The sequence below is a fragment of the Mesorhizobium sp. M1006 genome (genome assembly GCF_040318825.1).
Taxonomy (GTDB): domain Bacteria; phylum Pseudomonadota; class Alphaproteobacteria; order Rhizobiales; family Rhizobiaceae; genus Mesorhizobium.
Genome location: NZ_JAMYMZ010000003.1, coordinates 115,006 through 171,545, shown reverse-complemented (window position 1 = coordinate 171,545; position 56,540 = coordinate 115,006). Strand labels below are relative to the sequence as shown.

General features: G+C 62.8%; 53 protein-coding genes and 1 other RNA gene (1 of these 54 running past the window's edge). 12 read left to right on the top strand and 42 right to left on the bottom strand.

Annotation, left to right across the window (positions count from 1 at the left end):
* The 5 genes from dnaA to NKH60_RS04040 all read left to right on the top strand — a co-directional run.
* Window positions 1-783, top strand: the 3' portion of a protein-coding gene (gene dnaA, locus NKH60_RS04060) for a chromosomal replication initiator protein DnaA (RefSeq protein WP_031211816.1). Its footprint begins 765 nt before the window's first position; the window shows 783 of its 1,548 coding nt (coding positions 766-1,548); its start codon lies off the left edge, out of view; it ends in the stop codon at window positions 781-783.
* 199 nt (window positions 784-982) lie between these two features.
* Window positions 983-2,101, top strand: coding sequence for a DNA polymerase III subunit beta (gene dnaN, locus NKH60_RS04055; RefSeq protein WP_352613892.1), 1,119 nt, complete (start codon window positions 983-985; stop codon window positions 2,099-2,101).
* A gap of 26 nt (window positions 2,102-2,127) precedes the next feature.
* Window positions 2,128-3,276: a DNA replication/repair protein RecF gene (gene recF, locus NKH60_RS04050; protein ID WP_352613891.1), complete on the top strand. Its 1,149-nt coding sequence runs from the start codon at window positions 2,128-2,130 to the stop codon at window positions 3,274-3,276.
* A gap of 76 nt (window positions 3,277-3,352) precedes the next feature.
* Window positions 3,353-4,114 carry a molybdopterin-synthase adenylyltransferase MoeB gene (locus tag NKH60_RS04045; RefSeq protein ID WP_352470078.1) on the top strand — a complete coding sequence of 254 codons (762 nt, stop codon included), beginning with the start codon at window positions 3,353-3,355 and terminating at the stop codon, window positions 4,112-4,114.
* Complete coding sequence (locus NKH60_RS04040; RefSeq protein ID WP_352613890.1) at window positions 4,111-4,599, top strand: GNAT family N-acetyltransferase; 489 nt, start codon at window positions 4,111-4,113, stop codon at window positions 4,597-4,599. The genes NKH60_RS04045 and NKH60_RS04040 overlap by 4 nt, the downstream gene beginning before the upstream one ends.
* A gap of 64 nt (window positions 4,600-4,663) precedes the next feature.
* Here NKH60_RS04040 and NKH60_RS04035 read toward each other — a convergent pair whose 3' ends face one another.
* Window positions 4,664-5,665, bottom strand: a complete 1,002-nt coding sequence (locus NKH60_RS04035; protein ID WP_352470076.1) for a 2-hydroxyacid dehydrogenase — start codon at window positions 5,663-5,665, stop codon at window positions 4,664-4,666.
* A 156-nt stretch (window positions 5,666-5,821) separates the two neighbouring features.
* On the opposite strand from NKH60_RS04035, the gene NKH60_RS04030 reads away from it, so the two are divergent.
* Entirely contained in the window at window positions 5,822-6,379 is a 558-nt protein-coding gene (locus NKH60_RS04030) for an SH3 domain-containing protein (RefSeq protein WP_352541270.1), read from the top strand.
* Between the two features lie 81 nt (window positions 6,380-6,460).
* Here the strand turns inward: NKH60_RS04030 and NKH60_RS04025 are convergent, their stop codons facing one another.
* Together NKH60_RS04025 and irrA are read right to left on the bottom strand one after the other, a co-directional pair.
* Window positions 6,461-6,820: a DUF4260 domain-containing protein gene (locus NKH60_RS04025; protein WP_352613888.1), complete on the bottom strand. Its 360-nt coding sequence runs from the start codon at window positions 6,818-6,820 to the stop codon at window positions 6,461-6,463.
* 10 nt (window positions 6,821-6,830) lie between these two features.
* Window positions 6,831-7,262, bottom strand: coding sequence for an iron response transcriptional regulator IrrA (gene irrA, locus NKH60_RS04020; RefSeq protein ID WP_023676913.1), 432 nt, complete (start codon window positions 7,260-7,262; stop codon window positions 6,831-6,833).
* Between the two features lie 240 nt (window positions 7,263-7,502).
* On the opposite strand from irrA, the gene fabA reads away from it, so the two are divergent.
* The 3 genes from fabA to fabI all read left to right on the top strand — a co-directional run bounded on the left by fabA (window position 7,503) and on the right by fabI (window position 10,188).
* Entirely contained in the window at window positions 7,503-8,021 is a 519-nt protein-coding gene (gene fabA, locus NKH60_RS04015; RefSeq protein ID WP_352470073.1) for a 3-hydroxyacyl-[acyl-carrier-protein] dehydratase FabA, read from the top strand.
* Window positions 8,022-8,141: 120 nt separating this feature from the next.
* On the top strand, window positions 8,142-9,362 hold the full coding sequence (fabB, locus tag NKH60_RS04010) for a beta-ketoacyl-ACP synthase I (protein ID WP_023676911.1): 1,221 nt from the start codon (window positions 8,142-8,144) through the stop codon (window positions 9,360-9,362).
* Between the two features lie 13 nt (window positions 9,363-9,375).
* Window positions 9,376-10,188, top strand: a complete 813-nt coding sequence (fabI, locus tag NKH60_RS04005; RefSeq protein WP_352613887.1) for an enoyl-ACP reductase FabI — start codon at window positions 9,376-9,378, stop codon at window positions 10,186-10,188.
* Window positions 10,189-10,224: 36 nt separating this feature from the next.
* Here the strand turns inward: fabI and NKH60_RS04000 are convergent, their stop codons facing one another.
* The 10 genes from NKH60_RS04000 to rimP form a co-directional block, all read right to left on the bottom strand.
* The gene (locus NKH60_RS04000; RefSeq protein WP_352613886.1) at window positions 10,225-11,238 is read right to left on the bottom strand and encodes a class I SAM-dependent methyltransferase; all 1,014 of its coding nucleotides are present in this window, start codon (window positions 11,236-11,238) and stop codon (window positions 10,225-10,227) included.
* Between the two features lie 89 nt (window positions 11,239-11,327).
* On the bottom strand, window positions 11,328-13,475 hold the full coding sequence (gene pnp / locus NKH60_RS03995; protein ID WP_023676908.1) for a polyribonucleotide nucleotidyltransferase: 2,148 nt from the start codon (window positions 13,473-13,475) through the stop codon (window positions 11,328-11,330).
* Between the two features lie 408 nt (window positions 13,476-13,883).
* The gene (gene rpsO / locus NKH60_RS03990; RefSeq protein WP_280940423.1) at window positions 13,884-14,195 is read right to left on the bottom strand and encodes a 30S ribosomal protein S15; all 312 of its coding nucleotides are present in this window, start codon (window positions 14,193-14,195) and stop codon (window positions 13,884-13,886) included.
* Between the two features lie 139 nt (window positions 14,196-14,334).
* Complete coding sequence (gene corA, locus NKH60_RS03985) at window positions 14,335-15,429, bottom strand: magnesium/cobalt transporter CorA (RefSeq protein ID WP_352613885.1); 1,095 nt, start codon at window positions 15,427-15,429, stop codon at window positions 14,335-14,337.
* A gap of 146 nt (window positions 15,430-15,575) precedes the next feature.
* Window positions 15,576-16,529: a tRNA pseudouridine(55) synthase TruB gene (gene truB / locus NKH60_RS03980; RefSeq protein ID WP_352613884.1), complete on the bottom strand. Its 954-nt coding sequence runs from the start codon at window positions 16,527-16,529 to the stop codon at window positions 15,576-15,578.
* Window positions 16,529-16,954 (bottom strand): 30S ribosome-binding factor RbfA, encoded by a 426-nt coding sequence (gene rbfA / locus NKH60_RS03975; RefSeq protein WP_352613883.1) that lies wholly within the window; start codon window positions 16,952-16,954, stop codon window positions 16,529-16,531. The genes truB and rbfA overlap by 1 nt, the downstream gene beginning before the upstream one ends.
* Window positions 16,955-17,648: 694 nt before the next feature.
* Window positions 17,649-20,216, bottom strand: a complete 2,568-nt coding sequence (gene infB, locus NKH60_RS03970) for a translation initiation factor IF-2 (RefSeq protein WP_352613882.1) — start codon at window positions 20,214-20,216, stop codon at window positions 17,649-17,651.
* Entirely contained in the window at window positions 20,213-20,863 is a 651-nt protein-coding gene (locus NKH60_RS03965; protein WP_352455116.1) for an RNA-binding protein, read from the bottom strand. Before NKH60_RS03965 ends, infB begins: the two co-directional genes overlap by 4 nt.
* 38 nt (window positions 20,864-20,901) lie before the next feature.
* A complete protein-coding gene (gene nusA / locus NKH60_RS03960) occupies window positions 20,902-22,497 on the bottom strand; it encodes a transcription termination factor NusA (protein WP_023676901.1) in 1,596 nt (531 codons plus the stop codon).
* A 47-nt stretch (window positions 22,498-22,544) separates the two neighbouring features.
* Entirely contained in the window at window positions 22,545-23,177 is a 633-nt protein-coding gene (gene rimP / locus NKH60_RS03955; RefSeq protein ID WP_023676900.1) for a ribosome maturation factor RimP, read from the bottom strand.
* Between the two features lie 281 nt (window positions 23,178-23,458).
* Between rimP and NKH60_RS03950 the strand changes: the two genes are divergently transcribed.
* Window positions 23,459-23,623 (top strand): hypothetical protein, encoded by a 165-nt coding sequence (locus tag NKH60_RS03950; protein WP_352470065.1) that lies wholly within the window; start codon window positions 23,459-23,461, stop codon window positions 23,621-23,623.
* Between the two features lie 60 nt (window positions 23,624-23,683).
* Here the strand turns inward: NKH60_RS03950 and trmB are convergent, their stop codons facing one another.
* From trmB to NKH60_RS03865, 17 genes are all read right to left on the bottom strand, one after another.
* Window positions 23,684-24,385 carry a tRNA (guanine(46)-N(7))-methyltransferase TrmB gene (gene trmB, locus NKH60_RS03945; RefSeq protein ID WP_352613881.1) on the bottom strand — a complete coding sequence of 234 codons (702 nt, stop codon included), beginning with the start codon at window positions 24,383-24,385 and terminating at the stop codon, window positions 23,684-23,686.
* A gap of 11 nt (window positions 24,386-24,396) precedes the next feature.
* A complete protein-coding gene (metK, locus tag NKH60_RS03940; RefSeq protein ID WP_023676896.1) occupies window positions 24,397-25,686 on the bottom strand; it encodes a methionine adenosyltransferase in 1,290 nt (429 codons plus the stop codon).
* 329 nt (window positions 25,687-26,015) lie between these two features.
* Window positions 26,016-26,435 (bottom strand): helix-turn-helix domain-containing protein, encoded by a 420-nt coding sequence (locus NKH60_RS03935; protein WP_023676895.1) that lies wholly within the window; start codon window positions 26,433-26,435, stop codon window positions 26,016-26,018.
* Between the two features lie 137 nt (window positions 26,436-26,572).
* Window positions 26,573-28,159, bottom strand: coding sequence for an apolipoprotein N-acyltransferase (gene lnt, locus NKH60_RS03930; RefSeq protein WP_352470063.1), 1,587 nt, complete (start codon window positions 28,157-28,159; stop codon window positions 26,573-26,575).
* A 377-nt stretch (window positions 28,160-28,536) separates the two neighbouring features.
* On the bottom strand, window positions 28,537-29,610 hold the full coding sequence (locus NKH60_RS03925; RefSeq protein ID WP_352613880.1) for a hemolysin family protein: 1,074 nt from the start codon (window positions 29,608-29,610) through the stop codon (window positions 28,537-28,539).
* Window positions 29,611-29,638: 28 nt separating this feature from the next.
* Window positions 29,639-30,136, bottom strand: coding sequence for an rRNA maturation RNase YbeY (ybeY, locus tag NKH60_RS03920; protein ID WP_352541254.1), 498 nt, complete (start codon window positions 30,134-30,136; stop codon window positions 29,639-29,641).
* Between the two features lie 17 nt (window positions 30,137-30,153).
* Window positions 30,154-31,203, bottom strand: a complete 1,050-nt coding sequence (locus NKH60_RS03915; protein ID WP_352541253.1) for a PhoH family protein — start codon at window positions 31,201-31,203, stop codon at window positions 30,154-30,156.
* Between the two features lie 26 nt (window positions 31,204-31,229).
* Window positions 31,230-32,639: a tRNA (N6-isopentenyl adenosine(37)-C2)-methylthiotransferase MiaB gene (gene miaB / locus NKH60_RS03910; protein ID WP_352613879.1), complete on the bottom strand. Its 1,410-nt coding sequence runs from the start codon at window positions 32,637-32,639 to the stop codon at window positions 31,230-31,232.
* A 63-nt stretch (window positions 32,640-32,702) separates the two neighbouring features.
* Window positions 32,703-33,503, bottom strand: a complete 801-nt coding sequence (gene olsA, locus NKH60_RS03905) for a lyso-ornithine lipid O-acyltransferase (protein WP_352613878.1) — start codon at window positions 33,501-33,503, stop codon at window positions 32,703-32,705.
* A 21-nt stretch (window positions 33,504-33,524) separates the two neighbouring features.
* Window positions 33,525-34,019, bottom strand: coding sequence for a ribosomal protein S18-alanine N-acetyltransferase (gene rimI / locus NKH60_RS03900; RefSeq protein WP_352470057.1), 495 nt, complete (start codon window positions 34,017-34,019; stop codon window positions 33,525-33,527).
* Complete coding sequence (tsaB, locus tag NKH60_RS03895) at window positions 34,019-34,711, bottom strand: tRNA (adenosine(37)-N6)-threonylcarbamoyltransferase complex dimerization subunit type 1 TsaB (RefSeq protein ID WP_352613877.1); 693 nt, start codon at window positions 34,709-34,711, stop codon at window positions 34,019-34,021. The genes rimI and tsaB overlap by 1 nt, the downstream gene beginning before the upstream one ends.
* Window positions 34,712-34,869: 158 nt before the next feature.
* On the bottom strand, window positions 34,870-35,976 hold the full coding sequence (locus tag NKH60_RS03890) for a DUF1513 domain-containing protein (RefSeq protein WP_352613876.1): 1,107 nt from the start codon (window positions 35,974-35,976) through the stop codon (window positions 34,870-34,872).
* A 2-nt stretch (window positions 35,977-35,978) separates the two neighbouring features.
* Window positions 35,979-37,052 carry an imelysin family protein gene (locus NKH60_RS03885; RefSeq protein WP_352613875.1) on the bottom strand — a complete coding sequence of 358 codons (1,074 nt, stop codon included), beginning with the start codon at window positions 37,050-37,052 and terminating at the stop codon, window positions 35,979-35,981.
* A complete protein-coding gene (locus NKH60_RS03880) occupies window positions 37,052-38,659 on the bottom strand; it encodes a di-heme oxidoreductase family protein (RefSeq protein WP_352613874.1) in 1,608 nt (535 codons plus the stop codon). The genes NKH60_RS03885 and NKH60_RS03880 overlap by 1 nt, the downstream gene beginning before the upstream one ends.
* Window positions 38,660-38,671: 12 nt before the next feature.
* Entirely contained in the window at window positions 38,672-39,157 is a 486-nt protein-coding gene (bfr, locus tag NKH60_RS03875) for a bacterioferritin (RefSeq protein ID WP_023676883.1), read from the bottom strand.
* Entirely contained in the window at window positions 39,123-39,434 is a 312-nt protein-coding gene (locus NKH60_RS03870; protein WP_023676882.1) for a (2Fe-2S)-binding protein, read from the bottom strand. The genes bfr and NKH60_RS03870 overlap by 35 nt, the downstream gene beginning before the upstream one ends.
* A gap of 56 nt (window positions 39,435-39,490) precedes the next feature.
* The gene (locus NKH60_RS03865) at window positions 39,491-40,783 is read right to left on the bottom strand and encodes an imelysin family protein (protein ID WP_502904300.1); all 1,293 of its coding nucleotides are present in this window, start codon (window positions 40,781-40,783) and stop codon (window positions 39,491-39,493) included.
* A gap of 423 nt (window positions 40,784-41,206) precedes the next feature.
* Here NKH60_RS03865 and NKH60_RS03860 point away from each other — a divergent pair, with 423 nt between their 5' ends.
* On the top strand, window positions 41,207-42,460 hold the full coding sequence (locus tag NKH60_RS03860) for an NAD(P)/FAD-dependent oxidoreductase (protein ID WP_352871278.1): 1,254 nt from the start codon (window positions 41,207-41,209) through the stop codon (window positions 42,458-42,460).
* Window positions 42,461-42,578: 118 nt separating this feature from the next.
* Window positions 42,579-43,181 (top strand): sulfotransferase family protein, encoded by a 603-nt coding sequence (locus tag NKH60_RS03855; protein ID WP_084643033.1) that lies wholly within the window; start codon window positions 42,579-42,581, stop codon window positions 43,179-43,181.
* 61 nt (window positions 43,182-43,242) lie between these two features.
* On the opposite strand, the gene NKH60_RS03850 is transcribed toward NKH60_RS03855, so the two are convergent.
* From NKH60_RS03850 to ffs, 12 genes are all read right to left on the bottom strand, one after another.
* A complete protein-coding gene (locus NKH60_RS03850) occupies window positions 43,243-44,520 on the bottom strand; it encodes a 4-aminobutyrate--2-oxoglutarate transaminase (protein WP_352455102.1) in 1,278 nt (425 codons plus the stop codon).
* Window positions 44,521-44,874: 354 nt separating this feature from the next.
* A complete protein-coding gene (locus tag NKH60_RS03845; RefSeq protein ID WP_352613872.1) occupies window positions 44,875-45,624 on the bottom strand; it encodes an ABC transporter ATP-binding protein in 750 nt (249 codons plus the stop codon).
* Window positions 45,621-46,454, bottom strand: coding sequence for an ABC transporter ATP-binding protein (locus NKH60_RS03840; protein WP_352542928.1), 834 nt, complete (start codon window positions 46,452-46,454; stop codon window positions 45,621-45,623). The genes NKH60_RS03845 and NKH60_RS03840 overlap by 4 nt, the downstream gene beginning before the upstream one ends.
* 10 nt (window positions 46,455-46,464) lie before the next feature.
* Window positions 46,465-47,385 (bottom strand): nickel transporter permease, encoded by a 921-nt coding sequence (gene nikC / locus NKH60_RS03835; protein WP_352613871.1) that lies wholly within the window; start codon window positions 47,383-47,385, stop codon window positions 46,465-46,467.
* 13 nt (window positions 47,386-47,398) lie between these two features.
* Window positions 47,399-48,466, bottom strand: a complete 1,068-nt coding sequence (locus NKH60_RS03830; RefSeq protein WP_352613870.1) for an ABC transporter permease — start codon at window positions 48,464-48,466, stop codon at window positions 47,399-47,401.
* A 31-nt stretch (window positions 48,467-48,497) separates the two neighbouring features.
* Window positions 48,498-50,141, bottom strand: a complete 1,644-nt coding sequence (locus NKH60_RS03825) for an ABC transporter substrate-binding protein (RefSeq protein WP_352613869.1) — start codon at window positions 50,139-50,141, stop codon at window positions 48,498-48,500.
* Between the two features lie 201 nt (window positions 50,142-50,342).
* Window positions 50,343-51,620 carry a lytic murein transglycosylase gene (locus NKH60_RS03820; RefSeq protein WP_352613868.1) on the bottom strand — a complete coding sequence of 426 codons (1,278 nt, stop codon included), beginning with the start codon at window positions 51,618-51,620 and terminating at the stop codon, window positions 50,343-50,345.
* 178 nt (window positions 51,621-51,798) lie between these two features.
* Window positions 51,799-52,404: a recombination mediator RecR gene (gene recR / locus NKH60_RS03815; protein WP_023676872.1), complete on the bottom strand. Its 606-nt coding sequence runs from the start codon at window positions 52,402-52,404 to the stop codon at window positions 51,799-51,801.
* A gap of 242 nt (window positions 52,405-52,646) precedes the next feature.
* Complete coding sequence (locus NKH60_RS03810) at window positions 52,647-53,585, bottom strand: cell wall hydrolase (RefSeq protein ID WP_352613867.1); 939 nt, start codon at window positions 53,583-53,585, stop codon at window positions 52,647-52,649.
* Between the two features lie 289 nt (window positions 53,586-53,874).
* Window positions 53,875-54,198, bottom strand: a complete 324-nt coding sequence (locus NKH60_RS03805; protein WP_352470044.1) for a YbaB/EbfC family nucleoid-associated protein — start codon at window positions 54,196-54,198, stop codon at window positions 53,875-53,877.
* A gap of 31 nt (window positions 54,199-54,229) precedes the next feature.
* On the bottom strand, window positions 54,230-56,068 hold the full coding sequence (locus NKH60_RS03800) for a DNA polymerase III subunit gamma/tau (RefSeq protein WP_352613866.1): 1,839 nt from the start codon (window positions 56,066-56,068) through the stop codon (window positions 54,230-54,232).
* Window positions 56,069-56,172: 104 nt separating this feature from the next.
* Window positions 56,173-56,269: signal recognition particle sRNA small type (gene ffs / locus NKH60_RS03795), an RNA gene on the bottom strand.
* Between the last annotated feature and the right edge of the window lie 271 nt (window positions 56,270-56,540).

The following is a 56,540-nucleotide window of genomic DNA, read 5'->3' as shown; positions in this document are numbered from 1 at the left end:
ATCCGCGACAACAACGCACTGACGCTGAAAGAACAGCTGCGCGACATCGACCTCCTCATCATCGACGACATGCAGTTCCTGCAGGGCAAGTCGATCCAGCACGAATTCTGCCATTTAATCAACATGCTGCTCGACAGCGCCAAGCAAGTGGTGGTCGCTGCCGACCGGCCGCCGTCGGAATTGGAGTCGCTGGAGCCACGCGTCCGCTCGCGCCTCAACGGCGGCGTCGCGCTGGAAATGTCAGCCCCGGATTTCGCCATGCGTATCGGTATGCTCAAGCTCAGGCTTGCCACCGCCAAGCTCGACGATGCGTCGCTCGATATTTCCGAAGAGATCCTCAACCACGTCGCCCGCACGGTGACCGGCAGCGGACGCGAGCTCGAAGGTGCCTTCAACCAGCTTTTGTTTCGTCAATCCTTCGAACCGCAGATCACCATCGACCGCATCGACGAGATCCTTGGCCACATCTATCGTTCGGGCGAACCCAAGCGGGTGCGTATCGAGGACATCCAGCGCATCGTCGCGCGCCACTACAACGTGTCGAAGACCGAACTTCTGTCCAACCGGCGCACACGCACCATCGTCAAGCCACGGCAGGTCGCCATGTATCTGTCGAAGGTGATGACGCCGCGCTCGCTGCCGGAGATCGGGCGGCGGTTCGGCGGTCGTGACCATACGACCGTGCTGCATGCGGTGCGCAAGATCGAGGATCTTTCCGGTGCCGACAACACACTGGCGCAGGAACTCGAATTGCTGAGAAGGCTGATCAACGACCAGGCCTGACGGCCCGAAAAACGCCGGCTCGCGGACTCCGGCCTTTTTATCCCCAGAAAGCCCGTGCAGCCGGTCCGAACCGGTGGCGCGGGCTTGCGTTTGCCGGGTTTTTCCTGTCAGTTTACGCAGATTCTGAGCCTGTTCAGACCTTTCGCGGGGCGCCGCTTGCCGGAGACCCGTTCATTCATTCAAGCGAGCCTGTTTTGTCATGCGTGTTATCCTGGAACGGTCAAATCTCCTGAAGTCGCTCAACCATGTTCACCGCGTGGTCGAGCGGCGCAATACCATTCCGATCCTGTCGAACGTGCTGCTCAGCGCCGAGGGGGCCAGCCTTGAAATGAAGGCGACCGACCTCGACCTGGAGGTGACCGAAGCAACGCCGGCAAAGGTCGAACGTGGCGGGGCGACGACGGTCCCGGCACATCTGCTCTACGACATCGTGCGCAAGCTTGCCGACGGCGCGGAGGTGGCGCTGAAGACCGACGAAGACGGCAACGCCATGACGGTGACGTCGGGGCGCTCGAGCTTCCGCCTGCAATGCCTGCCGCAGTCCGACTTTCCCGAGCTTTCAGCCGGGTCGTTCTCGCATATTTTCCGGCTCGATTCCTTCGGACTAAAGGGCCTCATCGAAAAGACCCAGTTCGCCATTTCCACCGAGGAGACGCGCTATTATCTGAACGGCATTTATCTGCACACGCACGAGGCCGGCGGCAAGCTGAAGCTGCGCTCTGTCGCGACCGACGGCCACCGGCTGGCGCGCGCCGAGATCGATGCGCCGGCAGGCTCTGAGGGCATGCCTGGCGTCATAATCCCGCGAAAGACGGTCAGCGAGCTGCAAAAGCTGGTCGACGATCCCGATGTTGCAGTCACCACCGAGTTGTCCGACACCAAGATCCGTTTCACCATCGGCAGCGTTATCTTGACCTCCAAGCTGATCGACGGCACTTTCCCGGACTACCAGCGCGTCATTCCGACCGGCAACGACAAGAAGCTGATTATCGATCGCCAGAGTTTCGCCGCTGCCGTCGATCGCGTTTCGACCATTTCGTCCGAACGCGGCCGGGCGGTGAAGCTTTCGATCGCCGAAGGGCAGGTCACGCTTGCGGTCAACAACCCGGATTCGGGCAGTGCCACCGAGGAACTGGCGGCCGACTATTCGTCCGATCCGATTGAAATCGGCTTCAACGCCAAATACCTGCTCGACGTTGCCGCGCAACTGACCGGCACGGAGGCGAAGTTCATGCTGGCGGATGCCGGTTCCCCGACACTGATCCACGATATGGCCGACGAGACCGCGCTCTACGTGCTGATGCCGATGCGGGTGTAGGGCCCGAACGGGGCCATCTTGCTGTCGTGACCAGATCTGCAAAACCGCAGCAGACGTACATAAGTAAGCTCATACTTACGAATTTCCGCAACTATGCGGCGTTGGCAATCGACCTTGATCCCGGCGCTGTCGTTTTCTCCGGCGACAATGGCGCCGGCAAGACCAATCTGCTTGAAGCGATCTCGCTGCTCACGCCGGGCCGCGGCCTGCGCCGCGCACCCTATTCCGAGGTGGCGCGCGAAGGCGGCGACGGTGGCTTTGCGCTGCATGCCCGGCTTGACGGGCCGGAAGGCCAGGTCGAGATCGGTACCGGAATATCGGGCAGCGACGGCGAAGCCGGCCGGCGGGTGCGGATCAACGGCGCGACGGCACGCTCAGCCGAAGACATGCTGGAATGGCTGCGCGTGGTCTGGCTGACACCGGCCATGGACGGCCTGTTCCCCGGGCCGGCTGCCGACCGCCGGCGCTTCCTAGACCGGCTGGTGCTGGCGATCGATCCTGGCCACGGCCAGCGCGCGCTTGACTACGAAAAGGCAATGCGCGGCCGCAACAGACTGCTCGCCGACGGTTCACGCGACGGTGCCTGGTTCGATGCGATCGAGATGCAAATGGCCGAGACCGGCGTGGCGATTGCCGCGGCGCGTGCCGAACTGGTGCGCCTGCTCGCCGCCATGATCGACCGGCTGCCCGGCGACGGACCGTTTCCGCAAGCCGACATCGGCATCTCTGGCGAACTGGAAGGCGAACTCGGTATTTTGCCGGCCGTCGACGTAGAGGAACGGTTCCGTCGTGCGCTTGTCCAGGGGCGCGACCGCGACCGCACCGCCGGACGCACGCTCGACGGCCCGCACCGTTCCGACCTCGTGGTGCGCCACCGGCCCAAGGCGATGCCGGCCGAGCTCTGTTCGACCGGCGAGCAGAAGGCGCTGCTGGTCGGCATTGTCTTGTCGCATGCGCGGCTAACCGGTGAGATGTCGGGCATGACACCGATCCTGCTGCTCGACGAGATCGCCGCCCATCTCGACGGCGGTCGACGGGCGGCCTTGTTCTCGATCCTGGAGGAACTAAACTGCCAGGCCTTCATGACCGGGACCGATGCCGCGTTGTTTGACAGCCTCAAGGGACGCGCGCAATTCCTGACCGTCGATCACGGCACGGTCAGGCCGACCATTTGAACTTGGTTCATGGCGCACTTCTGAGCGGCATGCATTGATACCTGACAAGCTTTTTCCTCCGCTATATGGTCCGGCGATGATCACAGCCGCCCTCACCGATGAAGAGCTCGAACGCTACGCCCGCCACATCGTGCTGCCCGAGATCGGCGGCGCCGGCCAGCAGCGGCTGAAGCGGGCGCGGGTGCTCGTCATTGGCGCCGGCGGATTGGGAGCGCCTGTGCTCGAATATCTCGCCGCCGCAGGGATTGGCACTCTCGGTATCGTCGACGACGACATCGTTTCGCTTTCCAACCTGCAACGACAAGTGATCCACGGCACGGACATGGTCGGCATGGCAAAAACCGACAGTGCCAGAGCGGCGATCATCCGCATCAATCCAAACGTCGTCGTGGAAGAGCACAATTTCAGGCTGACCGTCGACAACGCCCCTACCCTCATTGCCCGTTATGACATCGTCGTTGACGGCTCCGACAATTTCGAGACACGCTACGCGGTGGCCGACGCCTGCGCCGCGGAAAGCCGGCCGCTCGTGCATGCCGCCGTTGGCCGCTTCGACGGCTCGGTCACCGTACTGAAGCCATTCGAAACCGGCCCGGACGGCAAGTTGAACCCAAGCTACCGCGATCTCTTTCCCGAGGCGCCGCCGCCGGGACTTGTGCCATCCTGCGCGGTGGCCGGCATTGTCGGGGCGCTGACCGGGGTCATCGGCACGCTGCAAGCCATGGAAGCGATCAAGCTGATCACCGGGATTGGCGAGCCGCTGGTCGGACGACTGCTGCTCTACGATGCGCTGGCGGCACGCTTCGACACGATCCGCTACAAGCGAACCAGCCCATGAGCCTGCCTGCCGACGTTTCCATCGTGCAGCTTGCGGCCGATTTCGACCGTTGGGACGAGGTGCTGGCGCTGGTCATGCGCGCCTTCGCCTTTATGGACGAGGTTATTGACCCGCCGTCCTCGGCGCATCGGCTCACCGTTGAAAATCTCAGGGCTAGAGCGCTGGAGGAGACAGCATTCCTGGCACTGAAGGGAAACGAGATCGTCGGTTGCGTCTTCGTCCTGAAGCGCGCAGACGACCTCTATATTGGAAAGCTCGCGGTCGAGCCGACGCTTCAGGGACAAGGCATTGGAAAACAGCTGATGCAGGCCGTCGAAGATCTTGCCCGCAGCCGCAACAGGACCGCCATCGAGCTCCAGACCCGGGTCGAACTGACTGGAAACCACGCTGCCTTCGCCCGCCTCGGCTTTCGCGAAACCGAACGGACAGCACACAAAGGTTACGACCGGCCGACCTCAATCACCATGCGCAAGGTGCTTTTGTAAGCAAACGCTATCCAAAAGCGAGCAGGCAGCTGCCGCGACCAGAATTCGCTGCCACGATGGCCGGTCACGCCCGCAGCGGCAGCACGCGGTCGGGCGGGCGATGACCGTCGAAGAAGGCGCGGATGTTGATGATTACCTTCTCGCCCATGTCGATACGGCCTTCGAGCGTCGCCGAGCCCATATGCGGCAACAGCACGACCTTGCCTTTGTGGGCGAGTTTCAGCAGCTTGCTGTTCAGCGCCGGCTCGTGCTCGTAGACGTCGAGGCCGGCGCCGGCGATCTTGCCGTCATGGATGAGCTTGACCAGCGATTCCTCATCGATGATATCGCCGCGCGCGGTGTTGACTATGTAAGCTGACGGTTGCAGAAGCGCCAGCCGCCGCGCCGAAAGCAGGTGGAAGGTTGCCGGTGTCGATGGACAATTGACCGAGATAATGTCCATGCGGGCGAGCATCTGGTCAAGGCTTTCCCAATACGTGGCTTCCAACTCGTCCTCGATTGCCGGCAGTACGCGGTGGCGGTTGTGGTAGTGGATCGAGAGGCCAAACGCCTTGGCACGCCTGGCGACGGCGGTGCCGATGCGACCCATGCCGACAATGCCGAGCCGTTTGCCCCAAATGCGCCGGCCGAGCATCCAGGTCGGCGACCAGCCCGCCCATTTCTTATCGCCGGTCAGCACGTTGGCGCCTTCGGCCAGCCGCCGCGGTACGGCCAGCATCAGCGCCATGGTCATGTCGGCCGTATCTTCGGTCAGCACGTTCGGCGTGTTGGTCACGGTGATGCCTTTCTTGGCCGCTGCCGCAACGTCGATCTTGTCTACCCCATTGCCGAAATTGGCGATCAGCTTGAGGTTGTCGCCGGCCTGGGCAATCAGCGCCGCGTCGATATTATCGGTGACGGTCGGCACCAGCACATCGGCCTCCTTGACCGCAGCCACCAGTTCCGGCTGCGTCATCGGCCTGTCCTCCACATTCAAGCGGGCGTCGAACAACTCGCGCATGCGGGTCTCGACCGGGTCGGGCAATTTGCGCGTGATGACGACGAGGGGCTTCTTTTTGCCTGCCATTGTTTTCCTCGAACCCGATCTCGTTGAGACCTCTTTAACCAAGAACGGCGAAACTGAGAGCCGATCGCGGTACCGGTCATTCATGTAACAAGCGGTTCCGCCGAAGACAAAGAAAAAGGGGCGAAGGCCGATGGGCCGGTGCCGAAAGGAACGAAAGTGTCTGGTTTCGCGTCGCTCCGCCTGACCCTCAGTGCAGCATTCCTCGGCGCTCTCATCCATAGCCCACTGGTGATGGCGCAAAGTGCCGCCGCACCCGCCCAGAGCATCACGCTCGGACCAAGCGGCTTGCCGCTGCCGCGCTTCGTCAGCCTGAAATCCGGCCGCGTCAACTCGCGCGTTGGGCCGGGCGTCAATTATTCCGTCGACTGGATGTATATGAAGCCAGGCCTGCCGATGGAGATCATCCAGGAGTTCGATACGTGGCGCCGTGTGCGTGATGCCGACGGCTCGGAAGGCTGGATCAATCAGTCGCTGCTTTCGGGCCGTCGCACGGCGATCGTCGCCCCCTGGCAGCGCGGCAAGGACGCTCGCGTCAACCTCCTTGACGACCCGGCAAAAGACGCAGGCGTCATCGCGATCCTCGAACCGGGGGTGATGGGCACGATCAAGTCCTGCGATGGCCAGTGGTGCGAAATGACCTTCGACGGCCATACCGGCTGGCTCGCGCAGTCGCTGGTCTGGGGTGCCTATCCCGGCGAAAAGGTCAAGAACTGACTTTTCCGAACCGCAGGTCGGGCCAGCGCTGGAAGCACCGGATCCGGCATTTGTTTCGCTGATCTTCGGTTCGGGGATGGTTTAGCGGCCGATGCGGCCGAGATGGGTATCCTGGAAACTGCTTGACAGCTTCAAACCGTAGCCCAGAGCGCGGTCGATGGCGATGTGGGCGATCCAGATCAGCGCGACAGCTATCGCCATTGCATTGTCAAAGACGCTGCCGAGAAGCGCCAGCAGAACGGGCAAGATCAGTGTGTGCAAGGCGTTGTAGGCGACGGCCCCGACGCGCGGCCCGGCGATGTAACCCAGCATCGACAGGTCGGGCGCCAGAATGAGCACGGCAAACAGCCACCAGGAAACACCGGCGATTGCATAGAAGACAAGAGCCGCCACCGCGACGGCGACCCATTCGAGCCGGAGCGTCAAATCCAGGAATTTCATAAGATGCCGGTCAGTCGCAGCGTTTCGGACGCAGTCTCACCACGATATCGACATTGGCGATCTCCATGCCCTCCGGCGGCTCCGGCAGGTTGGAAACCGTCACCGGGCCGCTGTCGATATCGAAGATCCTGTTTTCGCCCTCGATATAGAAATGATGGTGATCGGAGGTGTTGGTGTCGAAATAAGTCTTCGATCCCTCGACGGCAAGGATGCGCAGAAGACCGGCCTGGGTAAACTGGTGCAGAGCATTGTAGACGGTGGCCAGAGACACCGGCACGCCGGCGGCAAGCGCCTCCTCGTGCAGTTCCTCGGCCGAAAGATGGCGGTCGCCCTTGGCGAAAAGCAGATCGGCCAGCGCGATGCGCTGGCGTGTCGGCCTCAGACCGGCCTCACGAACCCGCTTGTCCACAGCGACATTATCCTTCCGGCAACCCAGATCCATCTATCCGTCGCGCTCACAGTTCCGCCTCAGACAGGTCCAAAATGGCAGAAATTGAGCATCTGCCGAAACTGGACGTGTCCTGAGATATATTCTGTCGACCGAATGCGATCAATAGCGCGCATTGACCCGGGCAGACGGGCAGGTTAAGCGCAAACGCCGGTTTCCGGCCTGAAACAGATTGTGTTAGGAAACCACCGACAAGGGCTCCTTTCGCGCGGGACGATCACGGGGACGAGATTGATGGCGGATCCGAAATCCAGCTACGGTTACGAGGAATTGCTTGCCTGCGCCCGCGGCGAGCTGTTCGGACCGGGAAATGCGCAGTTGCCCTATCCGCCGATGCTGATGTTCGACCGCATCACCGAGATCAGCGAGACCGGCGGTGCGTTCGACAAGGGTTTCATCCGCGCGGAATTCGACATCAAGCCGGATTTGTGGTTTTTCGCCTGCCATTTCATCGGTAATCCGATCATGCCGGGATGCCTGGGCCTGGACGCCATGTGGCAGTTGACGGGGTTCTATCTCGGATGGCTCGGTGAACCCGGCAAGGGGATGGCGCTGTCGACCGGTGAGGTGAGGTTCAAAGGCATGGTCACGCCTTCGGTCAAGAAGGTGGAGTATGGCGTCGACTTCAAGCGCGTGATGCGCGGTCGGCTTGTGCTTGGCATCGCCGATGGCTGGCTGAAGGCAGATGGCGAGCCCATATACGCGGCAACGGATCTGAAGGTCGGTCTGTCCAAGCAATCGGCCGCCGTCTGAACGAAGACCCTGCAGTACGACGTCTTGGACGTCTGATGAACGCTGTAGCACTTTAATTTTGCGCATGGTTCCATTCCGGAAATTGATTTCAGGTTCGGGGTCCGCTGGAAGGAGTTGCGAATGAGACGGGTCGTAGTCACAGGTCTCGGCATCGTGTCGTCGATAGGCAACAATGCCAACGAGGTGCAGACCTCGCTGCACGATGCCAGATCCGGCATCAGCTTCTCCGACTCTTTCGCCGAGCATGGCTTCCGTTGCCGGGTGTGGGGTGCGCCGACGCTGGACCCATCGGGCATGATCGACCGTCGCGCCATGCGCTTCCTGTCGCAGGGTGCTGCCTGGAACCATGTCGCAATGGACCAGGCGATCGCAGACGCCGGCCTCGACGAGGCCGACATCACCAATGAGCGCACCGGTATCGTGATGGGCTCCGGCGGACCGTCGACCCGTGCAATCGTCGAGGCGGCCGAGACCACGATCAAAAACGGCAGCCCCAAGCGGATCGGGCCGTTCGCGGTGCCAAAAGCGATGTCGTCGACCGCGTCGGCGACGCTTGCCACCTGGTTCAAGATCCACGGCGTCAACTATTCGATCTCATCGGCCTGCTCGACGTCTGCGCATTGCATCGGCAATGGCTACGAGCTGATTCAGTGGGGCAAGCAGGACATCGTCTTCGCCGGCGGCCATGAGGATCTCGACTGGACGATGTCGGATCTCTTCGATGCCATGGGCGCCATGTCGTCCAAGTTCAACGACAGGGCGTCGGTCGCCTCACGCGCCTACGACGTCGATCGCGACGGTTTCGTCATTGCCGGCGGCGCCGGCGTGCTGATTCTTGAAGAGCTCGAGCATGCCAAGGCACGCGGCGCCAAGATCTATGCCGAGATCGTCGGCTATGGCGCGACATCGGACGGCTACGACATGGTGGCGCCGTCGGGCGAAGGCGCGGCGCGCTGCATGAAGCAGGCGCTCGCAACGGTGTCCTCGCCGGTCGACTACATCAATACGCACGGCACCTCGACGCCGGTCGGCGACTCCAAGGAAATGGGCGCCATCCGCGAGGTGTTCGGCGAGAAGATGCCTTTCATCACGTCGACCAAATCGTTAACCGGCCATTCTCTGGGCGCCGCCGGCGTGCAGGAATCGATCTACTCGATCCTGATGATGCAAGGCGGCTTCATCGGCGAGAGCGCCCACATTGAGAACCTCGATCCGGAATTCGAGGGCATGCCGATCGTGCGCAAGCGCATCGACGATGCAAGGATCGACACCGTTTTGTCCAATTCGTTCGGTTTCGGTGGCACCAACGCAACGCTGATTTTCCAGCGCTATTCCGCATAAGGATTTGCCGACCATGGACGGATTGATGAAGGGCAAGCGCGGGCTTGTCATGGGTGTTGCCAACGATCATTCGATCGCCTGGGGTATCGCCCGCAAACTGTCCGAACATGGCGCGGACCTCGCCTTCACCTATCAGGGCGAGGCCTTCGGGCGCCGGGTCAAGCCGCTCGCCGAGAAATTGGGCGCATCCCTGGTGGTGCCTTGCGACGTCGAGGACAGCGTGTCGGTCGCCGCGACTTTCGAGACTTTGGGGAAGGCGTGGGGCGGGCTGGATTTCGTCGTCCATGCCATCGGCTTTTCCGACAAGAACGAGCTGAAAGGCCTCTACGCCGACACGAGCCGCGACAACTTCATCCGCACCATGGTGATCTCCTGCTACTCCTTCACCGAGATCGCCCGTCACGCCGCCACATTGATGAAGGATAGCGGTTCGATGGTCACGCTGACCTATGCCGGTTCGGTCCGTGTCATGCCGAACTACAACGTTATGGGTGTCGCCAAGGCGGGGCTGGAGGCCAGCGTCCGCTATCTCGCCAACGACTACGGCCCGCGCGGCATCAGGGTGAACGGCATATCGGCGGGACCGGTACGGACGCTTGCGGGCGCCGGGATTTCCGACGCACGCCACATGTTCTCCTACCAGCAGCGCAACTCGCCGCTACGCCGTACAGTGACGATCGATGAAGTCGGCGGCTCCGCGCTCTATTTGCTGTCCGACCTGTCCTCCGGCGTCACCGGCGAAATCCATTATGTCGATTCCGGCTATCACATCGTTTCCATGCCGACGCTTGACGAATTGAAGCAGACCGACGGCGGGCGGGAATAGCGCGAGCGACGTATCGCCGGCTTGCCCCGCAGGATTTCAGCGTCGCGCCGATAAGACCTTGAACATGCCGTCGCGGGCGAGCTCCGCATGGCTGGAGAAGGCGGCCGCCAGCACCGGTTCGTAGGGAAGCTGGCGGTTTGCCACCATGAACAGCCGGCCGCCGGGCTTCAGCGCCTTGCCTGCCGCGCGGATCATGCCGGCACCGATTTCCGGCTCAGTCGCCCGGCTGCGGTGAAAGGGCGGGTTCATGACGACCACGTCGTAGCGGCGCTCGACCGGTTCGCTCAACAGATCTATCCAGAAGAAACGTGGCTCCACGCCTGTGTTGCCGACATTGGCCTTGGCCGCCTCCAGCGCCTCGAAATCCGCTTCGTAAAGGTCAAGCGCCGATATGCCGGGTGAGCGGGCGGCGACTTCGGCGGCGACATAGCCCCAACCGGCACAGAAGTCCGCAACGCTGCCACGCAGATCGTTGGGCAGATTTTCGACTAGCAGCTTCGATCCGGCATCGATCTTGTCGAAGGAAAACATGCCTGGGGCCGTGCGGAAGCGGTCCTCGACCACCAAGTCCGGATTGGCGGCGCGAAGCGTTGCCGCGGCAACGGTATCGGCCGGCCGGCGAAACCAGAAGGCAATGCCGTGATGCTTCGGCAGGTGGCCTTCGAGCGGCACAAGGGCGCCGACATGCTTGCGCAGGCTGGCGATTCCATCGTCCTTGCTGCCGGCGACGACGATCAACCCGCCTGGTGCTGCGCGTTCGACCGCTTCGGCAACGCGCAACTCGTTTTGGCCGCGATGGCGGCCAGCGAGCACAAATGCCGCGTCGAAAGCCTCGCCTTCGACCTGCGGCGTGACCGCGAAGCCGGACGCCTGCAAGGCGCGAAAGTGCGGCCTGAAGCCTTGGACAAGATGAAGCTTGGCATCAAAACTTTCCGGCAAGCGAAAGCCGGGCTCGGCACCGAGAAAGAGTATGCGTTGAACCTTTCGTGGCAGGGAGACAGCACCGGCCTCGAACGGATGGAAAAGCGTTTTCAGCGGCTCGGCGGACATTCACCACTCTTGAACTGCAAGGCTGTTGTTGAAACGCAAACGGGCGCGACCTTCCGGCGCGCCCGCTTCGATTGCATAGTTAGATCAGCTTAGGCGGCGTTTTCTTCGCCTTCGCTCTTCTTGTCGCGCACGATTTCCTTGCCGGTGGCCTGGTCGACGACCTTCATCGACAGGCGGACCTTGCCGCGCTCGTCGAAACCCATCAGCTTGACCCAGACCTTGTCGCCTTCCTTGACCACATCGGAGGTCTTGGCGACGCGGTCATTGGCGAGTTGCGAGATGTGGACGAGGCCGTCACGCGGACCGAAGAAATTGACGAAAGCGCCGAAGTCGGCGGTCTTGACGACCGTGCCTTCGTAGATTTCACCGACTTCCGGCTCGGCGACGATGGTGTGTATCCACTTCTTCGCCGCCTCGATCTCCTTGGCATTGGCCGAGGCGATCTTGACGGTGCCGTCGTCCTCGATGTTGATCTTGGCGCCGGTCTTTTCGACGATCTCGCGGATGACCTTGCCGCCCGAGCCGATCACGTCGCGGATCTTGTCGGTCGGGATGTGCATGACCTCGATGCGCGGCGCGAACTCGCCGAGCTCGGCACGTGCGCCGGACAGAGCGTGGGCCATTTCGCCGAGAATGTACTGACGGCCATCCTTGGCCTGGTCGAGGGCGATCTTCATGATCTCCTCGGTGATGCCCTCGATCTTGATGTCCATCTGCAGCGAGGTGATGCCGTAGGCGGTGCCGGCAACCTTGAAGTCCATGTCGCCGAGGTGGTCCTCGTCGCCAAGGATGTCGGAGAGCACGGCGAAGCGCTCGCCTTCCTTGATCAGGCCCATCGCAATGCCGGCGACCGGCTTGGCAAGCGGCACGCCCGCGTCCATCAGAGCCAGCGAGGTGCCGCAGACGGTAGCCATCGACGACGAGCCGTTGGACTCGGTGATCTCCGAAACGACGCGCAACGTATAGGGGAACTGGTCGGCGGTCGGCAGCATCGGCCGGATGGCGCGCCAGGCGAGCTTGCCATGGCCGATTTCGCGGCGGCCCGGCGAACCCATGCGGCCGGTTTCACCGACCGAATAGGGAGGGAAGTTGTAGTGCAGGAGAAACTTCTCCTTGTACATGCCGGTCAACGAATCGACATACTGCTCGTCCTCGCCGGTGCCGAGCGTGGCGACGACCAGCGCCTGGGTCTCGCCGCGAGTGAACAGCGCCGAGCCGTGCGTGCGCGGCAGGACGCCGACTTCCGAGACGATCTTGCGGACCGTCTTCAGGTCGCGGCCGTCGATGCGCGAGCCGGTGTCGAGGATGTTCCAGCGCACGACCTTGGCCTGGAGCTCCTTGAACACGGTGCCGATCTGTTCGGACGTGTATTTGGCCTCTTCGCCTTCTGCCGGCGCGAACGCGGCCTTGACCTTCGCCTTGACGGCGTCGACGGCGGCATAGCGCTTCTGCTTGTCGGTGATCTTGTAGGCGTCGCGAAGCTCGCCTTCGACGATCTTGAGCATCTCGGCTTCAAGTGCGGAATAGTCCGGCGCGTTGAAGTCGCGCGGGTCCTTTGCCGCGACTTCAGCCAGCTTGATGATCGCGTCGATCACCGGCTGGAAGCCCCTGTGGCCGAACATGACGGCGCCGAGCATAAGGTCCTCGCCGAGTTCCTTGGCTTCGGACTCGACCATCAGCACGGCGTCGGCGGTGCCGGCGACGACCAGGTCGAGCTTCGATTCCTGCATCTCGTCGACATGCGGGTTGAGCACGTATTCGCCGTTGATGTAGCCGACGCGGGCGCCGCCAACCGGACCCATGAACGGCACGCCGGACAAGGTCAGGGCGGCGGAGGTGGCGACGATCGACAGGATGTCCGGGTCATTTTCGAGATCGTGCTGGACGACGGTGACGACGATCTGGGTGTCGTTCTTGTAGCCTTCGGCGAAGAGCGGCCGGATCGGGCGGTCGATCAGGCGGGAAACCAGCGTTTCCTTCTCGCTCGGACGGCCTTCACGCTTGAAATAGCCACCCGGGATCTTGCCGGCGGCGTAAGTCTTCTCCTGGTAGTTGACCGTCAGCGGGAAGAAATCGAGGCCGGGTTTCGGCTCTTTCATTGAGACTACGGTGGCGAGAACCTTGGTTTCGCCGTAGGTGGCCAGCACCGCGCCATCAGCCTGACGCGCGATCTTGCCGGTTTCGAGAATGAGCGGACGGCCGCCCCATTCGATTTCGACTTTGTGGTAATTGAACATGTCTTGTCCTTCGTATGCGGAAAGGGCCGCGCCGTTTCAGCGTGCGCGGATGCCCCTTTCCCTTGGCTTCCTTTCTCGGGCAGCCACGGGCAAGACAACGGGAGGCTCGGCTTATTCGGCGCGGTGCCGCACGAGCGTCCTGCAATCCTGCCCCATGACCGTCCATGGGCGGTTTCGAGTAGCCCTCTGCTGTTTCGAAACCGGGTTGGCCAATCGATCCGACTGGCCTTGCGCGTGAACCCGAAAACCAGGTTTTCGGAAAGTATCCTGCGCAAATCTAAACTTCAGAGCGTCCTTTGCGCGTCCAAACCGGTGCGCGGCGCTCTGCTTTCTTCATTGGAGCCTCGGATGATCCGATGCTCCAATGCGCGACCGGCGGGCTCTCGAAAGAACCCGCCGGTCAATTCGTCAACGGCGCAGACCGAGCTTCTCGATCAGCGTCTGATAGCGCGCGTCGTCCTTGCGCTTGAGATAATCAAGCAGGCTGCGGCGCTGGGAAACGAGAGCGAGCAGACCACGGCGGGAATGGTTATCCTTCTTGTGGTCCTTGAAATGATCGGTCAGGTTCTTGATGCGCTCGGAAAGGATGGCCACCTGGACTTCCGGAGACCCGGTATCGCCCTTGGCGGTTGCGAATTCGCCCATCAATTCCTTCTTGCGTTCGGCAGTAATCGACATCGTGTTTTTCCTTGTCTGTTTGAGGAAACGGGACGCCCTCAGCCGGGATGTCGTCCAGCAGGGGCCGGTGCAAGCAACGCGTCAAAGCGCGAGGCTGCGGCGCATATAGTGCAATTCCGACAAAAAGGCCAGCCTAATTCACAAGCCGGCTTTTGCTGCGTAAACGGGCACTTCCGCCTAGTCAGAGCCATTTCTTCCATTTGAAGTACGCAAAGAGCCCGACCGCCACAAGCGCCATGAAGGCGAGCGACAGCGGATAGCCGTAATAGGCCTTCAGCTCCGGCATGTTCCAGGGCGAGGTGTCGGGGTCGAAATTCATGCCCCATACGCCGACGAGAAAGGTAAGCGGCATGAAGATCACCGAGACGATCGTCAGATAGCTGATGACGTCGTTGGTGCGCGCCTGGCTGAGCGACAAGTGCATCTCGATCAGGCCGGTCAGCATGTCGCGCTGGGTTTCGACCAGTTCGATCAATCGCAGCGAATGATCGAGCGTGTCGTTCAGAAATATCTTGGTTTCGGCCTTCACATAAGAGACGTCGTTGCGGATCATGGTCGCCAGCGCGTCGCGCATCGGCCAAAGCACGCCCTTCAGCACATTGGCATCGCGCCGCAATTCGTGAAGCTGCCGCATCTGATGCTTGTGCGCCTGGTTCAGCATTTGGTCCTCAATGCTGTCGACCAATTCGCCGGCAGCCTCGATCGGCGGGAAATAGCTGTCGACGATGGCGTCGATCAAAGCATAGGCGAGATAGTCGGCGCCGCGCGAGCGCAAGCGGTTGGGCACCGAGCTTGCGATCCGCTTGCGCACGGGATCGAACGGGTCGCCTTCGCGCTCCTGGAAGGTGACGACGAAGTTCCTGCCGAAGAAGACGGCGATCTGTTCGTAGCGATGCGCGGTGACATCGTCGATCATCCTGACGACGACAAAGGCATGGTCCTCGAAGAAATCCACCTTCGGCCGCTGGCCGGTGTTGACGACATCTTCCAGCGCCAGCGGATGCAGGTTGAAGATCCGGCCGATCTCCTCGATCAGCTGGATGTTGGCGAGGCCTGTGCAATCGAGCCAGATAACCGGCCAATTGTGGCAATGGGTGTTGACGTCGTCGATGCTGGCATTGTCGATGGTCTTGAACTTTTCGGGCGAGATCAACGTCAGCCTGAGCTCGGAGCGGCGCGCCGCCGGGTCGGCGATCAGCGTGCCCGGCGAAGCCCCGACCGGCGGCCTCCGTGTTTTGAGCGCCGCTCGTTTGTTGACCGTGTCAGCCTTTGCCATGTGCCCCCTCGAGTGCAGCGTCGAACGGCACTACAGCGCAGCGCATCCTTTCGGACGGCAAACGACGCCGTAGGCCTGTTGATTTAGCGCATGATCCTTTCCCAAAATAGAATCCGGTTTGGAGATCATGCGCCGGGCGACAGCTGTTACCCGACAAAGACCCGCTTTGGCTTGAACATGCCTTGCTCGATGGCGCCGATGGCGACCAGCTTGCCGCGCGCGGTGGCGCAGGCCTCCTCAGCTTCAACCGGCGCGTCACGGCCGCGAATGATGACCGGATTGCCGAGGCGGATTTTGGTTGCCGCATCATCGCTGATCGCAACCTGCGGCAAGCATTCGAGCGCCGCGGCGGTGTCGACCAGAAGTGCATCGATGGTACCGAAGTCGATCGGCGCGTCTGCTGCTTGCGGCTCGCCCTGCTCGCCGAAGCGGGCGGCCTCCAACTCGGCCAAGGTGACGAAATCTTCCTGCGTGAACGGCTCGACCTCGACCCGCCGCAGCTCGGCGATGTGACCAAAGCAGCCAAGGTCGCGCCCCATGTCGCGCGCCAGCGAGCGGACATAGGTGCCCTTGCCGCATTCGACCTCGAAGATGGTGCGATCGGCCATGTGCTCGACCAGATCGAGCCGGCCGATCTCGACCTCGCGTGCCGGAATGTCGATCGTCTCGCCATCGCGGGCAAGGTCGTAGGCGCGCTCGCCGGCGATCTTGATCGCCGAAAATTGCGGCGGCGTCTGCATGATGACGCCGGTATATTTCGAAAGCAGCGCCCGTACGTCGGCTTCCGCCGGACGGCGGTCCGAGCTTTTGGTCGCCGGGCCTTCGAGGTCGTCGGTCGAACGCTCCTCGCCCCAGGCAACCGTGAAGCGGTAGACCTTGGCGCCGTCCTGGACGTATGGCACGGTCTTGGTCGCTTCGCCGAGCGCGATCGGCAGCATGCCGGACGCCAGCGGGTCGAGCGTGCCGGCATGGCCGGCCTTTTCCGCCTGGAACAGCCATTTGATCTTGGAGACGGCTTCAGTCGAGCCCATGCCGACCGGCTTGTCCAGTACCAGCCAGCCCGAGATCGGGCGGCCCTTCTTCTTACCGCGACGCGCCACTATTCGCTGTCCTTCCGGTCGTCTTTGTCTTTGTCGTCGGCGCTGAGATCGCGCGCCACTTCGGGCGAGTGCAGCAATTCGTTGATCTTCTGGAAATTGTCGTAGCTGGTGTCGAGCCGGAAGCGGAATTCCGGCATGTACTTCATCTGCCGCAGCGCGCCGGAGACGCGGCCGCGCACGAACTTCGCATGCTTGTTGAGCGCCTCGATCACCGCCCCGGCATCCTTGGCGCCGAGCGGCGAAACGAAGGCGGTGGCGATCTTGAGATCGGGCGACATGCGCACTTCCGAGACCGAAACCACCGTGTTCTCGATCAGCGGATCGAGGATCTCGCCGCGCTGCAAGGTCTCGGACAGCGCATGGCGCACCTGCTCGCCGACGCGCAGCATGCGCTGGGATGGGCCAGCCGTTGATGGTCTAGGCATGAAAATTCTTCCTTCGCGCGGGTTCGAACCGCCTCAAGCCGCCCACTTAGCGCTGTTGAACTGGCTTGGCTACCCTTGGGAACCTGCGTTAATTGGTCCTCATTCTATGACCGAGCGTCAGCTACCCAGATTTTTATTTTCGCAAGCGCATCGGCGGTAACGACATCTCTCGGGACAAAAACGAAACGGGTGCCGTCGTCAATAACGAAGAATAAATAATCGTGGCTGAGATGCATCCGTTCTATCTTTCGATTCTTTATCGAGCTCTCGTCCAAAAACTGGATAATATACCCGTCGAAAATCTTAACTGATTCAGCGATATTGCCAAGCTTCTTATTACCTGCCTTCCTTTTTAAAGGAACCAAAAAACTACGAGCTATTATTATATATATTGTCCCCATAGCAATTGGGGGCCAGAGCGTAAATTGTCTCACTGGAAACCACGCCCTTTGCAAGGTACTCCAGCAGAGCGACGGCCAACGCAGATGTCCAGATAATCAAAAGAATTGCGGCTATCAAAATCAGCCAAGCAAGCCCTGTAAGAATCCAACGCCTGGATCGACCATACCTCAGATCGGAAAACGAACGCGCAGCACGTTTAAGCTGCGTATCATTTGTCTGGAAGGTATACTCCCATAGAGGGAACATACCTTCCAAATTTGGAACGTCCTGGCCCATATCGGTGCCAAGCGCTTTATAGTGTCCTGGTCACCATCTCGACGCGGAAGCACTCGATGACGTCACCGACGCGCATGTCCTCGTAGTTCTGGAAGGCCATGCCGCATTCCTGGCCGCCCGGAACTTCCGAAACCTCGTCCTTGAAGCGCTTCAGGGTCTTCAGCGTGCCTTCGTGGATGACGACGTTGTCGCGGATCAGGCGCACGCCCGCACCACGCTCGACCTTGCCTTCGGTGACACGGCAGCCGGCGATCTTGCCGACCTTGGTGATGTCGAAGATCTCGAGGATCTCGGCATTGCCGATGAAGGTCTCGCGACGCTCCGGCGAGAGCAGGCCGGAGAGCGCCGCTTTCACATCATCGACCAGATTGTAGATGATCGAATAGTAGCGGATCTCGATGCCTGCCGCAGCCGCGGCTGCGCGGGCCTGCGCATTGGCGCGAACGTTGAAGCCGATGATCGCAGCCCCCGAAGTTTCCGCCAGCGACACGTCGCTTTCGGTAATGCCGCCAGCCCCCGCATGGACGATGCGGGCGCGCACCTCGTCGGTGCCGAGATTGTCGAGCGCGGCGTTGATCGCCTCGATCGAGCCCTGCACGTCGCCCTTGATGACCAGCGGGAATTCCTTCAATCCGCTGGTCTGCAACTGCGACATCATCTGTTCAAGCGAGCCGCGCTGGCCGGCATGCCTGGCCACCGCCTTCTCACGCGCCAGACGCTGGCGATATTCGGTGATCTCGCGGGCGCGGGCTTCGTTGTTGACCACGGCGAAGCGGTCGCCGGCCTGCGGCGTGCCTTGCAGGCCGAGCACCTCCACCGGCATTGCCGGCGGCGCTTCCTTGACCTGCTCGCCGCGATCATTGACGAGCGCGCGTACCCGGCCCCATTCGTTGCCGGCGACGAGAATGTCGCCCGGCATCAACGTGCCGGTCTGCACCAGCACGGTAGCGACTGGGCCGCGGCCCTTGTCGAGCTGGGCTTCGATGACCACGCCTTCGGCGGTGCGGTCCGGATTGGCCTTCAGGTCGAGGATTTCGGCCTGCAGCAGGATCGCTTCGAGCAACTTGTCGAGATTGATGCCCTTGGTCGCCGACACCTCGACATCCAGCACCTCGCCGCCCATGGATTCGACGAACACCTCGTGGCGCAGCAGTTCCGAACGCACCTTCTGCGGGTCGGCGTCATGCTTGTCGATCTTGTTGATCGCCACAATGATCGGAACGCCGGCCGCCTTGGCGTGATTGATCGATTCGATCGTCTGCGGCATGACGCTGTCGTCGGCTGCCACCACGAGGATGGCGATATCGGTCGCCTGGGCACCGCGGGCACGCATCGCCGTGAAGGCGGCGTGGCCGGGCGTGTCGATGAAGGTAACCTTGTGACCGTTCTTCTCGACCTGATAGGCGCCGATATGCTGGGTAATGCCGCCGGCCTCGCCGGAGACGACGTTGGCATTGCGGATGGCATCGAGCAACGAGGTCTTGCCGTGATCGACATGGCCCATGATCGTTACCACCGGCGGACGCGGCCGCAGGTCCTCGGGACGATCGGCGATGTTGAACAAGCCCTCTTCGATGTCGGACTCGGCGACGCGGCGGACCGTGTGGCCAAATTCGGTGGCGACGAGTTCGGCCGTGTCGGCGTCGATGACGTCACCAGGCTTCAGGATCTGGCCCTGCTTCATGAAGAACTTGACCACGTCGACAGCGCGCTCGGACATGCGCTGCGCCAGCTCCTGGATGGTGATGGTTTCGGGCAGGATCACTTCACGCATGACTTTCTCGCGTGGCTCGTTATGCAACGCGCGCTTGAATTTCTCCTGACGGCGGCGCATCGACGAGAGCGAGCGGGCGCGCGCATCCTCGTCGGAAAGCGCCGAATTCAGCGTCAGCTTGCCGCGGCGGCGGTCTTCCTCGCCCTTGGTCGGTTTGGCCGGACGCGCCACTTCCGGCGTGACCAGACGGCGCACTGGTGCGCCGGCACCGGTCCGCTTCGGTTTGACCTCTTCCTCGTCATCGACTGTTGCCAGTTCGGCGGCGAGCGGCGCACGGCGGCGCGCCTCTTCCTCGGCACGGCGGCGGGATTCGGCCTCGGCTTGCAGCCGTGCCTCTTCCTCGGCCTGACGGCGAGCCGATTCCTCGCGCTCGCGGCGGCGGCGCTCTTCGTCCTCGCTGCGGCGCTTGGCTTCCTCGATGGCGCGCTGGCGATCCTCGACATCGCGGACCTTCGAGCCCTCGAGAGCCCGGCGGCGCGCTTCCATTTCCTGGCGCGACAACTCGTTCAGCACCATGCCGCCGCGTTCGACCGGCGGCGGAGGGGGAGGCGCCTTGGGAGCTTCCTGCACGGCAGGCGCTGCCGCGACCGGCTTCGGCGTGAAGACGGAAACAGGCGCTGCCGCCGGCTCCGGCTTGTCGCCGGGCAGCGAGAACTTGCGCTTCTTGGTCTCGACGACCACCGACTTGGTGCGGCCGTGCGAGAAGTTCTGGCGCACCGTGCCCTGTTCCATACCGGGGCGCTTCAGCGTCAAGGTCTTCTTCGGCGTAACACTCAGCGTCTTGTCGTCGCCCGATTTCGTATCGCTCATTCCATATCCTCTGCGGCATCATCTTCGTCAGCAACGGCCGCAAGCATTGCCAGATCGTCCGGGGAACCGCCCCGATATCGGTCGAGCGCAACCATGCGCTTCTGGACCGCCCTGCCCGCGTCTCCCGCGAGAACGGCAGCATGTATCACATTTGTACCCCCCAATGCCAAGCTCAACTCGGCCTCGGAGAAAAGTTTGTAAGCGCGGATCGCAGGCCCGCCAAGGTGGACGGTTGCCCGTCGCGCCTGGCTTATCTTGCGGACGCCATCGTCGGAAGCCTCGGTCGCGTGGAGCACGAAAAGTGCAAGTCCGCCGCGCACGGCGCTCTCGACCTTGGTCGCTCCGAGCGCTATGGCGCCCGCCTTGCGGGCCAGGCCAAGCATGCCCAGAGCGGACCTGGAAAGCAGCGCGTCGACCATGCCGCCAAGATCGGCCGGCACGCTCACCTGCGCCTTAAAAGCACGGGCAAACAGGTTTTTGGCCGCTGCCTTTTCTATATGTAGGCGGTCGGCCGTCACCCAGCAACCGCGGCCGGGCAGGTTTCTCTTGATGTCCGGAACGACGGCCGAATCCGGGCCGACGACGAAACGGATCAGTTCATCCGGTTCGGCTTGCCTGCGGGTGACGATGCAGGTGCGATCGTTCATCTCGTCCAAGGGCGGGTTCGGTGCGATGCGGTTTCACCTCACGCACCGACGGTTTCGTCAGCCGGCACGCCCTCGGCGGCAAGCTCGTCTTCGGTGATCCAGCCAGCCTTCAGGCGAGCCGCCAGGACCATCTGCTCGGCATCGGCGCGTGATACGCCGTGGTTGGCGAGCACACCCGGGAATACCTTCGTCTCGCCGTCCTTGCGTTCCTTCCAACCGGTCAGGTCGTCGGCGGCGTAGCCGGCGAAATCCTCGATCGTCTTCACGCCGTCCTCGCCGAGCGTCACCATCATGGCGGTGGTGATGCCGGGAATCTCGCGCAGCTCGTCCTTGACGCCGAGCGCCTTGCGCTTCTCGTCATGCTCGGCTTCGATCTTCTCCAGATATTCGCGGGCGCGGGTCTGGATTTCCGAAGCCGTGTCCTCGTCGAAGCCGTCGATCGACGCGATTTCGCCGGAGTCGACATACGCGACCTCTTCGACGCTGGTGAAGCCTTCGGAAGCGAGCACCTGGCCGACCATCTCGTCGACGTCGAGGGCTTCCATGAACAGCGACGACCGTTCGACGAATTCCTTCTGGCGGCGTTCGCTCTCTTCCTGCTCGGTCAGGATGTCGATATCCCAGCCGGTGAGCTGCGAGGCAAGACGGACGTTCTGGCCGCGGCGGCCGATGGCCAGCGACAGCTGATCGTCGGGAACGACGACCTCGATGCGCTCGGCATCCTCGTCGAGCACGACCTTGGCGACTTCCGCCGGCTGCAATGCATTGACAATGAAGGACGCCGCCGAAGGCGACCAAGGAATGATGTCGATCTTCTCGCCCTGCAATTCACCGACGACCGCCTGGACGCGGCTGCCGCGCATACCGACGCAGGCACCGACCGGATCGATGGAGCTGTCGCGCGAGATGACAGCGATCTTGGCGCGCGAACCCGGATCGCGGGCGACCGACTTGATCTCGATGATGCCGTCGTAGATTTCCGGCACTTCCATGGTGAACAGCTTCGCCATGAACTGCGGATGGGTGCGCGACAGGAATATCTGCGGGCCGCGCTGTTCGCGGCGCACGTCATAGACATAGGCACGGACGCGATCGCCATACTTGTAGTTTTCGCGCGGAATCAGCTCGTCGCGGCGGATGATCGCTTCGCCGCGGCCGAGATCGACGATGACGTTGCCGTATTCGACGCGCTTGACGGTACCGTTGACGATCTCGCCGATACGGTCCTTGTATTCGTCATATTGCCGGTCGCGCTCGGCCTCGCGCACCTTCTGCACGATGACCTGCTTGGCCGACTGGGCGGCGATGCGGCCAAAATCCATCGGCGGTAGCTGTTCGGCAATGAAATCGCCGAGCTGGGCGTCCGGATTGCGCTCGCGCGCCGAGGAAATGGCAATCTGCGTCGCGTAGTCATCGACCTTCTCGACCACTTCCATCAGCCGCTGCAGCTTCATCTCGCCGGTGTTGGCATTGATGTCGGCGCGGATATTGGTTTCCTGGCCGTAGCGCGAGCGCGCGGCCTTCTGGATCGCATCGGCCATGGCGGCGATGACGATCGACTTGTCGATCGACTTTTCACGCGCGACCGCATCGGCGATCTGCAGCAGTTCAAGCCTGTTGGCGCTTACAACCATCTTCTTTCTCCCGAGCTTGTTGCCGACCTTTACGGCCGGCAGCCCAATCACATTTCCTGTTCGGTTTCGTCTTCCGCACCCTCTGGTGCGTCTTCGGGTTCGCCGCGGCGTTTCCTGGCTTCCTTGCGCGCCCGATTGTCCTTCGACAGCGCATCGCGGATAAGGTCGTCGGTCAGAATCAGCCGCGCTTCGGCAATCGCATCGTAGGGAACACGTACCGTCGGCTCCTCGCCGTAAGCGGCCTTGTCACGCTCGATCAGCACACCGTCCGCGTCGCTTTCGGCGATCTTGCCCTTGAAGCGCTTACGGTCGGCGACGAGAACCGACGTTTCCATCTTCACCAGATGGCCGGTCCAGGCTGCAAAGTCCGATTTGCGGACCAGCGGCCGGTCGATGCCCGGCGACGACACTTCGAGATGATAAGCCTTCTCGATCGGATCATCGACATCGAGCGCCGGCGATACCGCCCGGCTGACCTCTTCACAATCCTCGACCGTCATCGTGCCGTCCTCGCGCTCGGCCATGATCTGCAGCGTCAGCCCGTTCTGGCCCGACAGGTGCACACGTACCAAGCGGAAGCCAATGGCGCGCAGTACCGGCTGAACGATCAGCGCGATGCGCGCATCGATGCCGCTTTCGCGGATGATGCGGTCGTCGCCTTCGCTTGCCGTCACTGTCATTCGGTCCTGTCACTCGATTTCTGTCGGTCGGCAGGTAATAAAAAAGAGCGGGACCGGGTGGACCCACTCTTCGTCATACCGACCAAGAATTTGAAGCTGATATAGACGATCGTGGTCCTCGTTTCAAGCCCGTCCTGCATGACGGCAAGGCTCCGAGTCCGCAGCGCTGCTCCAAATGCATGGCGCCCATGCAGTGATCACCGTTTGAGCACCGGCCACGCACGACTATCTACGTTGCATTGCACAATTGGAGCGCTCACTGCGCTCGAAAGGGTCCCATCATGAACAATCGTGGATTTTTTTCAGCCATAGGCGATGTCTTTAGCGTGTTCGGCAGCGCCGTAGCCGCGTCGCGGGCTGTGGAACGCGGTCGCAAGCCGCGTGCGCATGATCTGCGCAATCTCGGCATGGAGCCGGCAGCCTTCAACAAGATCCGTCGCTTCTGAGCCAGGTGGCCGCCGAGAGCCTTCGGCCCGCTCGCCTTGTGCTCAGCTCTAATCTCCCGCTTATTTCCGCACGAAGGTGAGATAGGCGGGCCGTCGGCCTTCGCGAATGGCCTTGGCCTCATAGCGCGTCCCCGGCCAGCCATCATAGGGCCGGTGCCAGTCGGCTGGTTCGCTTGCCTGCCACGTGAAGGCGTCGTGCGCCCGGCAATGCAGGAGCGTCCAGTTCACATAGCTATCGATATCGGACGCAAAGTGGAACTTTCCGCCGTGCTTCAGGACGCGCGCGAAGCGGTTGAGATTGACCGGGCTGACGAAGCGCCGCTTCCAGTGCTTCTTCTTCGGCCACGGATCCGGATAGAGAAGGTCAATGCCGTCAAGCGAAGCCTGCGGCAGCCAGTCCAGCAGACGTGTGGCGTCGTCGTCGTAGACGCGCAGATTGGCAAGCGGCCGCTCCCGGACCGCCATCATCATCTTGGCCATGCCGTTGACGAAAGGCTCGACGCCGATAAAGCCGGTCGCCTGGCTGGCCGTAGCACGGTGCAGAAGATGTTCGCCGCCGCCAAAACCGATTTCGAGCTGGACAGCCGAAACTTCGGCTTCGAAAAGGCTCCGCAAGTCGGCCGGCGGTTCAACCGTCAGATCGAGCCTGTAGGCGGCGAAGCCGCTCTCCAGCGCCGCTGCCTGTTGTGGTCGAATGGCCTTGCCGCGCCGGCGACCGAAAAAGGCCTCGGTCGCACGGCTTGGCCGGTCCTTCGGATCCATAGGCGCCGCGGTTAGGCGGCGACTGCTTCGGCGACCGGTTCGGCGAGAGCGTCCTTGAGCGCCTTGGCGAGATCGGTCTTCTCCCAGGAGAAGGATCCGTCGCGGCCGGCCTTGCGGCCAAAATGGCCGTAGGACGACGTCTTGGCATAGATCGGCTTGTTGAGATCGAGGTGGCGGCGGATGCCGGACGGCGACAGGTCCATCACGGCGCGCAGTGCACGCTCGAGTTTTGCCTCGTCGACCTTGCCGGTGCCGTGCAGGTCGACGTAGATCGACAGCGGCTGGGCGACACCGATCGCATAGGAAAGCTGGATGGTGCAGCGATCGGCGAGCTTTGCGGCAACCACGTTCTTGGCGAGATAACGCGCCGCATAGGCCGCCGAGCGGTCGACCTTGGTGGTGTCCTTGCCAGAAAAAGCGCCGCCGCCATGAGGCGCAGCCCCGCCATAAGTGTCGACGATGATCTTGCGGCCGGTCAGGCCGGCGTCGCCATCAGGCCCGCCGATGACGAACTTGCCGGTCGGATTGATGTACCAGTTGCAATTGTCGGCAATCTTCAGGTCGCCCAGTGCTTCGCGAATATAGGGCTCGACGACGTTGCGCACCTTCTTCGAATCCCACGTCTCATCGAGATGCTGGGTCGACAGCACGATCTGCGTCACTTCCGCCGCTTTGCCGTCGACATAGCGGACGGTGACCTGGCTCTTGGCATCCGGCCCGAGCCTGCCGGCATCACCGCTGCCTTCATGGCGCGCAGCCGCCAGCAATTCGAGGATCTTGTGGCTGTAATAGATCGGCGCCGGCATCAAGTCCGGGGTTTCGCGGCAGGCATAGCCAAACATGATGCCCTGGTCGCCGGCTCCCTCCTCGCCTTGCCGGTCGGAGGCGTTGTCGACGCCTTGGCCGATATCCGGCGACTGGCCGTGCAGCAGGACCTCGATCTTGGCTGTCTTCCAGTGGAAGCCGGCCTGCTCGTAGCCGATTTCGCGGATCGCCTTGCGAGCGACCGACTTGAACTTGGCCGGGTTGACGATCGGATGGCCGGCCGCATCCTTCAGGACGTTGCCCTCCTTGTCCTTCTTGAGCAGCGTCTCGGGGACGCGCACCTCGCCGGCGATGACAACGCGATTGGTCGTCGCAAGCGTCTCGCAGGCAACGCGGACCTTCCACGGGTCCATGCCGGTCTTTCTGGCTTCGCGATAGACGAGATCGACAATCTCGTCGGAGATGCGGTCGCAGACCTTGTCGGGATGGCCCTCGGCAACGGATTCCGAGGTGAAGAAGTAATTGTGCCGCGTCACGGGTGTCCCCTCTTGAAAAAAATATCGGCAGGCCGCCGATTTTGGCGCGCCAGTTGTTAACGGTGCCGGGCGTCGCTAGTCAAGCCATGCAGCCGTTCTGGCATGAATTTTGACGTTATTATCCTTGCATCCCGAGACGGCGGCAGGGCGCACTGCGATCAGCCCTTGCGCAACAGACTGAGGAAAACGGCTTCCAGGAAGCGAGTCGAGCGAAATCGATCTGCGCTTTAGCGCATCTGCGGAATGAACATCCCTCAATGCGCGCAGCCGCGAGAAATTGCATGCCCAGCTAGGACGAGCCCTTCCTTGTTGAACTCTTCACGGGCCAGTCAATCGACTTCGTCGGTGGAAAGCGACTTCACCAACTCGATGATCTTGCGGCGCACTTTCACATCGGCGATCTTGACGAAGGCGCGATTCAGCTGGAGGCCTTCCGGGCTGCCGCAGAATTCGACGGCGGAGGTCATCGAAGCATCCTCGGCAAATCCACGGTTGCCCACGGGCTCCTGACCGGGCGCATCCTCGAAAAAGAAGGCGACGGGGACGCCGAGTATGGAGGCGATTGCCTGCAAACGGCTGGCGCCGACGCGATTGGTGCCCTTTTCGTACTTTTGGATCTGCTGGAACGTTATGCCGAGGTTTTCACCCAGTTTTTCCTGGCTCATTCCCAGCATATTGCGGCGAAGCCGGATGCGGCTTCCGACGTGGATGTCGATCGGATTCGGCTTTTTCTTGTTTTCTTCTGTCATTTTTTCCTCGCCGAATTTTTCCGGCTTTTTCTATTTTGCTGCCCAAACGACGCCGCGGCCCGTGCCCCAACAGAACGACCTTATCGACTTCGAAAATTTTCAGGCGCTTACAGTATGAGTTTCTAATGTGTCGGCTGTCAATTCGCCCGTAGCCTTTGCCTTACGTTCAAAATGCATGCCGCAACGGCAAGCAAAAACATGATCAGCATTCCGTTAATGCGTCGTTGGCCGGATGAAACGATGGCTTGGTCGGAGATCGGCACACGCACATCGATCGCGCCGCGTGCATCGATTGCCAGCGCGTCGACGATGCGACCGCGCGGGTCGACAACGGCCGAAATGCCGTTATTAGCCGCGCGCAACAGGGGCACCCCATTCTCCACCGCCCGGATCTGCGCCTGCCTGAAGTGCTGGTACGGCCCCGGCGTGTCGCCGAACCAGGCGTCATTGGTGACGTTCACAATAAGCTCGGCTGACGTTGCGTCAACTGCGACCAGATCGGGAAAGATGACCTCATAGCAAATAAACGGCAGCGCCCGGATACCGCCGGGCAGCGCGATCGGATGCCGCTCATTGCCCGCCGCGAAGGTCATTGGACCGGCAACAAGCTGCTCAAGCCCGAAGCGGCCGAGCAGATCGGCAAAAGGCAGGTATTCGCCGAAGGGTACCAGGTGGACCTTGTCGACGGCATCGACGATTTCGCCTTTTTCGTCGATCGCCACCACAGAGTTGTAGTAACGGCTGCCGGCCGCCGAGCCGCCTTCTTCGCGAACGACGCCGGCGACCAGCATCTGGCCATCGCCGAGCATCTCTCCGATCGCAGGCAGGGCATCCGGACGTTCGGTGAACAGAAACGGCACGGAGGTCTCCGGCCACAGGATCAATTGCGGCCTGTCATGGCCGGGTTCCGGCGCCTTGGCCGAAAGCCCCATCATGGTGGCGAAGATGCGGTCACGCACCGAGGTATCCCATTTTTCCGTAAGGTCGACGGCAGGCTGCACGATACGGACGTCAAGGCTGCGGGCGGCCGGCTTTTCGGGGGCGGCGAGCCGGATATAGCCGAAGCCGGCATGGGCGGCGACGAGCACGACAAGCAATGCCGCGCCGAGGCGGAGATGCCGGCGCGCCGCAAGCAGCGCCGGCAGCGCAAAGACGAAGACCGCAAGCGCGTCCATGCCGACCATGCCGGTCACCGAGACGCTCTGCATCAGCAAAGGTACCGGCATCGCCGCATAGCCGACGGCATTCCACGGAAAGCCGGTGAACAGGAAGCCGCGCAGCCATTCCGCCAGCGCAAAGCCGAAGGCGAGCGCGGCGATGCGTCCGATGTCGTTGCTCCACAACAGCCGGGCGACCACGGCGGCGAAACCATAGAAGAAGGCGAGCGCGAGGGGGATGCCGACCACCGCGAACGGCAAGGCCCAGGCAAAGCTGTCGGCCTCGACCAGAAGCGCCGAGCCGACCCACCAGAGACCGGCAAGAAAGTAGCCGAAACCGAACCACCAGCCGATGGCGAAAGCCGGACGCAAGCGCCGCAGAAAACCGTCCGAGGCTTCGCCGGTCGCGCCGTCGAGGAGCCACACCAGCAGGGGAAACGAAACGAAACAGACGGCGAAGAAATCGTAAGGCGCCTGGGCAAGAACCGCCAGCGCGCCGGCAAGAAACGCCACCAACGCGCGCCGCCAGCCCCAAAGCAGAATTATCCGGCCGGCCTGGCGCTCCATCTATGCTTCCGAGTCGTGCGAATCAGGAAGCAAGATTTATCAGGCCGCGGCCTTGGCTCCAAATGGCGCCCAGCTGGGGCTGCCGAGCATTAACTTCGGCCTCGACCTTGGCAGACCTTGCCCAGCGATGCGATGATGCTGGTCGTCACGGGAGCACAATTCACTTGAAGCGACATTCGCTGCTCAATAGCGTTCTGGCCATGCTCATGGTTTCCGTCCCAAGTGCAGTCCTGCTGTTCGCGCTGGCTCGGCCTTGGAAAGGAACCCTTTCGGTGTCGGATCTTTGGACCGCATTCGCTGCAAGCCATGGTCCAGGGTTGGCTCTAACGGCCAGCTAAGACGCTAAACGGTTTCCACCGCTTGCCGAAACGCAGCGTCTAAGCCTGCTCGGTGCGGACGGCGCGGCGGCGGCGCTCGCCCTTCAGGGTCTCGACGATGCGCACGCGCTTGACGCGGCGCGGATCGGCGTCGAGCACATGGAACTCGAAGCCGGGTATGGCCTGCACCACTTCGCCGCGCGCCGGCACCCGGCCAAGCGTGTTGAAGATCATGCCGCCGATCGTGTCGACATATTCGCCGTGCTCGCCGGCGGCGAAATCCTCGCCGATCATCTTGGCGACGTCGTCGATCTCGGCCTTGCCGTCGACGATGAAGACGCCTTCGCCGGCCTGGGTAATCATCGGCTCGTCCTCGTCATGCTCGTCCTCGATGTCGCCGACCACCATCTCGACGATATCCTCGAGCGAGACGAGACCGTCAGTGCCGCCATATTCGTCGATGACCAGCGCCATCTGGGTGCGCGTCGTCTGCATTCGCCCCATCAGGTCGGAGGCGAGCATCGACGGCGGCACGAACAGCACCGGTCGGATCAGGCTGAGATCGCCGATGGTGCGCGCCAGATCGACCTGGGCGAGATCGAGAACCGTCGCGACCGGAGTTTTCCTGGTCGTCCTGCCCTTTCTGACGCGGGCGACCTTGGTGATATGCGCCAGCACGTCGCGGATATGGACCATGCCGCGCGGATCGTCGAGCGTCTCCGAATAGACCGGCATGCGGGAATGGCCGGACTGCTCGAACAACCCCAGAAGGTCGCCGAGCTTCGTGGTGATCTCGACCGCCTCGATGTCGGCGCGCGGCACCATGACGTCCTCGACCCGCACTTCGCGCAGGCGCAGGATGTTGTTGAGCATGGCGCGTTCGCCGGGCGAGAAGGATTCTGCATCGCTCGCCGTTTCGGCAAGCGCACCGGCAATCTCCTCGCGCAGGCTGGTGCCGTTGCGGTGCCTGAAAAGCCCGAGCACGCGATCGAACAGGGAAGGACCGGCAGGCGATGCCTCGCTGGCGAAGCTGCCGGTCGTGGTACTCGGACTCGAGCCCTCTTCCGTCGTTTCGGAAGGCTTGATCACACTGCCGGCGTCGGAGCGGGCGGCAGTCTCTGGTTTGTCGTTCATCATCGTCCGGTCAATTGGTCTTTTGTAATTACGTGTAGGGATCGGGAATGGCAAGCCTCGCAAGTGCTGCGCGCTCTGTCGCTTCCATCAGTTCCGCTTCGGCATCCGTTTCGTGATCATAGCCCAGCAAATGCAGCAGGCCATGGATGACGAGATGGGAGATATGGTCCTCGATGGGCTTGTCTTCCAGTGCCGCCTCGCGCGCGACAGTCTCGGCGGCCAGCACGATGTCGCCGAGCATCGGCGGCAGAGGCCCTCCCCTGGCAAACGGAAAAGCTGGAAAAGACAGGACGTTGGTCGGCTTGTCCTTGCCGCGCCAGCCGGCATTGAGCGTGCGGATACGGGCATCGTCGGAAAAGACGATGCTGAGCTCGGAACGGCCGTCGGCACCGGTTTCGGCAAAGGCGGCCGAGACGGCGTGGTCGACCAGCCGCATCAGCACCGCCTCGTCGGGCCAGTCGCCCGCCTCGATCGCGATATCGATTTCGACGGGAAGCGGTCCCCCCGCCTTTTGCTCCTCAGCCATGCGGCCGCATAATCGTATCAGCTTTCGACACCCAAACCCCTGGCCAGCTTGCCGTCACGGTCGTAGGCCTTGACGATCTCGGCGACCAGCGGATGCCTGACGACGTCGCCTTCATTGAAGCGTACGGTCACCATGCCGGTGACGCCGTCGAGGATTCTCAGCGCCTCGACCAGGCCGGATTTGGTGTTTGGCGGCAGATCGATCTGGGTCGGATCGCCGGTGACGATCATGCGCGAGTTCTCGCCGAGCCGGGTCAGGAACATCTTCATCTGCATCGGCGTGGTGTTCTGCGCCTCGTCGAGGATGACGGCAGCGTGCGCCAGCGTACGGCCGCGCATGAATGCCAGCGGCGCGATCTCGATGACCTCAGCAGCAATCGCCCGCTCGACCTTGTCGGCCGGCATCATGTCGTAGAGCGCGTCATAGAGCGGCCGCAGATAGGGATCGACCTTCTCCTTCATGTCACCCGGCAGAAAGCCAAGCCGTTCACCGGCCTCGACCGCGGGGCGCGACAGCACGATCCGTTCGACCATGCCACGTTCGAGCAGCATTGCCGCATGCGCCACCGCCAGATAGGTCTTTCCGGTGCCGGCCGGGCCGATGCCGAAGACGAGTTCCGACCGCTCCAGCGCGCGCATATAGGCGTCCTGGTTGAGCGAGCGGGCATAGATGGTCTTCTTGCGCGTCGATATCTGGGCGGCGGACACCTTGCCCTTGCGCTCCAGCGTCGGCAGCGTCAGCTGGTCGTCGGTGGCGATCGCCATGCGCACGGCGCCGTCGACATCGGACTGGCCGATATCGGTGCCTTTCTGCAGAATGCCGTAAAGATTGTCCAAGGCGCGGCGCGCCTGCTCGGCGGCCGAGGAAGAGCCCTTGATGGTCAATTGGTTGCCACGCGAGCGGATATCGACGCCGAGCTTCTGCTCGAGCCTGGCCAGATTCTCGTCGAACTGGCCGTAAAGGGCGCTGGCAAGCTTGTTATTGTCGAAAGTCAGTACGATGTGCGCGATATCCGAGGCCCCGGAGGGTAGATTCTGGGGCAGGTTCTTGACTTCAGCAGCGCTCAACCGTCTCTCCTCATCTGCCGAGGCCTTCAGGCCAATTCGGCGAACAGGCTGTTGTAGCCCGTCTTCGTGATTCGTACCTGGATAATGTCACCGATTTCGCCGGCGTTTTCATCAACAATAACCGGCTGCAGCCACGGCGAGCGGCCAACCTTCTGGCCGGCCTGGCGGCCAGGCTTTTCGATCAGCGTGTCGATAGTCCTGCCGACCAGGCTTGCGCCGAAATGCTGCTGCTGTTTCAGAAGCAGCGCCTGCAGCCGCTGCAGGCGCTCGTCCTTGACGGCCTCCGGCACGTGATCGCCCATCTCCGCGCCCGGCGTGCCGGGGCGCGGAGAATATTTGAACGAGAAGGCCGAGGCATAGTTGACGTCTTCGACCAACTGCATCGTCGCCTCGAAATCCGCTCCCGTCTCACCGGGAAAGCCGACAATAAAATCGCCGGACAGTGCGATGTCGTTCCGTGCGGCACGGATGCGGTCGATCAACGTCAGATAGTCCTTGGCCATATGCCTGCGGTTCATCGCCTTGAGTATGCGGTCGGAGCCGGATTGCACCGGTAAATGTAGATAGGGCATCAGCGTAGGCAAATCACGATGGGCGGCGATCAATTCATCGTCCATGTCGCGCGGATGGCTGGTCGTGTAGCGCAGCCGCGCCAGACCTGGAATCTCTGCCAGCCTGAACAGCAGCCGGCCAAGGCCCCATTCCTCGCCGTCTTCACCTCTTCCGTGCCAGGCGTTGACATTCTGGCCGAGCAGCGTCACCTCGCGCACGCCGGCATCCGCCAGGCGCTCGGCTTCGGCGACGATCTGTGCCACCGGCCGCGAGACTTCCGAGCCGCGCGTATAGGGCACGACACAGAAGGTGCAGAACTTGTCGCAGCCTTCCTGAACGGTCAAGAACGCCGTCACGCCGCGCCTGATCAGTTCGGCGCGCTTCGGCTGCGGCAGATGCTCGAACTTGTCTTCGACGGCATAATCGGTCTCGACGATCTTTTCGCCGCTCCGCGCCCTCGCCAGCACCCCGGGCAGCCGGTGGTAGGTCTGCGGACCGATGACCAGATCGACAGCCGGCGAGCGGCGGATGATCTCGGCACCCTCGGCCTGCGCCACGCAGCCGGCGACGCCGACCAGCATTTCGCGCCCGGCCTTGGCACGTTCCGCCTTCAGCTCACGGATGCGCCCAAGTTCGGAATAGACCTTTTCCGCCGCTTTCTCGCGAATGTGACAGGTGTTGAGCAGCACCAGATCGGCCTCGCCGATGGCGTCTGTCGCGGCATAGCCGTCGGCCGCCAGAGCATCGGTCATGCGCTGCGAATCGTAGACGTTCATCTGGCAGCCATAGGTCTTGACGAAGACCTTTCTGGTCGCGGCAGGCGGAACGACCAGGTTTTCGGCGGCAGCGCCGATGTCGTCACGTTCTATCGTGTTCAATTCCATTTCGCGGCTTCTAGCGCCTTTCCCCGACAAAAAACAGACGAATCTGGCCGGAACCTGCTCAGCCTACCGGCTCGGACGCGGTTCGGCGAGCGCCGCTTGTACCATCTCGCGAACCTGGCGTTCCATCTGCTTTGCCGTCTCCTTGCGGCTCGAGCCCCTGGAGAAAGCAATCGCCTCGCCAAAATGCACCTCGACGTCGAGGGCGCCCTCGGCCATCAGCACCTTGAGGTGCGGCATCAGCTCCTCATCGCCGATCCAGGCGGCAACCGGCCGATGCCGGCGGCCGAGCGGCACGCCATGCAGGCGCGTATAGACGATCGCCACCGGTTGGATGAAGACCTGTTCGGTCGCCCCTTCCGCAATCGCCATTGTAGCGGCGCCGAACAGCGTGCTCTTGAACGGCAGGATCATGTTCCCGTCGCCGGTCGAGCCTTCGGCGAACAGCACCATGGCGTCGCCCTTGGCCATCCGGCCGGCGATCTCGCTCGCCTGGTCGCCCGACGAGCGTTTGCGCTCACGTTCAATGAAGACGGTGCGTTGCAGCTTCGACAGCATGCCGATCAGCGGCCAGCCTGCCATATCGGCCCTGGCGATGAACGTCACGTCGACCATCGACCCCAGCACCATGATGTCGGTCCAGGAGATGTGGTTGGCAGCAATCAGCAATGGGCGCTGGCCGGACAGCGCTCCCTTGACATGGATGCGCAGCCCCAGCGCCCTGACGATCATTCTGTGCCAGATCTTCAGGATGAAGGTCTCGCGCCAGAGTCCGGTCCTCATCGACAGTATCTGCAAAGGCACAAGCACCAATGAGCCGACGACAACCAGCCCCAGGGCCAGGAAAATCCTGATTTTTCCGATCATCCGCACCACCCCGGCGTTTGGCTAGCGAAGATCGCGGCGCATGACAAGCGCGCCGGTCGGGCCGTGCTCCGGCGACTTGTAATAGTTGGCGCGCTTGCCGACCTCGCGGAAGCCGAACCGCCGGTAGAGCGCGATCGCGGCGACATTGGTCTCGTCGACCTCGAGGAAAAGTGCCTCGGCGCGCTGTGCGTGCAGTTCACGCAGCACCGCATCCATCAATTGCCAGCCGAGCCCCCGGCGCCGATGCGAGCGTGCCACCGCGACCGTCAGGATCTCCCCCTCGCCGGCCGCCAGCCGAGCCAGCACGAAGCCGACCGGCGGCTTGGCACCCTGTCCGGTCTCGCGCGCGGCATAGCCGAACACCGTGTCCTGCTCGAGCAGCGCGGCGAATTCGTCGTCGGTCCACGGCCGCGCGAAATCCTCGCGATGCAGCACCGACATGGCCGCGCTGTCGGCAACCGTCAGCGGCTCGATCGCATAGTCCCTGCGACGCGGCTGGAGGAATGGAATGCGCATCAGTTTTTTTGCCTAGATAGAATAAAGCCGGCCTGCGGCTTGGCGTCGGCGCCGCGCAGATAGAGCGGTTTCGGCTTTTCGCCCTCGCCCTTTTTACCGGCACGTTGGGCGGCGGCCAGCCGGGCATAGACGGCGATGTCGGCGGTGGCCGCCGTCCCGCCGAGATCGAAGCTGCGCCCGGCCGCCGCGGCAATTTGGGTTGCCGCCGTGCCGGCGAGAACCGCAGATCTGTCGACCGCGATGGCGGCTGCTTGCGAGAGCGTGGTCACGGCCGGACCAAAGATCAGAACCGACCTCTCATCGTAAAGTGCCGCATGGATCTCCTCGCGACCTGCATCGAGCGCGGCGAGCACGGTGCGACCGGGAAATGCCGCTCTCGCTTGCGCCGCCAGGGCCTCCAGAGTCGTCACGCCGATCGCCGGGATTTTCAGCGCCAGCGCAAGGCCGCGCGCCGCCGAGACGCCGACGCGCAGACCGGTGAAGGAGCCCGGACCCGTCGAAACGGCAATGGCGCCGAGGCCGGAATAGTCGGTTCTGCTGGTCCCCAACGCCTTTTCGATGACACCCATCAGATGCTCGGCATGACCCTTACCGAGATCGAGCACCGAACGGCCGAGTTCTTTCCCGGCCGCCGCGTCGTAGACGCAGGCGGCGCAGAGATTGGCGGCACAGTCGATGGCAAGCAATTTCATGAAGCGGCCGGTTGAGACAGTTTCGAAAACAGCTTCCCTCTGCCCGCCAGGGCTGATCCCCGCAAGGGAATAATGGATAAATCGTCAGGCGACTTGGCTTCGGCGCGGGTCCAAGAATGTAAGTTCCAACGCACGCAATCGCCACATAGGTATCGGGACTAGCCGACCTGCTCGATACGCAGCACGTGATTGTCCCAGACATAGTCAGGCTCGGAATGTATCGAGCCACCGGACTCGACGATATCGCCGGCGCCGGTCGTCGCCATGAAGCTTTCCCCATCGGCTGCAACGCCGCAAACCTCGACCAGCGCCTTGGTGGCGACGATACGGCCGCTGGCCGCGTCGATCACGGCAAGCGAATTGCCCTCAGGCGAAGACACCGCGATGGTGCCGGCGGCAGGGTTGGCGGCGACCGAGCCGATATAGTTCCTGAAGGCGGAGAGCACGTCCTGCGACATGTCGAGTAATTTCAGGTCCATGCCGCGCGCCGCGCGGCCGAGCAGTGGGGGACGATCGGTACCGGGCCCCCTGTATTGACAGCCGAACCAGACGGTGCCGGAGCGGTCGGCATCCATATGGCGGATCGACAGTTGGTGTAGCGCCGGCGGTAATTCGTGCTTTTCGGTGAGATCGCCGGTAAGGCGGTCGACCAGAACATAGGAAGGCTTCATCGTTGCGATATTGAGCTCGGCGCGGCCATAATCCGGATGCGTTTCGATGCCGCCATTGGCGACAGCGATTGTCCTGCCGTCGGAGAGAAGCAGAAGTTCGTGCGGGCCCACGCCGTAGGTCGGGAACTCGCCGATGCGCTTGAATTTCGCATGCGCGTCATAGACGCCGACGACGCCGGCGGCATTGTCGAAATCGTTCTCGGTTGCGTAGAGCAGCGTGCCATCGGCCGAGAACACACCATGGCCGAAGAAATGCCGGCCGGCAACGCTGGCAATGGTGTGCGGTTTATAGCGGCCGGTATGGTCGAAGACGACAGCAAAGGTGCCCGGCTGCCTGGCAAACACCACCGAACGATTGGACACCGGGTCGAAGGTAACGTCGTGGCCCCGATCGGGCAGATCGATCGTGTGCAACAACTTGCCGGCCTCGGACAGGACGGCCGCGCCATAGCTGCCGTCGCGCTTGACGAAAGCGGTGGCGAAGACCGAGTCGGCGTCGAGTGTCTTTGCCCAGGCCGACGGCGCCATCGCCGCTACGAAACCAGCGCCTGCGGCCCTCAGGAAATCGCGCCGATCGATCAGCGGCGTCCTCATGATCAGTCGCCATCCAATGACGAGAACCCGGCGGTCAGGCCGAATTCGGCGGTCAGCCTGGTGCCGATCAGGGTCGTCAGGCTGGATGTCACCAGCGAGAAATAGTCGAGCTTCTGGCGCAGCGCCGGATCGGCAAGTGCCTTGTCGATCGGTCCCCTGATCGCCTTGGCCGCCTCGATCCCGTTGGTGAGCTGGATGTGGACCGATTCTGCCATCCAGCGCGCATCGGCCGGCAGCGCGTCGCCAAGCTGCGAGGCCTGGAACAGCGTGTCCATGCCCGCCAGATTCCCGGTCAGCGAGCGGGCGGTGTTTTGCGAGCGCCAATAGATCGCCTGTTTCGGTTTGTCGGCCTCCGGCTTGGCGCCCAGGAAGCCTTTCAGGCGTACGTCGCGGACCATTTCCAGCTCGTTGATGAAGACGCCGACCAGTTCGGTCACCGCTTCAGTTCCGTCGTGGTAGAGCGCGTTCTGCGGACCCGGATTGGCCCAGAGCGCGGCAAAGCCGTTGGGCTCGTTCCAGGCATCGCCAACCTCGCCGGCAATCGTCTCGACATTGCCGGCAATGGCCGCACCGTAGGCGCAGCGATAGGCGTCGTCCCTGCCGACCAATTGACCGGCTCCGTCGCCGTAGAGGACGAATTCCAGTGCGCCGAGCCCTTGCATGGCGACGCTCTTTGTAGCCAGCTGGGCCGGATCGGCGGCTGTCGGATCCTTGCCGGCAAGTGCCGCCTGCACCTGCTTCAGGCCGATGCTCTTGCGGTCCGGCCAAAACAGCATGCGCTCAAGCCGGTTGTTTTCCGCGATCGGCCCGAAACGGATGATTTCCACCACCGACCAGGCATCCACGACACCGGCGAACTCGGCGCGTGCCGCATCGAGATTGTCTCGCGAGGGCGCTTGGCAAAGCGCGTGCATGGTCTTGGCCAAGCTGTCCGCATGGTCATGCAGTCTGGCATAGGCCGGGCGGACGAAGCCGTCGATCGCCCGCTGGATCACATCCGAAGCCTTCACCGTCGCGGATGCCGGCAGCGCACCGGCGAGGACCAGCATCAGAGCGAATGCAAGACGCTTCCGCATCAGAGCGACTCCAGAAACTTGATCAGCGCGGCGCGGTCGGCCGCATCGGCAGCGGCAAAGCGGTCACGCGCCTTCTGACCCTCGCCGCCATGCCACAGAATCGCCTCGGCCAGGCTTCGTGCGCGCCCGTCATGCAGGAAGAAGGTGTTGCCGCTGACGGTCTGGGTGAGCCCGATGCCCCACAGTGGCGGCGTGCGCCATTCGCTTCCCGTGGCCTCGCCCACCGCCTGTCCGTCGGCAAGACCGGGTCCCATTTCATGCAGCAGGAAATCGGAATAGGGCCAGATCAGCTGGAAGGCCTGCGCCTTGTTCGGGGTGTCGCGACGGGTGACGAATTTCGGCGTATGGCAGGAGATGCAGCCCATATCGTAGAATAGTTTTTTGCCGGCGAGCACGTCCGGTCTGTCGAGATCGCGCCGGGCCGGCACGGCAAGGTTTTGCGAATAGAAGGTCACGAGGTCCATGACCGGCGGCGGCGCTTCGACCGGACCGAGGCGCTCCTGTACACCGTTAGGTAGGCCAAGGCAGGTCTTTTCCGCGGCGCTGCAATCGCCCCAGTGCTTCGGCACTTCGGGCGTCGAAATGCCAATATCGCCGGCAAAAGCGTCCGCCGATTGCTGGCGGATCGATGCCGCCTGCGCCTTCCAGCCGAAACGGCCGAGCGTCAGTTCACCGCTGCTGGCGTCGCGTATTATGTTTGGCCTGCCGGCAATCCCGTCACCATCGCGGTCGGCCGCATCGGCACGCGTAAGGATGTCGGCGGGAGCGATCTGCTCGACCAGGCCAAGGCCGATCATCGGCGGTGTCATGCGCGGCGACAGCGTGGTGTGCGGATCGAGCGGCCCGTAGGCGAGACCCTCGACCGAATAGCTCGGCTTACGCAGCGACACGACGCTGCCGTCCGCCAGTTTTACTTTTTGCTCCTGATAATCGACATGCATCCTGCCTTCGCCCTGCAGGCCGGGAACGGCTAGCTCCTGAAGTTGTGTGCCATAGACCGGGTCGGGAAAGTTGAGCACCTTGTGATCGGCGAGCGCGGCTTTCTCCTCCTCGGTACTGGCTTCCCTTGCCAGGCGCAGGAACATCGAGGTGGTGCCGCTGTCGCCTTGGGGCGGATGGCCGCGACCGTCCTTCAGATGACAGTTCTGGCAGGCGCGCTCGTTGAACAACGGACCGAGCCCATCCGAGGCTTGTGTCGAGGATGGCGAGGACACCCAGTTCTTGCGGAAAATGGCGTTGCCGAGCTTGAAGGTGCCCTCTTCCTCGAAGCTGATGTTGGCGGAGGATTGCGAGAAGGCGTCCTTGTTGACGTCCTTCTTCGAGGTGCCGGCGCCGCCCTGCATCAGCTCGAATTGCTCGGGCTTGGAGAAATCGCTGGTCGGCCTGGTGATGGCGATGACGCGCGCCAGATCCTTCGGCGTCAGATCCGTGCGGCTGGTGGCAAGCCCCGCCGGTTGCGGCGCCCCGGCCAGCGCCGAGGCTGTGAGCGTCGCCACCACGGCAAGAAAGGCGCCGCGAAGGATACCGTACCGCGGCTTCTTCTGAGGCGGCAGGCCACAATGCTCGGCCGGCCGCAAGCGGCGCATGAAATCTAGGGGGCGCCGCATTCCGGCATGTCCTTATTCCGCCTCGTCGGCCGACGCTGCGTTGAGTTGACCGTACTTTTCTTCGCCGATCGAGGCGAGCAGGTCGAGTTGCGTCTCGAGAAAGTCGATGTGACCTTCCTCGTCAGCCAGCAATTCCTCGAACAGCTTCATCGTCACGTAGTCGCCTGCTTCGTTACAAACCTCGCGCGAACGCTTGTAGGCGGTGCGCGCGTCGTATTCGCCGGCAAGATCGGATTCGAGCACTTCCTTGACATTCTGCCCGATGCGCAGCGGCGCCACGGACTGCAGGTTCGGATGGCCCTCGAGGAAGATGATGCGCGCCACGAGCCGGTCGGCATGGTGCATTTCCTCGATCGATTCAGCGCGTTCCTTCTTCGCTAGCTTGGCGTATCCCCAGTCTTCCAGCAGCCGGAAATGCACCCAGTATTGATTGACCGCCCCAAGTTCCAGAAACAGAGCCTCGTTAAGCCGCTCTATGATCTGCTGTTCGCCTTTCATGGGTTCTGCTCCCGTATTGGACGCGCAGGCCTCTGACGCGATCCAGGTGTGAAACGATGTCCACGCCACTCGCCGCCGAGCGGGCATGGTAATTTTCGGTGACCCGAATGATCGTTTCGACCACATTTGGGAAGCAGCCGCAACAGCGACCGCGCTTGTGCATGGCGTGATAGACCTTCGCCGGCACGATCAGCTGCCAGGGGTCCTCATCCAGCAGTCCGACGATCGTCTGCTCTATCTCCTTTTCGGTGATGATGTTGCAATGGCAGATCAGCATTTGTCGCTCTGGCTAACGGCGCTTCGTTGCGTCGCGTGGCTGGTGGTTTCGATAGTCTATTGGAACACCTTGTCCGGTGAATCGAGGCTGTCCGAGCCCTCGAAGGCTATCGCATTGAGCTTCAGGGTACCGACGGCGCGTTCGATCGACTTGGTCTGATCGACCAGCGCGTCGATCGCCGCCTGCACAGTGGCATTGCCTTCCGTGTTGCCTTCTCCGATCTGCTGGTCATAGGCCTCGCCGGCAAGCGCCCGTGCCTTGATGGCCTCCATCTTGGCGACGGTGACGTCCAGTTTGTCCGACAATTCCTTGTCAACCGCCGGGTCGGCCGCCTTGACCATGTCGGCGACCGACGGCCCCTCGACGACAGTGCCGTCGAGCCGCTTGTAGCTGCCGTGATACGCGGCACGGATGCCGATCGCATCGTAAAGATGGGAGTTGTAGGTATTGTCGGAGAAGCAATCGTGCTCCTCTTCCGGGTCGTGCAACAAGAGGCCGAGCTTCATCCGCTCTCCGGCGAGCTCGCCATAGGACAGCGAACCCATGCCGGTGAAGATGGTCGAAATGGCGGCGTTCGGCTCGCCATCGACAAGGTTCTTGCGGGCGGCGCCGCCTTCCTTCCAGTCGTCGGCCATATCCTTTAGATCGGAAACCAGAAGGTCGCTCGCCGATTTCAGATACTGTCCGCGGCGGTCGCAATTGCCGCCGGTGCAATTGGCGAGGTCGTAATCGGTGTAGGGCCGTTCGCCGGCGCCCGGACCGGTGCCGTGTAAGTCCTGACCCCAAAGCAGGAATTCGATCGCGTGATAGCCGGTCGCCACATTGGCCTCGATACCGCCGGCCTCCTGCAGGGTGCCGGAGAGGAACTCCGGCGTCAGGTCCGTGGCGTCGACCTTCTTGCCGTTGATCTCGATCGACTTGTTGGCGATCACATTGGCGGTGTAGAGCGCGTTGGCGTCCGACTCAGTGCCGTAGCTCTTGGCGACATAGTCGATCAAGCCTTCGTCGAGCGGCCAGGAGTTCACCTTGCCTTCCCAGTCGTCGACGATGGCATTGCCGAAGCGATAGACCTCGGTCTGCTGATAGGGAACGCGCGATGCCTTCCAGGCCTCGCGGGCGGCGTTCAGCGTTTCGGCAGATGGCTTGGCGAGCAGCGCATCGACAGCCTTGTCGAGCGCCTCGGCCGCGATCAGCGAATCCTCGTATTTGGCGAGCGCAATGTCGGAATAGGTCTTGATGACCGCCTTGGCATCGGTTTGCGCCTTGGCCGGCAGCACGAACACGGCCGCCGTCAGCATTGCGGTGGCGCCGATCGCCGCAAGCCTGCCGCCATACCGTGCCGTGATCATCGTTCTCATGATTGTCTCTCCTCGGGAATCAATGAAATGCCGGCGCCTCGGCGGGCAGCTGCCAGCGGGCAAAGAAGGGTCGCGCCATCGCGCGGTTCGCGGAAGAAAGACACCGAAATGCCTCCAATCGAAAGGGTTCAAGGCCCAGACATCAAAGGGATGCGCTGACGCGCGAGCTTCCATAAAACGGCGAAGACGCCGGATGTCAACTGGTGGCGTAGAAAAAATTCAATTGAAACAATAGTTTAGAATTATTCTAAACTAGAACTGTCAACTTTAACACCGACGTATGAGGAATGCCGGCGCATGACGCAGTTGACAGGCGGCCGTTCCGGGTGCGACCCGGATCGGCGCTCTTGCGGCGGCGCCGGACAATCGCCACCTGGCGAGACGTCCTAGATTTGGATGAGGAATCGGGCTGTTATGAAGAACGGGGTCGTCATTGTCGGTGCGGGTCATGCGGGCGTGCAAGCGGCCGCCAGCCTGCGCGAAGAAGGCTATGACGGCCCGGTGATCCTGGTCGGCGACGAAAACGAATTGCCCTACCACAAGCCGCCGCTGTCGAAGACCTTCATCAAGGATCAGCAAGCAAAGCCGCAGCCGTTGCGCGGCGAGGCTTTTTATACCGGCAGCGCCATCGACTTCCGGCCAGGCATCCGGGTCGAGCGGATCGACGTAGGCGGCCGCAGGCTGGAGATATCGGGCGGCGGTGTGTTGCCGTTTGACCGGCTGATCCTCGCCACCGGCGCGCGGCCGCGCCTGCTGCCGCTGCCGGGTTCGGAGCTTTCCGGCGTTGTGTCGCTGCGCTCGCTCGGCGATGCCCGCCTGATCCGCGAATTGAGCGCGCAAAGCGAGGAGGTCGTCATCCTCGGCGGCGGCTTCATCGGCCTGGAGATTGCCGCGACGCTCACCGCGGCAGGCCGCAAGGTCACGGTGGTCGAGGCGGTCGACCGGTTGCTCGGCCGCGCCGTGGCACCGGTCATCGCCGGCCATGTGCGCCAGCGGCTGGAGGCCACCGGTGTGCGCATCCTTACCGGCACCACCATCGAACGGCTGGAGGACGAGAACGGCCGTGTTTCGGCTGCAATCACCTCATCCGGCGAAAGATTGCCGGCGCAGATGGTCGTCATCGGTATCGGCGTCGTGCCGAATGTCGAACTGGCCGAAGCCGCCGGCATTGTCATCGCCAACGGCATCCGCGGCGACCAGCAGATGCGTACGTCGGTGCCGGAAATCCTCGCCATCGGCGACGCGGCGTCTTACCGGCACTGGTTCACCGGCGGCGACGTGCGGCTGGAATCGGTGCAGAACGCCACTGACCAGGCGCGGCTCGCCGCACGCACCATCGCCGGCCACACCGACAATTACTCGGCAGTGCCGTGGTTCTGGTCCGATATCGGTGACATGAAGCTGCAGATGGTCGGCCTGATTGCGGGCGGCGACAGCCATGTCGTGCTGGGCGACGTGGCCGAGAACAAATTCTCCATCTACCACTATGCCGGAAGCCGGCTGCTCGGCATCGAGTCGGTCAACCGGCCGGGCGACCATATGCTTGGCCGCAAGATGCTCGGCGCCGGCTTTTCGCCGTCGCCGCAGATTGTCGCGACCGGGCCCGACGGGCTGAAGGCCGCGCTCGCCGCCTTCCAGCAGGCAGAGCCGGCCCGCGCGGCAGGATAAGATCAAACCCAATCACCCTGAATGACCGAGTTCGACCGGGAGCTGACCTTCAAAACATATAGCGAAGTAAAGGAAACAGCGGTATTTTGACCAATTGAAATTCGTCGCGGGGGTGCTCATGGCTTTATATGTCATTGGCGCGGGCATGGGTCGCACTGGCACATATTCGCTGAAGCTCGCGTTGGAGCATCTTGGGTTCGGGCCGTGTCATCACATGGCAGATGTCCACGCCAATCCCGAGCAGAAGGCGCTGTGGCGCGCCGCCGGCCAGGGACAACTCCCGACCTGGGATGCGGCATATGCCGGCTATCTTTCCGCGGTCGATTGGCCAACGGCGCATTTTTGGCGCGAAGTGAGTGACCACTACCCTCATGCAAAGGTTATCCTGACAGTTCGTGACCCGGAAGCCTGGTATGACAGCATGGCGCAAACAATAGGGCTCACGATGGATGCTGCTACCAATGATCCACAGTCCTTTGGTGTGGCGGTGGTTGGAAACACTGTCTTTGGCGGTCGATTTGATAACCGTGATCACGCAATCGCTGTCTATGAAGCACATAACGCTTCCGTGAAATCAACGCTGCCACCTGAACGCCTTCTTACTTATCAGGCCTCCGAAGGGTGGGAGCCGCTTTGTGCCTTTCTCGGTGTACAGTTGCCTTCCGAACCGTTTCCACGCACCAATTCGACTGCCGAATTTCGTGCTCGCATAGGGCGTTGAACGGCGGCTTGCCACCTATCTCGGCCTTCGCGCAGTTGAATCTAGGCGATATCCTCGCCGCTCAGGCGGCGCGGGCCTCGCGGATCGAACTTTCCAGAATGTCGAGCGCCTCGTTCATGACGCCATCCTGGATGGTGATCGGCGCGAGGAAGCGGATGACGTTGCCGTAGACGCCGCAGGTCAGCAGGATCAGGCCCTTGTCGAGCGCCTTCAGCCGGACCGCATTGGCGAGTTCCGGCGACGGCAGGCCCTTCGTTACATCGTTGAACTCGACCGCGTTCATGAAGCCGGGGCCTCTGATATCGACGATCTCCGGGGCTTCGTCGCGGATCGCTTGCAGGCGCTGCTTCAGCCGGTTGCCCAGCGTGTTGGCCCGGTCGCAGAGCTTCTCCTCGTCGATGACGTCGAGCACGGCATGCGCCGCGGCGACGCCGATCGGGCTGCCGCCATAGGTGCCGCCGAGTCCGCCGGGGTTCGGCGCATCCATGACCTCGGCGCGCCCGGTGACCGCCGCCAACGGGAAGCCGCCGGCCAGGCTCTTGGCCATGGTGGTGATGTCGGCCGCCACCTCGTGGTGGTCCATGGCAAACATCTTGCCGGTGCGGGCAAAGCCGGTCTGCACCTCGTCGGCGATCAGCAGCATGCCGTGCTGATCGCAGATCTTGCGCAATGCGGTCATGAAGTCGCGCGGCGCCTCGTAGAAGCCGCCCTCGCCCTGCACCGGCTCGACGATGATCGCGGCAACGCGGGCCGGATCTACATCGGCCTTGAACAGCCGGTCGAGCGCAGCCAGCGAATCGGCGACCGACACGCCGTGCAGTGCAACCGGGAACGGCGCATGGAAGACATCCGCCGGCATGGCGCCGAAGCCGACCTTGTAGGGCACGACCTTGCCGGTGAGTGCCATGCCCATGAAGGTGCGGCCGTGAAAGCCGCCGGAAAAAGCGATGACCGCCGGCCGGCCGGTGGCGTTGCGCGCAATCTTGATCGCGTTCTCGACCGCCTCGGCGCCGGTGGTGACGAAGATCGTCTTCTTGTCGAACTTGCCGGGCAGCATGCCATTCAGCCGTTCGGCCAGCCTGATATAGCTCTCATAGGGCACGACCTGATAGCAGGTGTGGGTGAAGCGGTCGAGCTGCGCCTTGACCGCTTCGATCACCCTGGGGTGACGGTGGCCGGTGTTGACGACGGCGATGCCGGACGAAAAATCGATATAGCGGCGGCCTTCCACATCCCAGATCTCCGAGTTTTCGGCGCGATCGGCATAGATCTGAGTGGTCATGCCGACGCCGCGCGAAATCGACTGGCTCTTGCGTTCGGAAATGGCTGAATTTGTCATCGTATCCCTCACCGGGCCGGCGCCCGCTCTCGTTGATGGCTGTTGAGACTCTTCTGGGCTTATTTCAGGTTTTCCTCAAGTTGGCACTGGCGGCGGGCGATTGGGCCTGCCCGTCCGGCGGGCGACCTGACACAAAGTTGCCAAGTCCCGTTCCTTCGCGCCCCCCTCTGTCCTGCCGGACATCTCCCCCACAAGGAGGGAGATTGGCAGCTTCGTCGGCAGCGTTCCTTCTATAACGTTGGCGATTGGCGAAATCAGTGGTGACAGCCAATCTCCCCACCCGTGGGGGAGATGGCCGGCAGGCCAGAGGGGGGCGCGAAAGAACACGACGCGGGGAATTGAAAGCAAGCCTACTCACGCCGTCCGCACGAACCCCTCGCTGGCCCTCAGCAGATTGCGCGTATAATCCTTGGTGACACGGCGTTCGACAAGATCGTCCGCGGTCAGATTCTCCATCGCCTCGCCGTTCTGCATCACCATCAGCCGTTCGCACATGTGGGTGATGATGGCTAGGTCGTGGCTGACCATCAGGAAGGTCAGCTTGCGGCGGCGCCTGATCTCTTCCAGCAGGTTCAGCACCTCCGCCTGCACCGAAGCGTCGAGCGCCGAGGTCGGCTCGTCGAGCAGCAGGATCGACGGTTCCAGAATCAGGGCGCGGGCGATCGCCACGCGCTGGCGTTGACCGCCGGACAATTGATGCGAATAGCGAAAACGGAACCCGGTGCCGAGGCCGACCTCGTCGAGTGCCCGCTGGATGCGCTTTTCGCTGTCGGTGAAGCCGTGAATGGCGAGCGGCTCCTGCAGCAGGCGGTCGACGGTCTGGCGCGGGTGCAGCGAACCGTACGGGTCCTGGAAGACCATCTGCACCTCGCGGTAGAACGCCTTGTCGCGGCGCGCGCCGAGCGTTTTGCCGTTGACCGCGATGGTGCCCGAAGCGGCCGGCGCCAGGCCGGCGATTGCCCTGAGCAACGTCGACTTGCCGGAGCCGGACTCGCCGACCAGGCCGAAGGATTCACCGGATTCGACCTCGAGGCTGACGCCTTTCAACGCGCGGAAGCGGTCGAAGACCACCTCCAGCCTGTCGACGGAAAGCGCTGCCGTCATGCTGCCCACTCCGGCTTGCGGTCGAGCACCGGCAGCGGGTGACGGTCGGCGCCGATCTTGGGCATGCAGTTGAGCAGGCCGCGCGTATAGGGATGCTGGGCGCGGCCGAGCTCCGAGGCTTTGAGCTGTTCGACCACCTTGCCGGCATACATAACGATGACACGATCACAGAAGGACGAGACCAGGCGCAGATCGTGCGAGATGAAGATCAGCCCCATGCCGCGCTCGCTGACCAGCCGGTCGAGGATGCCGAGCACGTCGAGCTGGACAGTGACGTCGAGTGCCGAGGTCGGCTCGTCGGCGATCATCATTTCTGGCCCGGCGATCAGCATCATGGCGATCATGGCGCGCTGGCCCATGCCGCCGGAAACCTCGTGCGGATGCAGGTCGAAGACACGGGCCGGATCGCGGATCTGCACAGCCTCCAGCATGGCCAGCGCGCGGTCGCGGGCTTCGGCCTTGGAGACCTTCTCATGCGTGCGCAGCGTCTCGACGATCTGGCGGCCGATGCTCATCACCGGGTCGAGCGAATATTTCGGATCCTGCAGGATCATGGCGATACGCTTGCCGCGCAGCGCGCGGCGCTCGCGCGGCGAGGCGGCCAGCAGGTCGATGCCGTCAAAAGCGAGCGTCGTCGCGGTCACCTCGGCCTGCGGCGGGGTGACGCCCATGATGGCGCGGCCGGTCTGCGACTTGCCCGAACCGCTCTCGCCGACGATGCCGAGCCGCTCGCGGCCGAGCGAGAAGGAAACGCCGCGCACCGCCTCGATCAGGCCGGTGCGCGTCGGGAAGGTAACGCGCAGGTCGTCGACTTCGAGAAGCGTGCTCATTGGTCGCCACTCATTGGTCACCGCTTCGGGGATCGAGCGCGTCGCGCAGGCCGTCGCCGAGCAGGTTGAAGCCGAGGCTGACGATGAGGATGGCAAAGCCCGGCGCGCCCGCCACCCACCACTGATCGAGCACGAAGCGGCGGCCCGACGCGATCATCGCGCCCCATTCGGGCAGCGGCGGCTGCGCGCCGAGGCCGAGGAAGCCGAGGCCGGCCGCGGTCAGGATGATGCCGGCCATGTCGAGCGTCACCCTGATGATCAGCGAGGAGATGCAGAGCGGCATGATGTGGCGAAGCACGATGCGAAACGGCGAGGCGCCCATCAATTGCACCGCCTTGATGTAATCGGAATTGCGCACCGTCAGCGTTTCGGCGCGGGCAATGCGGGCATAGGGCGGCCACGAGGTGATGGCGATGGCAAGCACGGCATTTTCGATGCCGGGGCCGAGCGCGGCGACAAAGGCCAGCGCCAGGATCAGCTTCGGAAAGGCGAGAAAGATGTCGGTGATGCGCATCAGGATCGCATCGGTCCAGCCGCCGGCGTAACCGGCGACGGTGCCGACCAGCAAGCCGATGGGCGCGGCGATAATGGCAACCAGAATGACGACGTAGAGTGTCCAGCGCGAGCCGAAGATGATGCGCGAATAGATATCGCGGCCGAGATCGTCGGTGCCGAACCAGTGCGCCGCACTCGGCGCCAGGAGCCGCGAGCCCTTGAGGTCGCCGAACGTCGGCGAATAGGGCGCCAGCACATCGGCGAAGGCTGCGACCAACAACAAGGCGATGATGATGAGCAGGCCGGCAAACGCCAGCCGGTTGGCCGAAAAGCGCCGCCAGGCCACATAGGCGCGGCCGAGCCTCGCCTGCACGCGCGACGCCGGCCGCTCGCTGAGCAGCCAGTCGCGGCGGGTTTGAATCGCTTCCGTGCTCATCCTGCCTTGGTCCTCATCCTGCCTTGGTCCTTGGATCGAGCAGCCGGTAGAGCAGGTCGGAGAATAGATTGATGGCGATGAAGACCGAGCCGATGATGATCGTGCCGCCAAGCACGGCATTCATGTCGGCGTTCTGCAGCGAGTTGGTGATGTAGAGGCCGATGCCCGGCCACGAAAACACTGTCTCGGTCAGCACCGAGCCTTCGAGCAGCCCGGCATAGGACAGAGCGATCACCGTGACCATCGGCACCGCGGCGTTGCGCAGCGCGTGACCCCAGATGATGCGCGTTTCCGACAGGCCCTTGGCGCGCGCTGCGACGATATATTCCTGGGTGAGTTCGTTCAGCATGAACGAGCGCGTCATGCGGCTGATGTAGGCGAGCGAGAAATAGCCGAGCAGCGAGGCCGGCAGGATGATGTGGCGGAAGGCATCGGCAAATACGTCCCACTGCCGCTGCCAGGGCGCATCGAGCAGGTAAAAGCCGGTAATCGGCGTGAAGGTGTATTCGTAGACGACGTCGAGCCGGCCGGGAAAGGCGACCCATTGCAGCTTGGCGTAGAACAGCACCAGCGCCAGCAGCCCCAGCCAGAAGATCGGCACGGAATAGCCGACAAGGCCGATGATGCGCACGATCTGGTCGATAACGCTGCCGCGCCGCACGGCGGCAAGCACGCCAAGCGGCACGCCGATCACCGAACCGATCAATGTTCCTAACGTCGCCAGTTCGAGCGTCGCCGGAAAGGCGCGGCGGATATCGGTCATCACCGGATTGGTGGTCAGCACCGAGGTGCCGAAATCACCGTTCAGGGCATGTTTGACATAGATGTAGAACTGCTCGACCAGCGGCAGGTCGAGGCCCATCTCGCGGCGCGTTCGCTCGACGACGTTGGCCGGCGCCCGGTCGCCGAGCACCGCCAGCACCGGGTCGATTGGGATCACGCGGCCGATGAAGAAGGTCACCGCGAGCAGACCGAGATAAGTCGTTATCGCGATGACCAGGAACCGGGCGATCGATGAGGCCACGGCAACGGCGCGGGCGCCGCCGCGCCCTGCCGTCACTTCGCTTTCAACTACGCTCATACGGCGCGTCCGCCGGCGTCACTCCCCGGCATCACTCTTTCGAGACGGGGCCGACGAAGTTGGTGTCGAAGCTCGGGCCGAGCGCAAAACCCTTGAGGTTCTTGCGCAGGCCGGCCACTTCCAGCTGCTGGTGGATGATGACGAAGGGGCTGGTATCGAGGATCTTCTTCTCGAGATCCTGGTACATTGCGGCGCGCTTGGCCGCGTCCTTCTCGAGCAGGGCGGCTTCGGTCTGCTTGGTCAGGTCCGGAATGTCCCAGGCGTTGCGCCAGGCCAGCGTCTTGGTCTTGCCTTCATCCGAATTGTCCGGGTTGCTGGCAAAGGTCTGGGCATTGGAGTTCGGATCGAAATAATCCTGGCCCCACTGGCCGATATAGATGTCGTGGTTGCGGGCGCGGTATTTGGTCAGCGTCTGCTTGCCGTCGCCGGGGATGATCTCCAGCTTGATGCCGGCCTGTCCCAGCGTCTGCTGGATCGATTCCGCCATCCCGGTAATCGGCTGGGTGCTGCGTACGTCCATGGTGACACTGAAGCCGTCGGCGAGGCCGGCCTTGGCAAGCAGTTCCTTGGCCTTGGCGACGTCGAGCTTAAAGGGGTTTTCGTCCAGCTCGCCGAGCACGCCCTTGGGCAGGAAGGTCTGATGGATCTCGCCGATGCCCTTGAGGATGGTCGAGCCCAATGCGTCGTAGTCGACGAGATATTTGAACGCCTGGCGAACCTCGGGCTTGGCGAGGTTCGGGTTCTTCTGGTTGAGGCTGATATAAAAGACCGTGCCCTTCGGCGCGCTGGTGGTGGTGAGGTCGGCATTCTTGGCAATGGCATCAAGGTCGTTCGGCTCGAGATTGCGGGCGACGTCGATGTCGCCGGCTTCCAGCGCCAGGCGCTGGCCCGAGCTTTCCTTCATATTGCGATAGATGACGCGGGCAAGCTTGGCTTTTTCGCCGTAGTAATTGTCGTTGCGCTCAAGGACGACGGCCTCGTTGGCCCGCCATTCGCGCATTTTGAAGGCACCGGAGCCGGCATAGCCGGTCTTCAGCCAGGCATTGCCGAAATCATTGTCCCATTTGTAGTCGGCGCTCGGCGTGACCGCGGCGACATGCTCCTTGACCAGCTTGGCGTCGACGACCGAGGCGACCGTCGCCGACAGGCAGTTCAGCACGAAGCTCGGCGCATAGGCCTTGTCGACCGTGAACTGGAACGTGGTGTCATCAACGGCCTTGGCCTTCTCGGTGACGTTGCCGCCATCGATACCGAACTGGCCGATAATAAAGGCCGGGCTCTTGTCGAGCTTGATGGCGCGCTCGAACGAATAGGCGACGTCGGCCGCCGTGATCGGATTGCCGGAGGCGAACTTGAGGCCGGGCTTGAGCTTGAACGTGTAGGTCAGGCCGTCGTCGGAGACGCTCCAGCTTTCGGCGAGATCGCCTTTGACCTTGGATGTGTCGCTGAGGTCGAGGCGTACCAGAAGATCATAGGTGTTGCCGGTGACCTCTGCGGTCGACAATTCGAATGCTTCGCCCGGATCCATGGTGATGATGTCGTCGATGGCGAAACCCTCGACCAGCGTGTCGGCGGGCGTGACCGCGAAGGCAGGCGCACCGGCCAGGAGCAGCGCGGACATAGCCGCGCCCGCGAGCAAGAAGCGGGAGCGTAGAGCAAACTTTTCCATCATCATTTTAACTGTTCCCTGTTTTTGTTGACCTGAGTTCCCGGCTCAGGGTTGTGGCATTTCTTGCCGCGTCGAACGGTGATCCCCGGACCGTTGTCTTGGCAATTTTTTGTGCGGTTCCGGTTCACCATATCCGGCGGTTTCGAGCGCGGCAACGAGCATTTGCAGAACGGTCGATTGGGCCAGACCGGCGGAGCGAAAATCCGGCTATTTCAGCGCGGTAACCAGGTCGGCGTCGGGAAAGCAGGTAGCGGAACGGCCGTTGCTGGCCTGCCATTTGCCGATCGAGCGGCGCGTCTTGAAGCCAGGCAGGCCGTCGGCGCTGCCGACATCGTAGCCCCTGGCTTCCAGCGCCCGCTGCAGGGCGGCGATGTCGGAGCGGTAGAGCCCGCCGACCGCGCCCCAATTGCCCGAGAAATTGCTGTCGCCATGGGCGATGCGATCGGCGCCATGGCCGATGAACAGGGCATAGAGATCGCTGGTGTTATACTGCTTCAGCACATAGAAATTGGGGGTGACGATGAAGGCCGGGCCGCTACGCCCGGCCGGCATCAAAAGAAAGCCCTCGGCTTTCAGTTCGCTCGGCGGGAACGGTTTACCCGACACACGCCTGACGCCCATATCAGCCCATTGGGAAATCTTCTTGCCCTGGTCCGGACCTTCGAGCGAGCACGAGACGCTGTCCGGCACAGTCACCTCGAAGCCCCAGCCGCGGCCCCTGACCCAGCCATAATGGACGAGATAATTGGCGATCGAGGCCAGTATATCGGGCGTCGAATTCCAGATGTCGGTGCGGCCGTCGCCGTCGAAATCGACGGCATGCTTGAGGAATGATGTCGGCATGAACTGCGGCTGGCCAAGCGCGCCTGCCCAAGACGATTTCATCGCGCCGACCGGGGCAAGCCCGCGCTCGACGATCTCGAGCGCAGCCAAGAGCTCGGTGCGGAAGAATTCCTTCTTGGTCGACATGAACGCCTTGGTGCCCAGCACCTCGAAGGCGTCATAAGGCATCTTCGCCGCGCCGAAGCCGCTCTCGCGGCCCCAGATCGCCAGCAGCACTTCGCCAGGCACGCCGTAGCGTTTCTCGATCGCGGCAAGCGTCCTAGCGTTGGTCGCCTCGCGGGTGCGGCCGCCGGCGGTCACCGCTCGGACTATCTTTTCAGCGAAATAGGCGCCCGGCGAACCGAATTCGGCCTGATGCTGCTTCTGCGGCGTCGTCGCCTTCTCGCCCGGCTTCACCAGGTCGGGCAGCCTGAGGTTCGGCTTTACGCCGTCGAAAGCGGCATCGAAGGTTTTCCTAGAGATGCCTTTGGCCTTGGCTTCGGGCCAGAGGTCGTTGCTGAGCCACGCGTGGAACTGGCCGTCGATTTTTGCGGCGGAGGCGGGAGTGGCGAGGATCAACCCAAGTAGGGCTGGTAGAAACGAGAGGCAGGCTAGTGTGCGAGCTCGGCGTTCTGTCGCGCCCCCCTTTGTCCTGCCGGACATCTCCCCCACTTGGGGGGAGATTGGCAGCTTCGATTTCTGCTCCAGCCTTGCACCGTTGAAGATTGGCGAAAGCCAGCGCGACAGCCAATCTCCCCCCTTGAGGGGGAGATGTCCGGCAGGACAGAGGGGGGCGCGACGGAACGCAATCATCTCGGAAGCACTCTCCCCGCAACTCGCCTCAAAACACTGTCCGCGACTTCAGTGCTGCGGCCAGCGTACCTTCGTCGAGATAATCGAGTTCGCCGCCGACCGGAACACCGTGCGCCAGGCGCGTCACCTTGATGTCGAAGCCGGAAAGCTGGTCGGTGAGGTAGTGCGCGGTGGTCTGGCCCTCGACAGTGGCGTTGACGGCGAGGATCACTTCCTTGACTTCGCCGCCGGCGACGCGATCGACCAGCGAACGGATGTTGAGCTCATCAGGACCAATGCCGTCGAGCGGCGACAGCGTACCGCCGAGCACATGGTAGCGCACGTTCATGGCTGTCGCCCGCTCCAACGCCCAAAGGTCGGCCACGTCCTCGACGACGATGAGCGTAGTGGGGTCGCGGCGGGGGTCGGTGCAGATCATACATGGATCTGAGGTATCGACATTGCCGCAGGTCGAGCAGATGCGCACCTTGTCGACCGCCTCGCCCATGGCGGCGGCGAGCGGCGCCAGCAGCTGTTCCTTCTTCTTGATGAGGTGGAGTGCGGCGCGGCGTGCCGAACGCGGACCGAGCCCCGGCACCTTGGCCAGCAGCTGGATCAGGCGTTCGATCTCGGGACCGGCGATTCGCTTCGACATCGCACCGGTTTAGGATTTTTCCGCACGCTTTGGAACAGTTGAGCGGCCAGGGGCTCCGCTCTTCCCTTCTCCCCTTGTGGGAGAAGGTGGATTGGCGCGCAGCGCCAAGACGGTTGAGGGGTGTTGGCCGGAGCGCCGTCGATGCCAAGCTGGAGCACCCCTCATCCGACCTCGCTCCGCGAGGCCACCTTCTCCCACAAGGGGAGAAGGGAAGGCCGACGTCGCGGCCAGTGCTGCCGCCCTCAGTTTTCTTCCAGTGGTCGGGTCTGGCCGGCGATCATCGCGCCGATGGCGTCGGTGTTCTCGGGCGTCGCCTCGAACGACATTGTCGGCTCTGCCGGCGCGGCCTGGAAGGAGGTGACAGGCCGCTCGCTCACGGTTCCGCCAAAACGGGCCGCATCCGGCTCCTGCATTGGTTCCTGCAGCGCCACAAGCATCGGCTTCTCCGCCGTCGCCTTCTCCGGGGTCGCCATTCCGGCGGTCACCCTTGTCTGCTTTGCCGGCAGCGATGCGGCGGCGGTAACATAGGTTGCCTTGGCGAATGTCGGCTTGACCTCGCGAGCCGGCTCCGCCGAGGCGACAAGTATGGCCTGAGCGGCAGGCGCTTGCGGCTTGGCTTGGGCCATGGCGACCACCGGTTCGTCCGGCAGCGGCTGCCAGTTGCGGCCGCGCTTTTCATAGAAGGCATTGCCGCCGGCGACCATGGTGTAGTGCATGTTCTTGTAGGGGAAGCGCAGGCCGGCGGTGTGGAAATACATGGTGTTCTTCAGCTTGGCTTTGCGCTCGCCCTTGAGCACCGCCTCGGCGGCTTCCTCGACGTCGGGCATCGCCTTCGAATTCATCGGCCGTGTCATGACGCCCGGCGCGAACTGCCCGCGCTCGCCGACGACCTGGCAGATGGTGTTGCCGTGATTGCCGGACCGCAGCCGGTTCATCACCACCGTGCCGACCGCAATCATGCCGTCACGGCTGGAGCGGTTGGACTCGAAGAACATCGCCCGCTCCAGGCATTCCTTCTCCTTCGGCGTGGAATTGTAGGAGCGCGAGCTCAGGAAACTCGGCGTAATGGCATCGGTCAGGCTGGACATGCCGTGCGAGGCGGTCTGACTGCAAGCGGCCAAAAACAGCGGCGAGATAACGACGCCGAGCCGCAACGGCGTCTTCCATCGGGTAGAGATCAACAGGTGTCCCCTCAATTCTGCTGCCAGCCCGCCCCTGGTTGCGGCAAGAATGAGACACTTTCAGGCAAAAAGATGGCTAAAGCGTTATTAAGTGTGGGGAGTTGCCCAATAGACACAGCTGGCGGTGGAGCGAGCACTGGGCCGCTGCACTCTTCGGCCACTGTAACGGCATACCGATTGACTAGCGCGTCGCGTTCGACCGGCCTCATGCGACGCGCTTTAGGTTCTTGTTTTGATGCATGTCGTTATCGCAAAACCGCTGCACACTTTTGCGCGACATGCACTAGCCTTAGAACGGCAGTTTCATTCCCGGCGGGATCGGTAGGCCCGCGGTCAGCGCCCTGGTCTTCTCCTGCATGATCTGCTCGACCTTGGTCCTGGCGTCGTTGTGGGCAGCGAGAAGCAGGTCCTCGAGAATCTCGACCTCGTCCTCCTTGAACAGCGCCGGGTCGATCTTCAGCGACTTCATCTCGAATTTGCCGGTCAGCGTCACGCTGACCAGGCCGCCGCCGGCCTGCCCGGTGGCTTCCAGCGTGGCGATCTCATCCTGCATGGCCTGGAACTTGGCCTGCATTTCCTTTGCCTTGCCCATCATGCCGAGAAGGTCTTTCATCGCACTGTCCTTTGCAGCTGGTCCAGGTTGTTCAGGTTTCGTCGTCGTCGGCCGGCGGCTCGACCGGCACTTCGGCGTCGTCGGCTTCCGGTGCATCGGGAATGCGCACGTCGATGATCTTGGCACCGGGAAAGCGCGCCAGGATGGCGGCGACCGTCGGGTCGCTCTTGGCATCGAGGAAGGCGTTTTCGCGCTTTGTCGATTCCATCTCGGCCAAGGTCTGGCCGCCCTCGTCCTTCGACAGCGACACCAGCCAGTTGCGGCCCGTCCAGGCGCGCAGCTTGGCGGTCAAATCATTGAGCAACATCTTCGGCGCATCGTCGGTCAGGCTGACGTCGATACGACCGGGCTCGATGCGCACCAGGCGCACGCAACGCTTCACCAGCACCTTGAAGGCCATGTCGCGCTGGGCGTCGGCAAGGGCGATAATGTCGGCCAGCGATTTCACCGGCACCGGCGACGCCTCGACCGCCGGCTCCGGCGGAGCAACGAAGTTGGTCGGCACGGGCTCGGCCTCGACCAGGCGCATCGTCTCGACCAGGCGCATTGTCTGGGCGCCGCCATTGGACGTCGGCATCCGCGCCTGCGCCACGGCGCCGGCACCACCGCCTGCAGGCGCATGGTTTGCCGGGCCGGGGCTTGCCGGCGTGCCATTCACGCGCGGCGCAGCGCCCGGCAGTGTACCGCCGTTCTCCAGCGATTTCAGCGCCTCGTCCAGCGTCGGCAGGTCGGCGGCATGGGCCAGCCGGATCAGCACCATCTCGGCGGCGCTGACCGGGCGGTTGGAGGTCTGCACCTCGGGAATGCCTTTCAAGAGCATCTGCCACGTCCGCGACAGCACCTTGACCGACAGCGTGCTGGCGAAATCGGCGCCGCGCCGGCGCTCGTCCTCGGACAGCGAGGCGTCGTCGATGGCAGCCGGCACGAAACGCAGACGGGTGACCAGATGGTTGAACTCGGCAAGGTCGGTCAGCACCGCGGCAGGATCGGCGCCGGTATCGTACTGGGCACGGAATTCGGCAAGTGCGGCGGCGACGTCGCCCTTCATAACATGCTCGAACAGGTCGACGATGCGGGCACGGTCGGCGAGGCCGAGCATGGCACGCACCGCTTCGGCGCTGACCGCGCCGCCGCCATGGGCGATCGCCTGGTCGAGGATCGACTGCGCATCGCGCATCGAGCCTTCGGCCGCGCGCGCGATCATCGCCAGCGCATCGTCTTCGACTTCGATGCCCTCCAGACCGGCTATCCTGGCAAGGTCGGCCTTGATCATTGCCGCATCGATGCGCCTGAGGTCGAAACGCTGGCAGCGCGACAGGACGGTGATCGGCACCTTGCGGATTTCGGTGGTGGCGAAGATGAACTTGACGTGCGGCGGCGGCTCTTCCAGCGTCTTCAGCAGGCCGTTGAAGGCCTGGTTGGAAAGCATGTGCACTTCGTCGATGATGTAGACCTTGTAGCGCGCCGACACCGGGGCATAGCGCACACGCTCGATGATGTCCCTGATGTCGTCGATGCCGGTATGCGAGGCGGCGTCCATCTCGATGACGTCGACATGCCGGCCTTCCATGATCGCCTGGCAATGCTCGCCGAGCACGGCAAGGTCGACGGACGGCTGGTCGACGGTCGATGTTTTGTAGTTCAGGGCCCGCGCGAGTATGCGCGCGGTCGTCGTCTTGCCGACGCCACGCACGCCGGTCAGCATCCAGGCCTGGGCGATGCGGCCGGTGGCAAAGGCATTGGTCAACGTGCGGACCATCGGCTCCTGGCCGATCAGTTCGGAGAAATTCGACGGTCGGTATTTGCGCGCCAGCACGCGGTAGGCGGCAGGCTTGTCCAATTTCCCGGCCTCGTTTCCGGCTTCGCTCATTCGCCCGTAAAGCTCCAAGGGCTGCCACTGGAGGCGGCCGATTCCTGCGCATAATTTCGCCCGCGCGGCTTGGCGCCGTCAATGTCGGGGCAAAAGGCGAAGAGGCGGGAGGCTGGAACAATGACCCGTTCCGGGCTCGTTAGGGCTGCTTCCTTCCGGACCTGACCCGGTTGGCGAGTGGACCGTCCACCACCAACCTCCCAGCCTCCATATCGGCAATCCGGCGATGAAATGCAAGTGCGGATGATAGGGGCCTTGAGGGACGGCGAAAGCTGAAACCAAAAACCCGCCTCGGCGGGCGGGTCGTTGGTGCGAATAATCACCATAGCGAGATTAGTAGCATAGCTGCCGGCACAAAGCAAGAACAAAATGTGGCCGCGATCCTCGGCGGGGCAGCGCCAACCTGATGCAATTTGCCCGGGCCCTCACATCTTCGCGCACAATCAGCGCCGCGACGGCCAATGTTGCTTGC

What these genes read in the sequence shown, in the direction of transcription:
- NKH60_RS04000 (WP_352613886.1), bottom strand. Translation starts at nt 11,238, where the DNA reads ATGTCCGCCGAGCCGCTGAAAACGCTTTTCCATCCGTTCGAGGCCGGT.
- NKH60_RS03950 (WP_352470065.1), top strand. Translation starts at nt 23,459, where the DNA reads ATGAACAATCGTGGATTTTTTTCAGCCATAGGCGATGTCTTTAGCGTG.
- recR (WP_023676872.1), bottom strand. Translation starts at nt 52,404, where the DNA reads ATGTCGAAGCGAATCGCCGGTCCCGAGATCGAACGCCTGATCCAGCTG.
- rimP (WP_023676900.1), bottom strand. Translation starts at nt 23,177, where the DNA reads ATGACAGTGACGGCAAGCGAAGGCGACGACCGCATCATCCGCGAAAGC.
- lnt (WP_352470063.1), bottom strand. Translation starts at nt 28,159, where the DNA reads ATGGAGCGCCAGGCCGGCCGGATAATTCTGCTTTGGGGCTGGCGGCGC.
- NKH60_RS03865 (WP_502904300.1), bottom strand. Translation starts at nt 40,783, where the DNA reads ATGATCACGGCACGGTATGGCGGCAGGCTTGCGGCGATCGGCGCCACC.
- pnp (WP_023676908.1), bottom strand. Translation starts at nt 13,475, where the DNA reads ATGTTCAATTACCACAAAGTCGAAATCGAATGGGGCGGCCGTCCGCTC.
- NKH60_RS03880 (WP_352613874.1), bottom strand. Translation starts at nt 38,659, where the DNA reads ATGCGGCGCCCCCTAGATTTCATGCGCCGCTTGCGGCCGGCCGAGCAT.
- ybeY (WP_352541254.1), bottom strand. Translation starts at nt 30,136, where the DNA reads ATGGCTGAGGAGCAAAAGGCGGGGGGACCGCTTCCCGTCGAAATCGAT.
- dnaN (WP_352613892.1), top strand. Translation starts at nt 983, where the DNA reads ATGCGTGTTATCCTGGAACGGTCAAATCTCCTGAAGTCGCTCAACCAT.
- rimI (WP_352470057.1), bottom strand. Translation starts at nt 34,019, where the DNA reads ATGCGCATTCCATTCCTCCAGCCGCGTCGCAGGGACTATGCGATCGAG.
- NKH60_RS03825 (WP_352613869.1), bottom strand. Translation starts at nt 50,141, where the DNA reads ATGATGATGGAAAAGTTTGCTCTACGCTCCCGCTTCTTGCTCGCGGGC.
- NKH60_RS04045 (WP_352470078.1), top strand. Translation starts at nt 3,353, where the DNA reads ATGATCACAGCCGCCCTCACCGATGAAGAGCTCGAACGCTACGCCCGC.
- NKH60_RS04040 (WP_352613890.1), top strand. Translation starts at nt 4,111, where the DNA reads ATGAGCCTGCCTGCCGACGTTTCCATCGTGCAGCTTGCGGCCGATTTC.
- irrA (WP_023676913.1), bottom strand. Translation starts at nt 7,262, where the DNA reads ATGGATCTGGGTTGCCGGAAGGATAATGTCGCTGTGGACAAGCGGGTT.
- tsaB (WP_352613877.1), bottom strand. Translation starts at nt 34,711, where the DNA reads ATGAAATTGCTTGCCATCGACTGTGCCGCCAATCTCTGCGCCGCCTGC.
- NKH60_RS03870 (WP_023676882.1), bottom strand. Translation starts at nt 39,434, where the DNA reads ATGCTGATCTGCCATTGCAACATCATCACCGAAAAGGAGATAGAGCAG.
- NKH60_RS03830 (WP_352613870.1), bottom strand. Translation starts at nt 48,466, where the DNA reads ATGAGCGTAGTTGAAAGCGAAGTGACGGCAGGGCGCGGCGGCGCCCGC.
- NKH60_RS03800 (WP_352613866.1), bottom strand. Translation starts at nt 56,068, where the DNA reads ATGAGCGAAGCCGGAAACGAGGCCGGGAAATTGGACAAGCCTGCCGCC.
- fabA (WP_352470073.1), top strand. Translation starts at nt 7,503, where the DNA reads ATGGCGGATCCGAAATCCAGCTACGGTTACGAGGAATTGCTTGCCTGC.
- corA (WP_352613885.1), bottom strand. Translation starts at nt 15,429, where the DNA reads ATGGCAAAGGCTGACACGGTCAACAAACGAGCGGCGCTCAAAACACGG.
- bfr (WP_023676883.1), bottom strand. Translation starts at nt 39,157, where the DNA reads ATGAAAGGCGAACAGCAGATCATAGAGCGGCTTAACGAGGCTCTGTTT.
- NKH60_RS03850 (WP_352455102.1), bottom strand. Translation starts at nt 44,520, where the DNA reads ATGACAAATTCAGCCATTTCCGAACGCAAGAGCCAGTCGATTTCGCGC.
- rbfA (WP_352613883.1), bottom strand. Translation starts at nt 16,954, where the DNA reads ATGCCTAGACCATCAACGGCTGGCCCATCCCAGCGCATGCTGCGCGTC.
- NKH60_RS03840 (WP_352542928.1), bottom strand. Translation starts at nt 46,454, where the DNA reads ATGAGCACGCTTCTCGAAGTCGACGACCTGCGCGTTACCTTCCCGACG.
- NKH60_RS03885 (WP_352613875.1), bottom strand. Translation starts at nt 37,052, where the DNA reads ATGCGGAAGCGTCTTGCATTCGCTCTGATGCTGGTCCTCGCCGGTGCG.
- NKH60_RS03805 (WP_352470044.1), bottom strand. Translation starts at nt 54,198, where the DNA reads ATGAAAGACCTTCTCGGCATGATGGGCAAGGCAAAGGAAATGCAGGCC.
- NKH60_RS04035 (WP_352470076.1), bottom strand. Translation starts at nt 5,665, where the DNA reads ATGGCAGGCAAAAAGAAGCCCCTCGTCGTCATCACGCGCAAATTGCCC.
- NKH60_RS03855 (WP_084643033.1), top strand. Translation starts at nt 42,579, where the DNA reads ATGGCTTTATATGTCATTGGCGCGGGCATGGGTCGCACTGGCACATAT.
- NKH60_RS03860 (WP_352871278.1), top strand. Translation starts at nt 41,207, where the DNA reads ATGAAGAACGGGGTCGTCATTGTCGGTGCGGGTCATGCGGGCGTGCAA.
- NKH60_RS03935 (WP_023676895.1), bottom strand. Translation starts at nt 26,435, where the DNA reads ATGACAGAAGAAAACAAGAAAAAGCCGAATCCGATCGACATCCACGTC.
- NKH60_RS03845 (WP_352613872.1), bottom strand. Translation starts at nt 45,624, where the DNA reads ATGACGGCAGCGCTTTCCGTCGACAGGCTGGAGGTGGTCTTCGACCGC.
- fabI (WP_352613887.1), top strand. Translation starts at nt 9,376, where the DNA reads ATGGACGGATTGATGAAGGGCAAGCGCGGGCTTGTCATGGGTGTTGCC.
- NKH60_RS03890 (WP_352613876.1), bottom strand. Translation starts at nt 35,976, where the DNA reads ATGAGGACGCCGCTGATCGATCGGCGCGATTTCCTGAGGGCCGCAGGC.
- NKH60_RS03820 (WP_352613868.1), bottom strand. Translation starts at nt 51,620, where the DNA reads ATGTCCGGCAGGACAAAGGGGGGCGCGACAGAACGCCGAGCTCGCACA.
- miaB (WP_352613879.1), bottom strand. Translation starts at nt 32,639, where the DNA reads ATGGAATTGAACACGATAGAACGTGACGACATCGGCGCTGCCGCCGAA.
- fabB (WP_023676911.1), top strand. Translation starts at nt 8,142, where the DNA reads ATGAGACGGGTCGTAGTCACAGGTCTCGGCATCGTGTCGTCGATAGGC.
- nikC (WP_352613871.1), bottom strand. Translation starts at nt 47,385, where the DNA reads ATGAGCACGGAAGCGATTCAAACCCGCCGCGACTGGCTGCTCAGCGAG.
- nusA (WP_023676901.1), bottom strand. Translation starts at nt 22,497, where the DNA reads ATGGTTGTAAGCGCCAACAGGCTTGAACTGCTGCAGATCGCCGATGCG.
- NKH60_RS04025 (WP_352613888.1), bottom strand. Translation starts at nt 6,820, where the DNA reads ATGAAATTCCTGGATTTGACGCTCCGGCTCGAATGGGTCGCCGTCGCG.
- NKH60_RS03965 (WP_352455116.1), bottom strand. Translation starts at nt 20,863, where the DNA reads ATGAACGATCGCACCTGCATCGTCACCCGCAGGCAAGCCGAACCGGAT.
- olsA (WP_352613878.1), bottom strand. Translation starts at nt 33,503, where the DNA reads ATGATCGGAAAAATCAGGATTTTCCTGGCCCTGGGGCTGGTTGTCGTC.
- trmB (WP_352613881.1), bottom strand. Translation starts at nt 24,385, where the DNA reads ATGGATCCGAAGGACCGGCCAAGCCGTGCGACCGAGGCCTTTTTCGGT.
- infB (WP_352613882.1), bottom strand. Translation starts at nt 20,216, where the DNA reads ATGAGCGATACGAAATCGGGCGACGACAAGACGCTGAGTGTTACGCCG.
- NKH60_RS03925 (WP_352613880.1), bottom strand. Translation starts at nt 29,610, where the DNA reads ATGAACGACAAACCAGAGACTGCCGCCCGCTCCGACGCCGGCAGTGTG.